Below are 56,400 nucleotides of genomic sequence, written 5' to 3'. Positions count from 1 at the left end.
TGCTGGATTGCTTCGTTGATTTTTGACATCGGATACAGTTCGGTGGTGGGTGCCACTTTTGTGCGTCCGGCAAACTTCATCAGCTTGCGTAACTCATATGGCGTGCCGGTAGCAGATCCGGATACGCTGCGATCGCCGCCGATCAGGGTAAACGCCGGAACCGGCAGCGGCTTCATCACCGCACCCACGGTGTGGAAGTTACCGCCGTAGGCCAGGGCTTCAAAGTACGGCTGCCAGTCGAGATCGACGTTGACGGTGTTGATGATCAGGTCAAACTGGCCTGCCAGGGCGGTGAGCGCCTCGGGATCGCGACTGTTCACCACTTTATCCGCACCCATCGCCAGCACTTCCTGCTCTTTCGCCGGGTTCGAGCTGAACGCCGTCACTTCACAGCCCATCGCGTGCAGCAGTTTGATGGCAATATGCCCCAGCCCGCCAATACCGATCACGCCCACGCGGCTGGTGGCAGTTACGTGATGCATCAGCAGCGGTTTAAATACGGTGATACCGCCACACAGCAGCGGACCTGCGGATTCAATATCAATGCTGTCCGGCAGCGGGATAACCCATTGCCAGTCGGCGCGTAGTTTATCGGCGAAACCACCCTTGTTCAGGATGGTCGGCGTAGCGCCCTCAAGGCAGTTGATCTGGTTACCGCTAATACAGGCGTCGCAGTGGCCGCAGCTGCGTGCCGTCCAGCCGATACCCACGCGCTGGCCCACTTTCAGCCCTTTGTCCTGCGCGGCGCTGCCGAGCGCCACGACGCGGCCAATGACTTCGTGCCCGGCAACCAGCGGATAGCTGGAAAAGCCCCATTCATTGTCGATCATCGAGAGGTCTGAATGGCAGATCCCGCAGTAATCCACCTGTACTTCGACGTCTTCCGCTTTTAGTTCGCCCGCATCGTACTCGTACAGCTCAAGTTCTGCACCCGCCTGCGGTGCGGCGTAGCTTTTTATCTTCGACATCGCGTTTCCCCTGTTTTGGTGTGAACTGTGAGTGTAGAGCATTCAGTTTACAGACGCTTAACAGAAGACGGCAGGAACAAAACTTACAGACTTTTCAGCATTCTGACTTCGCAGTCCACGTGGCCCGTGCAGCCCAGTGGCGCATCGATATGCTTAAAGCCCAGATGCTCATACAGGCCAATGGCCTCTTTAAGGAAAGCGGTGGTTTCAAGGTAGCAACGTTTAAAGCCCTGTGAGCGTGCATGTTCCAGGGCGACCAGCGCCAGCTTTTTCGCCAGGCCTTGTCCGCGTATCGTTGGCAGGAAATACATTTTCTGGAGTTCACAGATATCCGGCTCGCTGCAGAGCAGGGGGGCAATGCCGCCGCCGCCCACGACCTGGCCGTCCTGCTCGATGACCCAATAGGCATGGCCCGGCTGGCTGTACAGCTGAAAAAGTTCGTCCAGATTGGGATCGGCCACGGTGTAGCCTTTGTCGGCGGTCAGGCCATATTCGGCCGATACCGTGCGGATAACGGCGGCGATAGCCGGGTTGTCCTGCTCAGTGATCCGACGCATTGTCGTCGCGACGGGGGTAATCACGCTCATAGCATTACTCATGACAAAAATTGACACACAACTGCTGTTAATAGCACCGCAGAAAGGGGAGTGCAAGCGAGGAGTTTTCAGGAAGGATACCCCTTACGCCCTGAAGCGTAAGGGGTAAAAGCATTACAGGGCTGCAATAACCGCCTGCTGCTCGATCAGTTTGGTCTTCGCATCGGCGAAGGCAACCAGACGCTCACGCTCTTTGGCGATGACCGCTTCCGGCGCGCGGGCCACAAAGCCCTCGTTCGTCAGTTTGCTTTCGATTTTGCCAATTTCCACGTCGACTTTCGCCACTTCTTTCGCCAGACGAGCCAGCTCAGCGTCTTTGTCGATCAGGCCCGCCATCGGGATCAACAGCTCCGCGCCGTCGATAATTTTGGTCACGGAAACCGGACCTTTATCATCGGCAGGCAGCACGGTGATGCTTTCCAGACGCGCCATGGTTTTCAGGAAGGTGTTGTTCTCGGTGACGCGACGAACGGCAGCTTCGCTGCAACCGCGCAGCAGCAACTCCAGTGGTTTACCCGGAGCGATGTTCATTTCCGCGCGGATGTTACGTACCGCAACGATCGCCTGTTTCAGCCACTCGGTATCCGCAGACGCGGCTTCATCCACTTTCGCGGCATCGAATGCCGGGAACGGCTGGAGCATGATGGTATCGGCGTTAATACCGGCAATCACCTTCACGCGCTGCCAGATGGTTTCGGTGATGAACGGAATGATCGGGTGCGCAAGGCGCAGCAGACCTTCCAGAACGGTAATCAGCGTATTACGCGTACCGCGCAGCTCTGCCTCAGTGCCGCCGTTCATGACCGGCTTCGCCAGCTCCAGATACCAGTCACAGAACTGGTTCCAGGTGAATTCGTACAGGATGCCTGCCGCGATGTCGAAGCGGTAGCTGTCCAGCGCGTCGCGGAACGCTTTCACCGTCTGGTTAAATTCCGCCAGGATCCAGCGGTCTGCCAGAGACAGGGTCATTTCGCCGCCGTTAAAGCCGCAATCCTGATCTTCGGTGTTCATCAACACGAAGCGGCTGGCGTTCCACAGCTTGTTACAGAAGTTACGGTAACCTTCCAGACGCTTCATATCCCAGTTGATGTCACGACCGGTGGAGGCCAGCGCCGCCAGGGTGAAGCGCAGGGCGTCGGTACCGTGAGATTCGATCCCGTTCGGGAACTGCTTCTCGGTACGCTTGCGGATTTTCTCCGCCAGCTGCGGCTGCATCATGTTGCCGGTACGTTTTTCCAGCAGCTCTTCCAGAGAGATACCATCAACCATGTCCAGCGGGTCGATAACGTTACCCTTGGATTTGGACATCTTCTGGCCTTCGTCGTCGCGGATCAGGCCGGTCATGTAGACGGTATGGAACGGAACCTGCGGCTTGCCATCTTCGTCTTTGATGAAGTGCATGGTCATCATGATCATGCGGGCGATCCAGAAGAAGATGATGTCGAAGCCGGAGACCATCACGCTGGTTGGGTGGAACTGACGCAGCGCGTCGGTGTTTTCCGGCCAGCCGAGGGTCGAGAAGGTCCACAGCGCGGAAGAGAACCAGGTATCCAGCACGTCTTCGTCCTGGCGCAGCGCAACGTCAGCGCCCAGGTTGTTTTCCTGACGCACTTCCTCTTCGGTGCGGCCAACGTAGACGTTGCCTTCATTGTCGTACCACGCCGGGATACGGTGACCCCACCACAGCTGACGGGAGATACACCAGTCCTGAATATCGCGCATCCAGGAGAAGTACATGTTTTCGTACTGCTTCGGCACGAACTGAATGCTGCCGTTCTCAACCGCTTCCACAGCCGGTTTCGCCAGCACGTCGGCACGCACGTACCACTGGTCGGTCAGCATTGGCTCGATAACCACGCCGCCACGGTCGCCGTACGGCACGGTCAGATCGTGAGGTTTAATCTCTTCCAGCAGGCCGAGCGCGTCCACGGCGGCTACGACGGCTTTACGCGCGGCAAAGCGCTCCAGCTTCTGGAACTCAGCCGGGATGTCGCTGGAATAAACGTCGGATTCGTTGCCTTTGGTGTCGTACACTTCTGCGCTTTCGCGGATATCGCCGTCGAAGGTCAGAATGTTGATCATCGGAAGTTGATGACGACGACCGACTTCATAGTCGTTAAAGTCGTGCGCCGGGGTAATTTTCACGCAGCCGGTGCCTTTTTCCATGTCGGCGTGTTCGTCGCCCACAATCGGAATACGGCGGTTCACCAGCGGCAGCACCACAAATTTGCCGATCAGATCTTTATAGCGCGGATCTTCCGGGTTAACGGCCACGCCGGTATCGCCCAGCAGGGTTTCCGGACGGGTGGTCGCCACCACCAGGTAATCTTTACCGTCGGCGGTTTTCGCGCCGTCGGCCAGCGGATAGCGGATGTGCCACATGGAGCCTTTAGACTCGCGGTTTTCCACTTCCAGGTCAGAGATGGCGGTACGCAGTTTCGGGTCCCAGTTGACCAGGCGTTTGCCACGGTAAATCAGGTCTTCTTTGTACAGGCGCACGAAGACTTCTTTCACGGCGTTGGACAGGCCTTCATCCATGGTGAAGCGCTCACGCTCCCAGTCCACGGAGTTGCCGAGACGGCGCATCTGACGGGTAATAGTGCCGCCGGATTCCGCTTTCCACTGCCAGATTTTGTCGATAAACGCGTCGCGACCGTAGTCGTGGCGGGTTTTACCCTCTTCAGCGGCAATTTTACGCTCAACCACCATCTGGGTCGCGATACCCGCGTGGTCAGTCCCCGCCTGCCACAGGGTGTTTTTACCCTGCATACGCTGGTAGCGGATCATGGTATCCATGATGGTCTGCTGGAAAGCATGCCCCATATGCAAACTGCCGGTGACGTTCGGCGGCGGGATCATGATGCAGAAGGACTCTTTGCTTTCGTCGCCGTTAGGCTTGAAATAGCCCTGCTGTTCCCAGTGCTCGTAAAGCGGCTGTTCGATATCGCGTGGGTTATATGTCTTTTCCATTATTTCCAGGTTGCCGTATTCAGGTTAAAACCGGCCAGGCGGTACGCTTTGTAGCGTTCGCGCGCCAGCTGTTTCAAAGATTCTTCGTAAGGGACAAAGTCTACCACTTCTGTGAAAGCGGTGGCAAAATCTGCAAAGTCTGTCCGCAGGCTAATGAGAATGTCGCGCGCGCTGCTGTTGCGTTTTTGCGGCCAGGCAATCTCCACCGGTGCCCCGCCGCGTGGACCTTCGCCCGACAGGTTATGCGGAACAAAACTCTCCGGCGGGCGCGCCCATAGCGCTTCATCCAGACGAATCGCCTGCTGCTCATCTTCACAGGCAATCAGGACGCGTTTACCTGCGCGCCAACGTTCTGCGGCAATTTCACACACCAGTTGTTCAACGGCGCTGAGGCCATCCTGATGGGTGTCATTGTCCAGAAGGTAGAACGTTGCATTCTTCATATATGGGGTTTCTTGTCGTGGATTTAAATGCAAAGCCGGGTGGCGCTACGCTTACCCGGCCTACGGTTGAGTGACGTTGTAGGCCGGGTAAGGCGAAGCCGCCACCCGGCGTTTTTCATCACTCGTCGCCGTTAAAACCCGCGCGATTGAGCAGGAACTGCGACAGCAGGGCCACCGGACGTCCCGTCGCGCCTTTGGCTTTACCGGAGCGCCATGCGGTCCCCGCAATGTCCAGGTGCGCCCAGTTGTACTTGCGGGTGAAGCGCGCCAGGAAGCAGCCTGCGGTAATTGCGCCGCCAGGACGACCACCAATGTTCGCCATGTCCGCGAAGTTAGACTCCAGCTGTTCCTGGAACTCGTCCCCCAGCGGCAGACGCCACGCGCGGTCGCCAGCCTGTTCGGACGCGCCGATCAGCTCATGCGCCAGCGGATTGTGGTTCGACATCAGGCCGGTGATGTGATGCCCCAGCGCAATCACGCAGGCGCCGGTCAGGGTAGCTACGTCGATAACCGCTTCAGGTTCGAAACGCTCAACGTAGGTCAGCACGTCGCACAGCACCAGACGGCCTTCGGCGTCGGTGTTCAGCACTTCAACGGTCTGGCCGGACATGGTAGTCAGCACATCACCCGGGCGATAAGCGCGGCCGCCAGGCATGTTTTCGCAGCCCGCCAGCACGCCGATCACGTTGATGGGCAACTGAAGTTCCGCGACCATGCGCATGACGCCGTAAACCGCCGCCGCGCCACACATGTCGTACTTCATCTCATCCATGCCTTCTGAAGGCTTGATGGAGATACCGCCGGAGTCGAAGGTCAGCCCTTTGCCAACGAGCACGATCGGACGCGCGTCTTCAGACGGATTGCCTTTGTATTCGATGACCGACATCAGGGATTCGTTCTGGGAGCCGTTACCGACCGCCAGATAAGAGTGCATCCCCAGCTCTTTCATCTGCTGTTCGCCGATAACGCGGGTGATGACGTTCTTGCTGTAGGCGTCAGCCAGCTGGCGCGCCTGTGACGCCAGGTACGCGGCGTTACAGATGTTTGGCGGCATATTGCCAAGATCTTTTGCCGCTTTAATACCGGCAGCAATCGCCAGACCGTGCTGAATGGCGCGCTCGCCGCTGGTCAGCTCGCGACGGGTCGGCACGTTAAAGACCATTTTACGCAGCGGGCGACGCGGCTCGCTTTTGGTGGTCTTCAACTGATCAAAGCTGTAGAGGCTCTCTTTTGCGGTTTCGACGGCCTGGCGTACTTTCCAGTACGTGTTGCGGCCCTTAACGTGCAGCTCCGTGAGGAAGCAGACGGCTTCCATCGAACCAGTATCATTCAGTGTATTAATGGTTTTCTGAATAACCTGCTTGTACTGGCGCTCATCAAGCTCACGTTCTTTACCGCAGCCAATTAGCAGAATACGCTCGGACAGGACGTTTGGAACGTGGTGCAGCAACAGGGTCTGCCCTGGTTTGCCTTCCAGTTCGCCACGGCGCAGCAGGGCGCTGATATAGCCGTCGCTGATTTTATCGAGTTGCTCGGCGATCGGGGAGAGTCGGCGTGGTTCAAAGACGCCCACAACGATGCAGGCACTCCGCTGTTTCTCCGGGCTACCGCTTTTTACACTGAACTCCATGCACTACGCTCCTGAATCTTAAAGACAACGGCGGCGGCTACGGATAGAATTGAAACCTTTCGTAACTCATGTCCGCCGTTGTGGTGACTTCGTGTTAATCTTACGTTACTACGGTTTCGACACGTCAATAAATGTCATGAAGCGCGAATCCGCCGGGTTTTTTAATCTTAGCGATGATTTCGACGACTCAAGAGAATAAATGACGTTTAAGCCATGAAACAAGCTAAATTCCTGCATAAGACGAGTTTTAACGGGCGTATTTAAAGTGATAATCATAAGATATCTGGTTCGGGAGACGCTGAAGAGCCAACTGGCGATCCTCTTTATCCTCCTTCTGATCTTTTTCTGTCAGAAGCTGGTCAGGATCCTCGGCGCGGCAGTTGATGGCGAAATCCCAACGAATCTGGTGCTTTCCCTGCTCGGGCTTGGCGTGCCGGAAATGGCGCAGCTTATCCTGCCGTTAAGCCTGTTCCTTGGTCTGCTGATGACCCTGGGTAAGCTCTATACCGAAAGTGAAATCACCGTGATGCATGCCTGCGGCCTCAGTAAGGCCGTACTGGTAAAGGCAGCCATGGTGCTGGCGCTGTTTACGGGCATTGTTGCCGCGGTTAACGTCATGTGGGCGGGGCCGACCTCGTCCCGTCATCAGGATGAGGTGCTGGCGGAAGCAAAAGCTAACCCGGGGCTGGCGGCGCTGGCGCAGGGGCAGTTCCAGCAGGCGACCGACGGTAACTCCGTGCTGTTTATCGAAAGCGTCGATGGCAGCCGCTTCAATGACGTGTTTCTTGCTCAACTGCGCCCGAAAGGTAACGCTCGCCCTTCTGTGGTAGTGGCGGACTCCGGTCAGCTGGCGCAGCGTAAAGACGGCTCTCAGGTTGTCACGCTGAACAAAGGAACGCGTTTCGAAGGCACGGCTATGCTGCGTGACTTCCGTATCACCGATTTCCAGAACTACCAGGCCATCATTGGTCACCAGGCCGTCGCGCTCGATCCAACGGATACTGAGCAGATGGATATGCGCACCTTAATGAATACTGATACCGATCGTGCGCGTGCTGAACTGCACTGGCGTATCACGCTGGTATTCACCGTATTTATGATGGCGCTGATGGTAGTGCCGCTGAGCGTGGTGAACCCGCGTCAGGGCCGCGTGCTGTCGATGCTGCCAGCGATGCTGCTGTATCTGGTGTTCTTCCTGCTGCAAACCTCAATCAAGTCTAACGGCGGGAAAGGAAAAATTGACCCGATGATCTGGACCTGGGTCGTGAATGGTTTGTATCTGCTGCTGGCAGTCGGACTCAACTTGTGGGACACGGTGCCTGTGCGTCGTCTTCGTGCCCGGTTTACGCGTAAAGGAGCCATCTAATGCAGGCGTTTGGCGTACTTGACCGCTATATCGGTAAAACAATTTTTACCACCATCATGATGACCCTGTTCATGCTGGTGTCGCTCTCGGGCATTATCAAATTTGTCGACCAGCTGAAAAAAGCCGGGCAGGGGAGTTACGACGCGTTGGGCGCCGGGATGTACACCCTGCTCAGCGTACCAAAAGATGTGCAGATCTTCTTTCCAATGGCGGCCCTGCTGGGTGCGCTGCTGGGCCTGGGGATGCTGGCTCAGCGTAGCGAACTGGTGGTGATGCAGGCATCGGGCTTTACCCGTATGCAGGTTGCGCTGTCGGTGATGAAAACTGCGATCCCGCTGGTGCTGCTGACCATGGCGATCGGCGAATGGGTCGCGCCGCAGGGCGAACAGATGGCGCGTAACTACCGTGCTCAGGCGATGTACGGCGGTTCTCTGCTCTCCACGCAGCAGGGATTATGGGCGAAAGATGGCCAGAACTTTGTCTATATCGAACGCGTGAAAGGGGATGACGAGCTGGGTGGCGTGAGTATCTATGCTTTCAATAACGATCGTCGTTTGCAGTCAGTGCGTTATGCCGCCTCTGCTAAATTTGATGCAAACAACAAGCTGTGGCGGTTATCCCAGGTTGATGAATCTGACCTGACTAACCCGAAACAGATCACCGGTTCGCAGACCGTTAGCGGTACCTGGAAAACCGACCTGACGCCGGACAAGCTCGGCGTCGTGGCGCTTGACCCCGATGCGCTCTCCATCAGCGGTCTGCATAACTACGTGAAGTATCTGAAATCGAGCGGGCAGGATGCGGGGCGTTACCAGCTCAACATGTGGAGCAAAATCTTCCAGCCGCTGTCCGTGGCGGTGATGATGCTGATGGCGCTGTCGTTCATCTTTGGACCGCTACGTAGCGTGCCGATGGGGGTTCGCGTGGTAACCGGTATCAGCTTTGGTTTCGTGTTCTACGTCCTCGATCAGATTTTTGGTCCGCTGACGCTGGTGTATGGCATTCCGCCAATTATCGGCGCGCTGTTGCCGAGCGCCAGTTTCTTCCTGATCAGCCTCTGGATGCTGCTAAAACGCTCCTGATAAACCTTCTTCCTCGCTCCCGCTTGCCCGGGGGCGAGGCTAATCTCCTGTTTCACCCCGCACTTTTTCTCACAACCTTCAACGCCTCGCCGTGAATTTGAGTATTATTGAGCGATAAAGTCGTGAAGGGATCCTCTATGAAGCAAATTCGAATGCTGGCCCAGTACTACGTCGACCTGATGATGAAGCTCGGGCTGGTGCGTTTTTCCATGCTGCTGGCGCTGGCGCTGGTCGTTCTGGCCATCGTCGTGCAAATGGCCGTGACCATGGTTCTGCATGGTCAGGTCGAGAGCATCGACGTGATCCGCTCTATTTTCTTTGGCCTGCTGATCACCCCATGGGCGGTCTATTTCCTCTCCGTGGTGGTTGAGCAGCTGGAAGAGTCCCGACAGCGTTTATCGAAACTGGTGGATAAGCTGGAAGAGATGCGCGAGCGCGATCTTAAACTCAACGTTCAGCTCAAGGACAACATTGCCCAGCTGAATCAGGAAATTTCAGACCGTGAGAAGGCGGAAGCCGAGCGTCAGACCACGCTGGAGCAGCTGAAAATTGAGATGAAAGAGCGTGAGGTCACGCAGATCCAGCTTGAACAGCAATCCTCTTTCCTGCGCTCGTTCCTCGATGCGTCGCCGGATCTGGTGTTCTACCGTAATGAAGATAAAGAGTTCTCCGGCTGTAACCGGGCCATGGAACTGTTGACCGGGAAAAGCGAAAAGCAGCTGATCCACCTGAAACCTCAGGATGTCTATTCCGAAGAGGCGGCGGCAAAAGTGATGGAGACGGATGAAAAGGTCTTCCGCCATAACGTCTCGTTGACCTATGAGCAGTGGCTGGATTATCCCGACGGGCGCAAAGCCTGCTTTGAAATCCGCAAAGTGCCTTATTACGACCGGGTGGGTAAACGTCATGGTCTGATGGGCTTTGGCCGTGATATCACCGAGCGTAAGCGATATCAGGATGCGCTGGAGCGCGCCAGTCGTGACAAGACCACCTTCATCTCCACCATCAGCCATGAGCTTCGTACGCCGCTAAACGGTATCGTGGGGCTGAGCCGTATTCTGCTGGACACCGATCTGACCAGTGAGCAGGAAAAATACCTCAAAACGATCCACGTTTCGGCGGTCACGCTGGGCAATATCTTCAATGATATTATCGACATGGATAAGATGGAGCGCCGTAAGGTTCAGCTCGACAACCAGCCGGTTGATTTTACCGGCTTCCTCGCGGACCTGGAGAACCTGTCAGGTTTGCAGGCCCAGCAGAAAGGGTTGAGCTTCGTGATGGAACCGACGCTGCCGCTGCCGCATAAAGTGGTGACGGACGGCACGCGTCTGCGTCAGATCCTGTGGAATCTCATCAGCAACGCCGTGAAGTTTACCCAGAAGGGACAGGTTGCGGTGCGCATTCGCTATGATGAGGGGGACATGCTGCACTTTGAAGTTGAGGACTCGGGTATCGGCATTCCTCAGGATGAGCAGGATAAGATCTTCGCCATGTATTATCAGGTTAAAGACAGCCACGGCGGTAAACCGGCGACCGGCACGGGCATTGGCCTGGCGGTGTCGAAACGTCTGGCGAAAAGTATGGGTGGGGATATCACCGTTGCCAGCCAGCCTGGTAAAGGCTCCACCTTTACGCTTACCGTCCACGCCCCTGCTGTTGCTGAAGAAGTGGAAGATACGTTTGAGAACGACGATATGCCGCTTCCAGCCCTGCACGTCCTGCTGGTTGAAGATATTGAGCTGAACGTCATTGTCGCCCGGTCGGTACTGGAAAAACTCGGTAACAGCGTGGATGTCGCGATGACCGGCAAAGCCGCGCTGGAGATGTTCACGCCGGGCGAGTACGACCTGGTGCTGCTCGATATTCAGCTACCGGACATGACCGGGCTGGATATCTCCCGCGAGCTGACGCGCAAATATGCTCCTGACGAGCTGCCGCCGCTGGTTGCGTTGACCGCAAACGTGCTGAAAGATAAAAAAGAGTACCTCGAGGCCGGTATGGACGATGTGCTCAGCAAGCCGCTGGCAGTACCTGCCCTGACGGCGATGATCAAGAAGTTCTGGGATACCTGTGATGAAGAGGAGAGCACCATGACGTCTGTTGATAGCGCCAAAACCCAAACGATACTGGATACCGCCATGCTGGAGCAGTATATCGATCTGGTGGGACCCAAACTGATCACCGATGGCCTGGCCGTGTTCGAAAAAATGATGCCGGGCTATCTGAACGTGCTCGAATCCAACCTGACGGCGCGTGACCAGAAGGGCATCGTCGAAGAGGGACATAAAATCAAAGGCGCAGCTGGTTCAGTCGGGTTACGCCATCTCCAGCAACTGGGCCAACAGATTCAGTCGCCTGATTTACCTGCCTGGGAAGATAACGTAGGTGATTGGGTTGAAGAGATGAAACAAGAGTGGCAAAACGATGTTGCAGTGCTGAAAGCCTGGGTAGAATCCCGAAAAAAATGACCCCGGCTATACCGGGGTGCGCGAATACTGCGCCAACACCAGGGAAATCGTGGCTGCGCCTGATTTTTATGGGTTGTTTTCGCATGGACGCCGCCTGAAAATTAAGGCCGCACGCAGATAAGATAGCAAATCTTAAACAGTTTGTTACATGAATCAGTGAAATGTGTGAAGCATAGCGTTTTAATCAGAATTTTTAATGTGCTTCAGCGAGTTGCATAGAAGGATCGTCAGAATGAAGAAAGTGGGTGTCGTGCTGAGCGGATGTGGCGTTTACGATGGTTCAGAGATACATGAAACCGTATTAACGCTGCTGGCATTATCGCGCCAGGGGGCCGACGTTATCTGCTTCGCTCCGGATAAAACGCAGGCAGACGTGGTTAATCATCTTACCGGCGAGCCAATGGCGGAAAGCCGTAACGTGCTGATTGAAGCGGCGCGTATTGTGCGCGGGGATATTCATCCGCTGGTACAGGCCGATGCGGCTGAGCTAGATGCGCTCATCGTGCCGGGCGGCTTTGGCGCGGCGAAAAACCTGAGCACGTTTGCAACGCAAGGCGCGGCGTGCCATGTCGATCCCGATTTGAAAGCGCTATCGCTGGCGATGCATGCGGCAGGTAAGCCGCAGGGCTTTATCTGCATTGCGCCAGTCATGCTGCCGAAAATTTTTGATTTCCCGCTGCGGCTCACGATCGGAACCGACATTGATACTGCTGAAATTGTCGAAGATATGGGCGGCGAACACGTGCCATGCCCGGTAGACGACATTGTGGTGGATGAGGACAATAAAATCGTCACCACGCCGGCGTATATGCTGGCGCAGAACATTGCCGAGGCTGCTGCAGGCATTGAAAAGCTGGTGGACAGAGTGCTGGTTCTTACCGAATGAGTCGTAAATTATCCCCTGGCGGGTGGTTAAAACGGATCCTGCTGCGTATTGTGCTGGTCCTGGCCGTTTTTTGGGGCGGAGGCATTGCGCTGTTCAGCATCCTGCCCGTCCCGTTCTCGGCCGTGATGGCAGAGCGGCAGATTAGCGCCTGGCTCTCGGGTGATTTTGGCTATGTTGCCCACTCAGACTGGGTCGGCATGGATGAAATCTCCCCGTGGATGGGGCTGGCGGTCATTGCGGCAGAAGATCAGAAATTCCCGGAGCACTGGGGTTTTGACGTGGCGGCTATCGAGAAGGCGCTGGATCATAATGAACGTCATGAAAACCGCGTCCGCGGTGCGTCGACGCTTTCTCAGCAGACGGTAAAAAATCTGTTCTTATGGGACGGTCGCAGCTGGGTGAGAAAAGGGCTGGAGGCCGGGCTGACGCTGGGCGTCGAGACGGTGTGGAGCAAAAAACGCATTTTGACCGTCTACCTGAATATCGCGGAGTTTGGTGACGGCGTGTTTGGCGTCGAAGCGGCATCGCAGCGCTATTTTGGCAAGCCCGCCAGCAGGCTGACTATGTCCGAAGCGGCACTGCTTGCCGCCGTGCTGCCGAACCCGCTGCGTTTTAAGGCCAGCGCGCCGTCAGGCTACGTGCGAAGCCGCCAGGCGTGGATTATGCGCCAGATGCGTCAGCTGGGTGGGGAAGGGTTTATGGAGCGAAATAATCTTATGTAAAGCGGGTAAGCGCAGCGCTACCCGCCGACGTGGCGAACGTTAATCTTCGTCAAACCCGGCGTTAAACAGGGCAATTACTGCCGCCAGCGCTTCTTCTTCCTGCGGGCCGGTGGCTTCAACTTCAATCTGGCGGCCTTTGGCAGAATCCAGCATCAGCAGCGCAATCACGCTGTTGGCTTCTGCCTCGGTTCCCTCATCGTTGCGCAGCAGCACCTCAGCATCAAAACCCTGCATCAGTTCAAACAGCTTCATCGCCGGGCGCGCATGCATGCCCAGCTTATTGGTGATTTCGACGGTCTGTTTTACGGTCATGTTTTGCGTTTTTCCAGCGTGCGATGACGGGACTGAACGTTCTTCCCGCGTGAGCGGAAGTAATCGGCCAGCTGTTCGGCAATGTAGACCGAACGATGTTTACCGCCGGTACAGCCAATCGCCACCGTCAGGTAGCTACGATTGTTTGTCTCCAGCATAGGTAACCATAGCTCAAGGTAGCTTCGCGTCTGGTAGATAAAATTGTGTACTTCTGTGTGTCGGTCGAGGAACGCCGCCACCGGCTTATCCAGACCGGTCATCGGACGCAGTTTCGGATCCCAGTGTGGGTTCGGCAGGAAACGCACATCAAAAACGTAATCCGCATCGATAGGGATACCGTGCTTAAAGCCGAAGGATTCAAACACCATCGTCAGTTCGCGCTCGCGCTTGCCGAGTAAGCGAGTACGCAGCATTTCCGCCAGCTCGTGGACGGACATTTCTGAGGTGTCGACAATCAGGTCGGCCCGGGAACGCAGCGGCTCAAGCAGATCGCTCTCTTTATCGATGGCGCTTTCCAGCGAAAGATTTTTACTCGAGAGCGGATGCAAACGACGTGTATCGCTGTAACGGCGGATCAGCGTGTTGCGGTCAGCGTCCAGGAACAAGAGCTGAGGCGAGAAGCACTCCGGCAGGCTGTTCATTGCCTGCTCGAAGATTTCCGGCGATTCCGGCATGTTACGCACGTCAATACTGACGGCGGCAGAGATTTGCCTGTCCGCCAGCGTCCGCGCCAGATCGGGTAACAGCACTACCGGCAGGTTATCTACGCAGTAAAATCCCATGTCTTCCAGCGCGCGCAGGGCCACGGACTTCCCGGACCCCGAACGACCGCTGACGATCATCAGCACCATGTTCCGTTTCTCCTCAGGGCAGCCGTTCTGAAGGCCCTTTCCCGATTATGCCTCATCCTGATTGCCTTCTGCTTCAGTGATAATTTGATAAAGCTCTTCATCACTTTGAGCTGAGCGCAGTCGACGACAAATGGTTTTATCCGCCAGACGTTTGGCAACCAGCGACAGCGTGTGCAGGTGGGTTTTGGTCTGATCGGCAGGAACCAGCAGCGCGAAGAGCAGATCCACAGGCTGGTTATCGATGGCGTCAAAAGCGATAGGCGTTTCCAGTTGCACAAACACCCCCACGGCACGCAGCGTATCTTCTTCCAGCTTGCCATGCGGGATCGCAATGCCATTGCCGATGCCGGTACTGCCCATTTTTTCACGGGTCAGAATGGCTTCAAACACGATCTGCGGCGGCAGACCCAGCTGTTTTGCGGCCAGCTCACTGATGATTTCCAGCGCACGTTTTTTGCTCTGGCAGTGAACGCCACTGCGGGTACAATCCTGGTTAAGGACATTGCTCAGTTGAAGAGCGGAATCGTTGTTTATCATAATTTCACCTAAGCGCTAACTGTACAAATGGCCTGTTGTGTTTCACAACAGGCCGTCCTGCACCCGTTAACTGCCCGGACAATTAGTGTTGTTTCAGTTTATCTTTATGTTTATTGAGCTGTCTCGCAAGCTTATCAATCAAGCCGTCGATAGCCGCGTACATGTCTTGCCCTTCCGCACTGGCATGAAGTTCCCCTCCGTTGACGTGCAGGGTCGCATCCGAGATATGCGTCACTTTCTCCACTTTCAACACAACATAGACCTGGTTGATCCTCTCGAAATACTGCTCGAGTTTCGCGAACTTAGCGTTTACAAAATCGCGTAAAGCCTCAGTAATTTCGACGTTATGTCCGGTGATATTGAGCTGCATAGTGTCTTCCTTATCGGTTGTGTCAAACCAGTTGTTTACGCTGGTTAGACGGCGGAATGGATAAAGACTCTCGATACTTCGCGACAGTACGGCGTGCCACCATAATACCCTGATCGGACAGCATGGTGGTTAACTTACTGTCACTGAGTGGCTTCGCGGGGTTCTCCGCGGCGATCAACTTCTTCACCAGTGCGCGAATAGCCGTTGACGAGGCTTCGCCGCCGCCTTCGGTGTTCACGTGGCTGGAGAAGAAATACTTAAGCTCAAAAATACCGCGTGGGCTGTGCAGATACTTCTGCGTGGTCACGCGGGAAATGGTTGATTCATGCATCTCGACGGCCTGGGCGATGTCCGCCAGCACCATCGGTTTCATAAACTCTTCGCCCTGCTCAAAGAATGCCTGCTGCTGTTCGACAATACAGCGGCTGACGCGCAGCAGCGTGTCATTACGGCTTTCCAGACTCTTAATCAACCAGCGTGCTTCCTGAAGGTTGCTGCGAATGTATTGATTATCAGCGTCGTTACGGGCGCTGGTGCACATGGAGGCGTATTGCTGGTTGATTTGCAGGCGAGGAATGCTGTCGGCGTTCAGTTCAACGACCCAGCGGCCATTGTGTTTTCTCACCAGCACATCAGGAATAACGTATTCCGGTTCGCTGGTCTGGATAGATTGCCCCGGACGCGGATCGAGTGACTGGATCAGATTCACCGCTTCCTTCAGCACCTCTTCTTTGAGGCGCGTAACGCGCATCAGGGTGCGGAAGTCGTGATTTGCCAGCAAATCCAGATGCTCGCTGATGATGAGCCGGGCTTCGTCAATCCACGGTGTCTCTTTGGCAAACTGCGAAAGCTGGATCAGAAGGCAGTCGCGCAGATCTTTCGCGGCGACGCCAATCGGGTCGAAACGCTGAACGCGTTTCAGGACGGCTTCGATCTCTTCCAGTTCAATCTCGTCATCGCCGATGCTTTCCAGAATCTCGTCCAGCGTCACGGTCAAATAGCCCGTGTCGTCAACGGCATCGACAATCGAGGTGGCAATGGCGCGATCGGTATCGGAGAAAGGCGTCAGCTCCACCTGCCACATCAGGTAGTCCTGAAGCGACTGGGTAGTTTCGCCCTGGTAGACCGGGAGTTCATCGTCCTGGTAATCTGCACGCGTCCCGGAAGGGGTACCCGCGGTGTAGATTTCATCCCAGCTGGCATCCAGCGGCAGTTCCTCCGGCATCTCTTTCTGTTCGAGCGCATCTACGGAGTCGAGCGTTTCTGTGTCCTGCGTCTGCTGAGCGTCTACCTCGTCATGAAGATCGGTTTGCTCCAGCAGCGGATTGCTGTCCAGCGCCTGCTGGAGCTCCTGCTGGAGTTCTAACGTGGACAGCTGCAACAGACGGATTGCCTGTTGTAGCTGCGGCGTCATGGCCAGTTGCTGGCTGAGCCGTAATTGCAAACCTTGCTTCATGTTCAGAGCGTTTTTCTCCGGTTCGGCGTGACTTAACCTCTACCCTATCAGAGTCTGAAGTCTTCCCCAAGGTACACGCGCTTAACATGCTCATCTTCGAGGATTTGCTGCGGCGTACCGTGGGCAATCAGATGGCCCTGGCTCACTATGTAGGCGCGCTCACACACGGCCAGCGTTTCGCGAACGTTGTGGTCCGTGATCAGTACGCCAAGCCCGCTGTCGCGCAGGTGCTCAATAATACGTTTGATATCGATAACGGAGATGGGGTCAACGCCCGCAAACGGTTCATCCAGCAGGATAAATTTCGGGTTTGCTGCCAGCGCGCGCGCAATCTCAACGCGGCGGCGTTCACCACCGGACAGCGCCTGACCGAGGCTGTCACGCAGATGTTCGATATGAAACTCTTCCATCAGCTCGTTCGCACGGTCAGTGCGCTGCTCGCTGGTCAGATCGTCACGGATCTGAAGCACGGCCATCAGGTTGTCGAACACGCTTAAGCGGCGGAAGATGGAGGCTTCCTGCGGCAGATAGCCGATTCCACGACGCGCGCGGGCATGCAGTGGCAGCAGGCTGATATCTTCATCATCGATGATGATGTTGCCGGCGTCACGCGGGACGATGCCCACCACCATGTAGAAGGTCGTGGTTTTACCCGCCCCGTTAGGGCCAAGCAAACCCACGATTTCGCCGGAGTTGACGGTCAGACTGACATCTTCGACGACGCGGCGGCCCTTATACGCTTTTGCGAGGTTTTTTGCAGTTAAAGTTGCCATAACGAATTAGTTACTCTTTTTCTGTGCCGGAGCCTGGCCGTTGTTCTTGTCCTGCAATTGCGAAGGCACAAGAACGGTCGTGACGCGTTTGCCTTTTTCACTGGAGGCCTGCATTTTCTGCTCTTTCACCAGATAAGTGATTTTGTCGCCTTTGATATTGCTGTCCAGCTGTTCCAGGTAAGCATTACCGGTCAGGATGACCAGATCCTTCGCCAGTTCATAGTGCATATGCGAGGCATGGCCTTTCACCGGCTTGCCGTTGTCCTGCATCTGGTAGAAGGTGGCCGGGTTGCCATAACCATCGATAATCTCTTTGCCCTGCTCGCCGCCCGGTCGGGTAACGACCACTTTGTCGGCGTTGATTTTGATGGTGCCCTGGGTCATGACCACGTTGCCGGTAAAGGTGACGACGTTACCCTGCATATCCAGAGACTGGGTATCGGATTCAATATGAATCGGCTGTTCGGTGTCGCCAGTCACAGCAAGCGCGGGAAGACTGGCCGCCAGCAGCGCGCTGGCGATAACAACTTTAAGGCTGAGTTTGTTTGTTTTGAATTTCATAGGAGGTTCTAACCTTTTCAATCAGCTCGGCGTTTTTGCTGCGTAAGTTCCCGCGCATTCTTAAACCGCTGGAATTAAATGTTGTGCCATACAGGGTGACTAAATCCTGCGACGTGACATCCTGGGTGACCAGGTTGATCTGGGCGTTATCCGTCGTAATTTTTCGCAGTTGCGCGTCAGCGGTCAGGGCGTTGACTTCAACGTGACCATACAGGTAAAGCATACGGTCATTTGTCAGTTTTGCCCGGTCAGACTTGATAGACCACGTCGGCACTTTGTCCGTATCAAAGGTGGTCATGACCGGTTGGGTAAACCACGAAGTACCGTCATCTGAAAAATATTCTACATGCTGAGCAACGAGGCGATAGTTCAGCGCGCCTTCCGGGCTATAGACCACGGTGTCGCTGTGATCGCTTTTATAGGTCGGGTCGCTCGTGTTAACCACTTCCGCTTGCGTATCTTCGCGGTCGGCGAGGTTTACGCCAATCAGTACCAGGGCGACAAGCGCAAGCAGAATGATAACCCAACGTCTGGTTTTACTCATATCGATTGCCCTTTCGCCTCATCAAGCTTGCCCTGCGCCAGCAGAAGCAGATCGCAGACTTCACGGACGGCGCCGCGGCCACCGTGAATATGGGTAACATAATCAGCACGCGGGATCAGCAGCGGGTGCGCGTCAGCCACGGCGATGCTCAGACCCACCTCCGCCATGACTGGCCAGTCGATCAAATCATCCCCGACGTATGCCACATTCTCTGGTGCAATGGCCAGTTTTCCCAACAGATCCCGGAAGGCTACCATCTTATCAGACTGCCCCTGATAGAGATGGGTAATGCCCAGCGTTTCACACCGATCTTCTACCAGTTTAGCTTTCCGCCCGGTGATGATTGCAACTTCAATACCGGACGTGAGCGCACAGCGGATACCGTAACCGTCGCGAACGTTAAAGGCTTTCAGCTCTTCGCCGTTATTGCCCATATAAATCAGACCGTCGGAGAGCACACCATCCACATCGAGGATCAGCAGGCGGATATTTTCCGCCTTTGCCATCATGTGGGCGCTCACCGGGCCATAACAGGTTGCAAGGGATGCACCCGCATTACTCATTGTCTTATCCTTCATTACACTACGCCAGCGCGCAGCAGATCATGCATATGTACCACACCCAGCAGTTGGTCGCCATCGGCAACCATCACTGAGGTAATATGACGGGACTGCATCAGGTTCAGTACATCTACCGCCAGCGTGCCCGGACGGACGCGGATCCCGCCTGGTGTCATTACATCAGCGATGCCCAGCGTTCGGACATCCACACCCATATCGAATACCCGGCGCAGGTCGCCGTCGGTGAAAATGCCCTGAATTTTCATCAGATCGTCGCAGATAACCGTCATGCCCAGGTTTTTACGGGTGATCTCCAGTAACGCGTCGCGCAAAGAGGCCTCTTTGCTGACGTGCGGGATCTCATCCCCGGTGTGCATAATATCGTTGACCCGCAGCAGCAGTTTGCGCCCGAGCGCGCCGCCGGGGTGAGACAGGGCGAAATCTTCTGGCGTAAAACCGCGGGCTTCCAGCAGCGCAACGGCAAGGGCATCGCCCATCACCAGCGCGGCGGTTGTGCTGGAGGTCGGCGCCAGCCCCAGCGGACAGGCTTCTTTCGGCACCTTCACGCACAGGTGAATATCTGCCGCACGCGCCATGCTGCTTTCCGGGCGGCTGGTCATGCAAATCAGCGGTACGTGCAGACGCTTCAGCACCGGGATCAACGCCAGGATTTCATTCGATTCCCCGGAGTTGGACAGCGCAATAACCACGTCCTGCGGCGTAACCATGCCGAGGTCACCGTGCGCGGCTTCACCGGGATGAACGAAGAATGACGACGTGCCGGTACTGGCAAAGGTCGCCGCCATTTTGCGCCCGATATGGCCGGATTTGCCCATCCCCATCACCACGACTTTACCGGCGCAGTAGAACATCTTCTCACAGGCCAGACTAAAATCCTGATTAATGTACTGATCTAACTGCGCCAGACCTTCACGTTCAATCTCCAGAACGTCTTTGCCTGCTTTCTGAAAGTCAAAACCCGGCTGCAATTCTATTTGCGACATAATGCGTTTCCGTTTACCCAGAGAGAAGTGGCGAGAGCCAGTACAGCATCGCCAGCCATACGATAAATCCACCCGTCAGCAGCGCGCCCGCGCCTTTGCCGATCTGCTCTTTTCGCCGCCAGCAGAGCAGGGCGAAAATTACGCTGACCAGCAGCATCACACCGTAATCGCGCGTGAAGACCATAGGGTTAAACGGCCCCGGTGAGATTAATGCCGGCAGCCCCGTCACGATCGCGATATTGAAAATATTCGAGCCAATGATATTGCCGATGGCGATATCATCTTCCCCTTTACGTGCCCCGGCGATGGCGGTAGCCAGCTCTGGCAGGCTGGTGCCGATGGCGATGACCGTCAGACCGATTGTCAGTTCGCTCATCGCAAACGCGTTCGCCAGCACCGTCGCGTTATCGACCACCATCCGCGTGGCCATTGGCATTATGATCAGCGCGACGCCCAGCCACAGCAGGGCGACGGGTAAGGTCCCTTCCCGTGGCAGCTCGGCGAGATGCTCACGCGTGAGGCTATCATTACCCTGTTTTTCCGCCAGACGTGCGATCTTCACGCTGTAAAGCAACCAGATCACGGCCAGGGCGAGCAGGAATATACCGTCACCGACGCTCAGCACCCCGTCATAAAGCACATAGCCTGCCAGCAGACTGACGACTAACATTAGCGGCAATTCACGACGCAAAACATCGGAATGTACGCGAAATGGATGCAGTAATGCGGCTAAGCCTAAAATCAGCAAGATATTGACGATGTTAGAGCCAATCGCAGTGCCAATAGCGAGGTCGACCTGGCCATGCAACGAGGCTGAAACAGAAACGATGATTTCAGGAAGCGATGTGCCTACACTGACCACCGTCATCCCAATAATGATGGGCGGCATGCCAATGAGTCGACAGAGAATGGATGCGGCAAAGACCAAACGGTCAGCACTGTAGACCACCAACAGTAAACCAATTATTAACAGTGCTGTTGCTAAAAGCATCAAAAGTCCTTTCTTCAGGTATACTCGCTGGTCCACTGCGCACGAATTTTAGCGCCAGATGAAGTCTGAGACGTGACGAATTCCTAATTTTGACTTTATGCGCCGGAAAAGTAAAACAAATGCCAGCTTTCGCTAACCCCAATAGTGAATATTCTGTAAAAATGCGGGGTTTAGGGCTGATTTACGCTTCATGCCAGCAGTGAAGCAAGGTAAGTAAGGAACCATAAATGAGCCAAACGATGGCGAATATAGTCGATGTCCGGGGCGTCAGTTTTTCTCGCGGCAACCGGGTGATATTTGATGATATTTCGCTGACCGTGCCGCGCGGTAAAATCACCGCCATCATGGGGCCGTCAGGGATCGGTAAAACGACGTTGCTGCGTCTTATCGGCGGGCAAATCCCCCCTGATAGCGGCGAAATTCTCTTCGACGGTGAAAACGTCCCGGAGATGTCTCGCTCGCGCCTCTACACGGTTCGCAAACGGATGAGCATGCTCTTTCAGTCGGGTGCGCTGTTCACCGATATGAACGTATTTGACAACGTGGCCTATCCGCTGCGTGAGCATACCCATCTTCCTCCTGCGCTGTTGCACAGCACGGTGATGATGAAGCTCGAAGCTGTGGGGTTGCGGGGGGCTGCGAAACTTATGCCGTCCGAACTCTCGGGTGGGATGGCGCGCCGCGCCGCGCTGGCGCGTGCTATTGCCCTGGAACCCGATTTAATCATGTTCGATGAACCGTTCGTTGGGCAGGACCCTATCACCATGGGCGTGCTGGTGAAGTTAATCTCGGAGCTGAACAGCGCCCTTGGCGTCACCTGCGTGGTGGTTTCCCACGACGTGCCGGAAGTGCTGAGTATTGCTGATTACGCCTATATTGTGGCTGACAAAAAGATCGTCGCCCACGGCAGCGCTCAGGCGTTGCAGGAGAATGGCGATCCGCGCGTGCGGCAGTTCCTGGACGGTATCGCAGATGGGCCGGTGCCTTTCCGCTATCCGGCGGGCGACTATCATGACGATTTACTGGGAATAGGGAGTTAATCCACTCATGCTGTTAAATGCGTTGGCGGGTCTTGGACACCGTGGCCTAAAAACCATCAGTACGTTCGGGCGTGCCGGATTAATGTTGTTCAACGCGCTGGTTGGCAAACCGGAGTTCCGCAAGCATGCGCCGTTACTGGTGCGGCAGCTTTATAACGTCGGCGTGCTGTCGATGCTTATCATCATCGTGTCGGGTCTGTTTATTGGCATGGTGCTGGGGTTGCAGGGGTATCTGGTGCTGACAACCTACAGCGCGGAAACCAGCCTTGGCATGCTGGTGGCGCTCTCGCTACTGCGTGAACTCGGGCCGGTTGTAGCAGCGCTGCTGTTCGCCGGGCGTGCCGGATCAGCGCTGACGGCTGAAATTGGCCTGATGCGCGCCACAGAGCAGCTCTCCAGTATGGAGATGATGGCGGTCGATCCGCTGCGCCGGGTGATCTCGCCGCGCTTCTGGGCCGGGGTTATCTCCTTGCCGTTACTGACTATCCTCTTTGTGGCGGTAGGTATCTGGGGAGGCGCGCTGGTTGGCGTCAACTGGAAAGGCATTGATGCCGGGTTCTTCTGGTCTGCCATGCAGGACGCCATCGATCTGCGGATGGATCTGGTGAACTGTCTGATCAAGAGCGTGGTTTTCGCTGTGACGGTTACCTGGATTGCGTTGTTTAATGGTTACGATGCCATTCCGACGTCGGCGGGCATTAGCCGTGCAACGACGCGTACTGTCGTACATTCGTCGCTGGCCGTTTTAGGTCTGGATTTTGTGCTCACCGCACTGATGTTTGGGAATTGAGTTCATGCAAACGAGAAAAAATGAAATTTGGGTTGGCGTGTTTTTGCTTCTGGCGCTGCTGGCCGCGCTGTTTATCTGCCTGCGCGCGGCGGACATCACCTCTGTTCGCACCGAGCCGACGTATCGCGTCTACGCGACTTTCGATAATATCGGCGGCCTGAAGGCGCGCTCACCGGTCCGTATTGGTGGCGTCGTTATTGGACGTGTCGCTGACATTACGCTTGATGAGAAAACCTATCTGCCGCGCGTCGCAATGGATATCGAAGAACGCTATAACCACATTCCGGACACCAGCTCGCTCTCTATCCGCACCTCTGGCCTGCTGGGGGAGCAATATCTGGCCCTTAACGTTGGTTTTGAAGATCCTGAGCTGGGAACGTCTATCCTTAAAGACGGTAGCGTAATCCAGGATACCAAGTCAGCGATGGTGCTGGAAGATATGATTGGTCAGTTCCTTTACAACAGTAAAGGGGATGATAAAAAGTCTGACGATGCCCCTGCGCAGAGTGAAGACCACACCAACGTCGAACCGACGCCAGGCGCGACGAATTAATTTCAGGAGAAGTCATTCATGTTTAAACGACTGTTAATGGTTGCCATGCTGGTCATTGCCCCTCTAACCGCGGCGCACGCTGCGGATCAGAGTAACCCGTACAAACTGATGGATGAGGCCGCGAAGAAAACCTTCGACCGTCTTAAAAACGAACAGCCCAAAATCCGTTCTAACCCTGATTATCTGCGTGATGTGGTGGATCAGGAGCTGCTGCCGTATGTGCAGATCAAGTACGCGGGCGCACTGGTGCTGGGCCGTTACTACAAAGACGCGACCCCGGCGCAGCGCGAGGCTTACTTTGCGGCGTTCCGTGAATACCTGAAACAGGCTTACGGCCAGGCGCTGGCGATGTACCACGGGCAGACCTATCAGATTGCCCCTGAACAGCCGCTGGGCGATGCCACCATCATTCCTATCCGCGTGACGATTATCGATCCAAACGGTCGTCCACCGGTACGCCTGGACTTCCAGTGGCGTAAAAACAGCCAGACCGGAAACTGGCAGGCGTACGACATGATCGCTGAAGGCGTCAGCATGATCACCACTAAACAGAACGAGTGGAGCGATCTGCTGCGCACCAAAGGCATCGATGGCCTGACGGCTCAGCTTCAGTCCATCTCTCGTCAGAAAATTACCCTGGACGAGAAGAAGTAATGTCACAGCAGCTTAGCTGGGCGCGTGACGGCGAGACGTTGACGCTGACGGGAGAGCTGGATCAGGATCTGCTTAACCCGCTGTGGGACGCTCGCCATAACGCGATGCAGGGCGTGACGTTGATTGATCTCCATGGCGTCACGCGGGTAGATACCGCCGGTATCGCCCTGCTGGCGCACCTGGTGGCCACGGGCAAAAAGCAGGGGAGTAGCGTCACCCTGACGGGGGTAAGCGATAATGTCGTAACCCTTGCACAGCTTTACAATTTGCCTGAAGACGTATTACCTCGCTAACTTTTTCAGTACGTTACTTCCGAAAGCCCCGACAGTTTACGCGTCGGGGCTTTTTGCTTGTTTAAGACCGCGCCACTTTGCTCTAAGATGTTGAGCTTGTTTTCACTATCAGATGATGTAGACCCCATGGAAAATAATGAAATCCAGACAGTGCTGATGAATGCACTCTCCCTTCAGGAAGCCCACGTCTCTGGCGATGGCAGTCACTTCCAGGTTATTGCTGTGGGTGAGATGTTCGACGGAATGAGTCGCGTGAAGAAACAGCAGGCTGTGTACGCGCCGCTGATGGAATACATTGCGGATAACCGCATCCACGCCCTGTCGATTAAAGCGTTCACCCCACAGGAGTGGGCACGCGATCGCAAACTAAACGGTTTTTGAGCTGAGGGCGAAGCGCCCGCAGCACGGTTGAATTTATAAGAGAGCAAACGATGGATAAATTTCGTGTACAGGGACCCACGCGTCTCCAGGGCGAAGTCACAATTTCTGGCGCTAAAAACGCCGCGCTGCCCATTCTTTTCGCTGCGCTGCTCGCAGAAGAGCCGGTAGAGATCCAGAACGTACCGAAGCTGAAAGATATCGACACGACCATGAAGTTGCTCGGCCAGTTGGGCACCAAAGTGGAGCGTAACGGTTCCGTCTGGATTGATGCCAGCAACGTGAACAACTTCTCAGCGCCGTATGAGCTGGTGAAAACCATGCGTGCTTCCATCTGGGCGCTTGGCCCGCTGGTTGCGCGTTTCGGTCAGGGACAGGTTTCACTGCCGGGCGGATGCGCTATCGGCGCCCGTCCAGTCGACCTGCATATCTTCGGTCTGGAAAAGCTGGGCGCGGAGATCAAGCTGGAAGAGGGGTACGTTAAAGCGTCCGTCAATGGTCGCCTGAAAGGCGCGCACATTGTCATGGATAAAGTGAGCGTGGGCGCAACGGTAACCATCATGTCGGCTGCTACGCTGGCAGAAGGCACTACCATCATCGAAAACGCCGCCCGAGAGCCGGAAATCGTGGATACCGCGAACTTCCTGGTCGCGCTGGGGGCGAAGATCAGCGGGCAGGGCACAGACCGTATCACCATCGAAGGCGTTGAACGTCTGGGTGGTGGTGTGTACCGCGTACTGCCAGACCGTATCGAAACCGGTACTTTCCTGGTAGCGGCTGCCATTTCTGGCGGTAAGATTGTTTGTCGTAACGCACAACCGGATACCCTGGATGCGGTGCTGGCGAAACTGCGCGATGCGGGTGCGGACATTGAAATTGGTGAAGACTGGATCAGCCTCGATATGCACGGGCAGCGTCCTAAAGCCGTTAACGTGCGCACTGCGCCACATCCGGCATTCCCGACGGATATGCAGGCACAGTTCACCCTGTTGAACCTGGTGGCCGAAGGCACAGGCTTCATCACGGAAACTATCTTCGAAAACCGTTTCATGCACGTACCGGAACTGATCCGTATGGGTGCGCATGCTGAGATTGAAAGCAACACGGTCATTTGCCACGGCGTTGAAAAACTGTCCGGTGCGCAGGTGATGGCGACCGATCTGCGCGCGTCTGCGAGCCTCGTACTGGCAGGTTGTATTGCAGAAGGGACTACCGTTGTCGATCGTATCTACCACATCGATCGTGGTTACGAGCGTATTGAAGACAAACTGCGCGCGCTGGGTGCGAATATCGAGCGTGTGAAGGGCGAGTAATCGTTCCGGCACCCCCCTGCCAGAACAGGCCGGGGGATTGCTGTTCCTGTAAATCCGGGTGCATCAGTCCTGATGTGCTTTCTTCGCTTTGCTCTGGCGCATCATGCGCGTTCTGTCGATAAATTCATGGGTAATGGGATCGTGATAGCGTGACGGCCATATCACCCACGGATGCGTATCCAGCGCCGTCGCAATAATCAGTTCCCCCTTCGGCCATGGGCGGGTCAGGGCGTTTGCCAGCGTCGACGAGCTCAGCCCATGACGACGTGATTCGGCAGCCAGCGATGTCCCTTTTTTACGCAGTGCCGCAATAATGTCAGCAGAATGCCAGTCGATGAATTTTGTATCCATAATGCTGTCCTTGTGTTCGTTATCGTCCACGTCGTTTCGTGTGAAAAGACAGCATTACTATACTCACTTCGAACATCTGTTCTAAAAAGTTCATGTTACGAGAAGCAATATTCAGAATAAGGCACGGCTTTATACATACGGCCTGTAACCTGATGAGCTTACGCGTAAATGTAATTTATTGGTGCGTACTGGAACCTCCCTACGAGATCGCAGGGAGATGAGGAGAGGATTAACGGTCGCGCTGGACGGCGATGTGCGCGAGGCCGATTAGCGCATCACGCCATGGGCTGTCGGGAATGACCTGAATTGCGGCGATGGCTTTGTCTGCTTCTTCTTCAGCACGCTGACGCGTCCATTCAAGGGAACCACAGATGGCCATTGTTTCCAGTACCGGTTCCAGAAGATGGCGACCATTTCCCTGCTCGATAGCCTCCCGGATCATTTTCGCCTGCTCTGGTGTGCCATTGCGCATCGCGTGGAGCAGCGGCAGCGTTGGCTTGCCTTCGTTCAGGTCATCGCCAACGTTTTTACCGAGCGTTTCGCCATCCGCGCTGTAGTCCAGCAAATCATCAATCAGCTGGAACGCGGTGCCGAGGTAACGGCCGTAGTCCTGAAGCCCTTTTTCCTGAGCTTCGCTACAGCCTGCCAGAATGCCGGAGCACTGCGCGGCGGCTTCAAACAGACGTGCGGTCTTGCTGTAAATCACCCGCATATAGTTTTCTTCGGTGATATCCGGGTCGTTGACGTTCATCAACTGTAGGACTTCGCCTTCAGCGATAACGTTTACGGCTTCTGACATCACTTCCAGCACCTTCAGCGAGCCAAGGCTGGTCATCATCTGGAAGGCTCGGGTATAGATAAAATCCCCTACCAGAACGCTTGCCGCATTACCAAACGCGGCATTGGCGGTGGCTTTGCCACGACGCATGTCTGATTCATCCACAACATCGTCATGAAGCAGGGTGGCGGTGTGGATAAATTCGATCAGCGCCGCGATCGTGACGTGGGCATTTCCCTGATAGCCAACCGCGCGTGCGGCCAGAATGGCAATCATCGGACGAATACGTTTACCGCCGCCGCTGACGATGTAATAGCCCAACTGATTGATCAGCTGAACGTCAGAGTTGAGTTGCTCCAGGATTGCTGCATTCACACCCGCCATATCTTGCGCGGTTAACTCATTGATTTTTTCTAAATTCATCGCAAAAGCCGGGCTTTTTATCCTGTTTATCCCACACGAGATGGGTACACAAAGGGTTTCGGTTTATAAATAGTATTGCTGATTGTACTGAAAAAATGGCTCAGATAAACGTTACCGTACGTGTTGTGTTTTTTTTCTTCATGTATTGATGGTAGCACTTGTCAAAGGCTCGCGTTTTGCGTAATATTCGCGCCCTATTGTGAATATTTATAGCGCACTCTGAATCATACGAGGATGTGCGCGGAAGCGGAGTTTATATGTACGCGGTTTTCCAAAGTGGTGGTAAACAACACCGAGTAAGCGAAGGTCAGACCGTTCGCCTGGAAAAGCTGGACATCGCAACTGGCGAATCTGTTGAGTTCGCTGAAGTTCTGATGATCGCAAACGGTGAAGAAGTCAAAATCGGCGTTCCTTTCGTTGATGGCGGCGTTATCAAAGCTGAAGTTGTTGCTCACGGTCGTGGCGAGAAAGTTAAAATCGTTAAGTTTCGTCGTCGTAAACACTATCGTAAGCAGCAGGGCCACCGTCAGTGGTTCACTGATGTGAAAATTACTGGCATCAGCGCCTAAGACCTGAGGAGAGATTTAAATGGCACATAAAAAGGCTGGCGGCTCCACACGTAACGGTCGCGATTCAGAAGCTAAACGCCTGGGCGTTAAGCGTTTCGGTGGCGAATCCGTTCTGGCGGGTAGCATCATCGTTCGTCAGCGTGGCACCAAGTTCCACGCGGGTACCAACGTAGGTTGCGGTCGTGACCACACTCTGTTTGCTAAAGCAGACGGTAAAGTGAAATTTGAAGTTAAAGGCCCGAACAACCGTAAATACATCAGCATCGTTGCTGAGTAAGGTTTTCTCGGTCCGGTAACGGATTAAAGCCCCGCAACGTGTTGCGGGGCTTTTTACATTGGAAACCCGGAAAATTTTCTGTAGGGAAAACGGGCATGAAGCAGCAGGCCGGCATTGGTATTCTTTTGGCGCTCACTACCGCGATGTGCTGGGGTGCACTGCCAATTGCAATGAAGCAGGTACTGGAAGTGATGGAACCACCCACGGTGGTGTTTTATCGCTTCCTGATGGCAAGTATAGGCCTGGGCGCCATTCTGGCCGTCAAAGGTAAGCTGCCACCGCTGCGCATCTTCCGAAAACCGCGCTGGCTGGTGTTACTGGCTATCGCGACGGGCGGTCTGTTCGGTAACTTCATTCTGTTCAGCTCTTCCCTGCAATATCTTAGCCCTACAGCGTCGCAGGTGATTGGTCAGCTATCACCGGTCGGCATGATGGTCGCCAGCGTATTCATCCTCAAGGAGAAGATGCGCGGTACGCAGATCATCGGGGCAAGCATGCTGCTTTGCGGTCTGGTGATGTTCTTTAACACCAGTCTGATCGAGATTTTTACCCGCCTGACGGATTACACCTGGGGTGTCATTTTTGGGGTGGGTGCAGCAACGGTCTGGGTGAGTTATGGCGTCGCGCAAAAGGTGTTATTGCGTCGTCTTGCCTCACAGCAGATCCTCTTTTTGCTGTACACTTTGTGTACACTGGCATTATTGCCGTTAGCTAAGCCGGGGGTGATTACCCAGCTCAGCGACTGGCAACTGGCGTGCCTCATTTTTTGTGGGCTGAACACGCTGGTCGGTTATGGCGCGCTGGCTGAAGCTATGGCGCGCTGGCAGGCAGCACAGGTGAGCGCCTTAATCACGCTTACCCCGCTGTTTACGCTGTTATTTTCAGATTTGTTATCAATGGCCTGGCCCGATGTCTTCGTCAAGCCGATGCTCAACCTGTTGGGTTATCTCGGTGCGTTTGTCGTGGTTGCGGGCGCGATGTATTCCGCCATTGGTCATCGTCTCTGGGGGCGTTGGCGCAAAAATGAAGCGGTTGTAATAGTCCCCCGCTCAGGCGAATGAGTTACGGAGAGTAAAATGAAGTTTGTTGATGAAGCGACGATTCTGGTCGTGGCAGGTGATGGCGGTAACGGTTGTGTAAGCTTCCGCCGTGAAAAATATATTCCTCGTGGCGGTCCTGACGGTGGGGACGGTGGGGACGGTGGCGACGTGTGGCTGGAGGCGGATGAAAACCTCAACACGCTGATCGACTACCGTTTCGAAAAATCTTTCCGCGCCGAACGTGGGCAGAATGGCCAGAGCCGCGACTGTACCGGTAAACGCGGTAAAGACGTGACGATCAAAGTGCCGGTAGGTACGCGTGTCATCGATCAGGGCACGGGCGAAACCATGGGTGATATGACCAAACACGGTCAGCGCCTGATGGTGGCGAAAGGCGGCTGGCACGGTCTGGGTAACAGCCGTTTCAAATCTTCCGTTAACCGTACCCCGCGTCAGAAAACCATGGGTACCCCGGGTGATAAGCGCGACCTGCAACTGGAACTGATGCTGCTGGCGGATGTGGGGATGCTGGGTATGCCAAACGCCGGTAAATCGACGTTTATCCGTGCGGTCTCTGCGGCGAAACCAAAAGTGGCGGATTATCCGTTTACGACGCTGGTACCGAGCCTGGGCGTTGTCCGTATGGATAACGAGAAGAGCTTCGTGGTCGCTGACATCCCGGGTCTGATTGAAGGGGCAGCAGAAGGCGCCGGTCTGGGGATTCGCTTCCTGAAGCACCTTGAGCGTTGTCGCGTACTGTTGCACCTCATCGACATCGATCCAATCGACGGTTCCGATCCGGTTGAAAACGCCCGTATCATTATCGGTGAGCTGGAGAAATACAGTGAAAAACTGGCGCAAAAACCGCGCTGGCTGGTATTTAACAAGATCGACCTGATGGACAAAGCGGAAGCTGAAGCGAAAGCTAAAGCGATTGCCGAAGCGATGGGTTGGGAAGATAAGTACTACCTGATCTCTGCCGCCAGCCAGGTTGGCGTGAAAGATCTCTGCTGGGATGTGATGACCTTTATCATCGAGAATCCGGTTGTTCAGGCAGAAGAGGCGAAACAGCCTGAAAAAGTCGAATTCATGTGGGATGACTACCACCGCCAGCAGCTCGAAGAGCTGGAAGCGGAAGAAGATGATGAAGACTGGGACGATGACTGGGATGAAGACGACGAAGAAGGCGTCGAGTTCATCTACAAGCACTAACCTCAGTATAAAGCCCCTTAACGGGGCTTTTTTTTATCCTATTTTCGCCGGTAACCAACAGCTGGCGATGAGGCCGCCCGCAGCGCCATTCTCCAGCGTTAAATGGCCATGATGGAGCTGTACGATACGCTGTACGATGCTCAGCCCAAGGCCGCTGCCGCCGTAGCGCTGGTCGAGACGTCGGAAAGGTTCGGTGATCGACTGGCGGTGTGCCTCATCAATACCCGGCCCCTGATCGGTAACGCTCACCCGGGTACCGCTCTCCGTCGCTGTTAATGCCACTTCAATGGTTGTGCCTGCCGGGCTGTAGCGGGCGGCATTCTCCAGAAGGTTCCTTAGCATCAGACGTAACAGGACGGCGTCCCCCTGTACCGTCAGCGGGCTGTGAGCAGGCCATATCACCGTATGCTCTCTGGCTTCATGCTCCAGGCTGAGCGGTGCAATGATCGTCTCAGTCCAGTTCACGGTATCGTAATGGCCGCTGGCCATCGCCTGTCCGGCACGCGCCAGCATCAGCAGCTGTTCCACCGTGTGCATCAACTGATCGATCCGGTTTATCAGTGGTGTGGCCTGCGGGGAACCGGACTGAGCCATCAGTTCCAGATGGAGCCTGATCCCCGCAAGCGGCGTACGTAACTCGTGTGCCGCATCGGCGGTAAACAGGCGTTCCTGTTGAATAGTGTGATCCAGCCGGGCGAGGAGTTGATTGAGCGATGTGGTCACAGCGCCTATCTCTTCCATATCAGAATACATCGGCAGGGGAGTCAGATTATCCGCCGAACGGTTCGCAAGGCTGACGCGAAGTTTGTTGAGTGGTCGGGTGATCCAGGTGACGGCCCAGAATGAGAAGAACAGGGTAAAACCGACCATCACCAGAGAAGGGACCAGCAGGGAGGCAATGGCTTCGCGGATCTCTTTTTCGACATGGTTGTTGCGCGCTTTCGCAGACAACGTTTCATTCACCAGAAAACCGATTTGCTCGCGGCTCTCATGCCACAGCCAGACTACGCTAACCAGTTGAAAAAATAGCAGTATAACCGCCAGCAACACCATTAATCGCCGGCGCATACTGTTCATTTCTGGCTCTCCAGACGGTAACCCACGCCACGTACGGTTTTGATGCGATCTTTACCGAGCTTGCGGCGCAGATTATGAATGTGAACTTCAAGCGTGTTTGATCCTGGATCGTCCTGCCAGGAGTAGATGTCCTGTTGCAGCGTTTCACGGTGCACGGTCTGCCCGCTGCGCATGATCAGACGCGTCAGCAGAGCGAACTCTTTTGGGGTCACTTCCACAGGCTGAGACTGGCGCAGCACCTGCTGAGTTTGCAGATTGAGGGTGATATCCCCGTCCGTCAGCAGGTTGTCGCTGTGGCCCTGATAGCGGCGGATTAACGCCCGTACGCGAGCCTGTAGCTCGGCAAGGGCGAAGGGTTTTACCAGATAATCGTCAGCGCCAGAATCCAGCCCGTTAATTCTGTCTTCAATGGCATCGCGGGCGGTAAGAATCAATACGGGATTCTCCACTCCGCGACGACGCCACTGGCAGAGCAGCGTCGCACCGTCTTTATCCGGCAGTCCCAAATCCAGAATCACAAGGCTGTATTCTCCGCTCTGGATCAAGGCATCTGCTTCAGCCGCCGTGGCGGCACAATCCAGGGCGTAGCCCTCATTCCCCAGTGCCAGCGCTAACCCTTCCTGTAATAACAGATCGTCTTCAACTATCAGTAGTTTCATCGCTAGTTATTCTGGTAGATGTCCTTATAGAGCCTGCTTTCGAAACGCACCAGTGGAATACGACGATTGCGCTGGTCAGCCGGTTCGACGGCATAGCCGGAAAGATACTGCACAAAGGCCATGCGTTGCCCGCTGGCTGTCGTGATAAAACCGGCAAGGTTGTAAACGCCTTGCAGGGAACCCGTTTTGGCTGACACTTTGCCATCCACGCCTGCAGCGTGAAGGCCCGCACGGTACTGAAGTGACCCATCGTGTCCGGCGAGCGGCAGCATTGTAATAAAGTTTAGCTCAGCGTCATGCTGAGCGATGTACTGCAACACCTGCATCATGGTGGCCGGTGAGATCAGGTTATGGCGCGATAAACCAGAACCGTCGACAGCGATCGTATTGCCCAGATCGATACCCGCCTGCTGGCGCAGGATCTGACGTACGGCATCAGAACCGGCCCGCCAGGTTCCTGGCACACCAAAGCGCGCGTGCCCGATCATACGGAACACCGTGTCGGCAATCATGTTATCCGACTTTTTCAGCATAATCTTAAGCAAATCATGCAGTGGCGCGGACTGTTTACTGGCAATCACCGTGCCTGGTTCATTCACCTGCGTCTGGCGCAGCAGCGTTCCGGTGTAGGTTATGCCCGCCTGCTTCAGTTCATCTTTAAAAATGGCACCGGCATAGCCTGCGCCATCCTGAATGGCAAAGGCCAGCGGGAGGGGATCGGCCCGCTGGGTCAGGCAGCCGGTGAGCGTATAGCGATTGAGATCGCCCGGTACCACGTCGAGCTCACAATACTGTGCCTCCGGGGAGCCTTTCGCCAGCGTCCGCACCTGGCTGAACATCGTGACCGGGTAGTAAGACGCCACGCGGATAAACGCTAAGTCATTGGGTTTTGGCGCGCTGTAAAGCGATACGGAGAAGCAGTTACGGTCAACGATGGCGGCGGCTGGCGGGGCGCTAAAGCACTGCGTCATGTCGTTCCATGGCCAGCCAGGCGCTTTATCGTGGCTGGCGAAAATGGAGGTGTCGATCAGCACGTTGCCATCAATTTTTGTTACGCCGGATTTTTTCAGTACCGCCACCATGTTGCGGACATCCTGGCGCTTAAAGGTGGGATCGCCACCAAAACGGGCGATAAGATCGCCTTTCAGTTCGCCACCCTCAACGTTACCTCTGGTTTCAAGGGTGGTAGTAAAACGGAAGTCAGGCCCGAGCTGGAGCAGGGCGGCGAGGGCAGTGATCACCTTCTGGGTACTGGCAGGCAGCGCCATCTGTTGACTGTGATAGTCAATCTCGGGAGCCTGCGCGCCAACCTTCTGCACCATCAGGGCAAGGTTCGCGCCGGCGGGCAGTTGATTAATGTACTCATCAACATTCGCGGCCTGAACGGTGAACGTTATACTGGTAGTCAATCCGATGATAAAACTGGAAAATCGCATAATCTCGCGCTAACAACCCGAAAACAAACCGTCATACTACGGTGCATGGCACTGTAAAGTAAACGATGACCCATAGTGAACTTCGCGGTAAAATGCGTATCAAATTGAAAAATTGCTGCTGACCTGGGGCGTTGCTCCCGGGTCGGTTTTCTTTTTGCTTCTGGCCTGTTCAGGTGGGCTGGAGCAGGGAACACTGCTCCCAACAGGAATGTTTAAGAGGTATAACAAATGCAAGCTATTCCGATGACCTTACGTGGTGCCGAAAAACTGCGCGAAGAGCTGGATTTTCTGAAATCCGTACGTCGCCCTGAAATCATCGCCGCTATCGCGGATGCGCGTGAGCATGGCGACCTGAAAGAGAATGCTGAATACCACGCGGCGCGTGAGCAGCAGGGTTTCTGCGAGGGGCGCATCAAAGATATCGAAGCGAAACTGTCCAACGCGCAGGTTATCGATATCACTAAAATGCCAAACAACGGTCGCGTGATCTTCGGCTCTACCGTCACCGTCCTGAATCTGGACAACGACGAAGAGCAAACCTATCGCATCGTGGGTGATGATGAAGCGGACTTCAAACAGAACCTGATTTCGGTGAACTCCCCGATTGCTCGCGGCCTGATTGGCAAAGAGCAGGATGATGTTGTGACTATCCGCACCCCGGGTGGCGAAGTGGAATACGAAATTATTAAGGTTGAATACCTGTAATTCGCTTCTCTTCTAAGATGTTGATACATTGTAAAGAAAAGAAAAAGGCCGCATAGCGGCCTTTTATCAACTCAAGGAGCATGGCATTTTGCTCGCCTGCTGAAAGAAATCCCTCGTTTCACACAGAAAATGTGTTTGATTCAGGATATCCTTAACGTGGCAGCGAGATTTTGCGCTCTTTAGATGGGCGATAGAGCACCAGCGTTTTACCGATGACCTGTACATTACAGGCGCCGGTTTCGCGCACGATGGCTTCCACGATCAGGTTTTTAGTGTCTCTGTCTTCAGAGGCGATTTTCACCTTGATCAGCTCGTGGTGTTCCAGCGCTTGTTCAATCTCGGCAAGCACCCCTTCGGTCAAACCATTGTTGCCAAGCATCACTACAGGCTTGAGCGGATGTGCCAGACCTTTAAGGTGCTGTTTTTGTTTAGTACTCAGATTCATCGTATATTTTTGCTTACGTTGGGATTGAAAACGGTTCATTCTACCGCCATCTCCCTAATATCGCCAAATAGCTGCGTAGAAATTTACGTCACAGGCAAGTAACGATGAACCAGGACGGAAATGTTAAATGACAGGTAAAAAGCGTTCTGCCAGCTCCAGCCGCTGGCTTCAGGAACACTTTAGCGATAAATATGTTCAACAGGCGCAGAAAAAGGGGTTACGTTCCCGCGCCTGGTTTAAACTTGATGAAATACAGCAAAGTGACAAACTTTTTAAACCGGGAATGACGGTGGTCGACCTCGGTGCGGCACCTGGCGGATGGTCTCAGTATGCGGTTACGCAGATTGGCGGAACGGGCCGAATCATCGCATGCGATCTTTTACCAATGGATCCCATCGTCGGTGTCGACTTCCTTCAGGGCGACTTTCGTGATGAATTAGTGCTTAAAGCATTACTTGATCGTGTAGGTGACAGTAAGGTCCAGGTTGTCATGTCGGATATGGCACCAAATATGTGTGGAACACCGGCGGTGGATATCCCCCGCGCCATGTATCTGGTGGAACTAGCGTTAGAAATGTGTCGTGATGTACTAGCGCCTGGTGGTAGTTTTGTTGTGAAGGTGTTTCAGGGCGAAGGTTTCGAGGAGTATCTTAAGGAAATTCGCTCCCTGTTTGCGAAGGTCAAAGTTCGTAAGCCGGACTCTTCCCGGGCCCGTTCCCGTGAAGTGTATATTGTAGCGACCGGGCGAAAATGATAACCGGTAGATTTCAGGCGAAAGTTTGAATGAAACTGGATATAGAGTATCCTGACGCTGTTTTTAACACAGTTGTAATATGAGGTTAATCCCTTGAGTGACATGGCGAAAAACCTAATACTCTGGCTGGTCATTGCCGTTGTGCTGATGTCAGTTTTCCAGAGCTTTGGGCCCAGCGAGTCGAATGGCCGCAAGGTGGATTATTCTACCTTCCTGCAAGAGGTCAATCAGGACCAGGTTCGCGAAGCGCGTATCAACGGACGTGAGATCAACGTTACCAAGAAAGATAGTAACCGTTACACGACTTACATCCCGGTGAACGATCCTAAGCTGCTTGATAACCTTCTGACCAAAAACGTCAAAGTGGTAGGCGAGCCGCCGGAAGAACCAAGCCTGTTGGCTTCTATCTTCATTTCCTGGTTCCCGATGCTGCTTCTTATCGGTGTCTGGATCTTCTTTATGCGCCAGATGCAGGGCGGTGGTGGCAAAGGTGCCATGTCGTTCGGTAAGAGCAAGGCGCGTATGCTGACGGAAGACCAGATCAAGACCACCTTTGCTGACGTAGCAGGTTGTGACGAAGCAAAAGAAGAGGTGGGTGAACTGGTTGAATACCTGCGCGAGCCGAGCCGTTTCCAGAAACTGGGCGGTAAGATCCCGAAAGGCGTCCTGATGGTCGGCCCTCCGGGTACCGGTAAAACCCTGCTGGCAAAAGCCATCGCGGGTGAAGCGAAGGTGCCGTTCTTTACTATTTCAGGTTCTGACTTCGTTGAAATGTTCGTCGGTGTCGGTGCATCTCGTGTGCGTGACATGTTCGAGCAGGCTAAGAAGGCAGCACCGTGCATCATCTTCATCGATGAAATCGACGCCGTTGGCCGCCAGCGTGGCGCAGGCCTGGGCGGTGGTCACGATGAACGTGAGCAGACCCTGAACCAGATGCTGGTTGAAATGGACGGCTTTGAAGGTAACGAAGGTATCATCGTTATCGCGGCAACTAACCGTCCAGACGTACTCGACCCTGCGCTGCTGCGTCCAGGCCGTTTCGACCGTCAGGTTGTGGTCGGTCTGCCGGATGTTCGTGGTCGTGAACAGATCCTGAAAGTGCATATGCGTCGCGTACCGCTGGCGCCAGATATCGACGCGGCAATCATCGCGCGTGGTACTCCAGGCTTCTCCGGTGCGGATCTGGCTAACCTGGTCAACGAGGCAGCACTGTTTGCCGCTCGCGGTAACAAGCGTGTAGTGTCCATGGTGGAATTTGAGAAAGCGAAAGACAAAATCATGATGGGTGCGGAACGTCGCTCCATGGTGATGACGGAAGCGCAGAAAGAGTCCACGGCATATCACGAAGCGGGCCACGCGATTATCGGTCGTCTGGTGCCGGAACACGATCCGGTACACAAGGTGACGATCATTCCACGCGGTCGTGCGTTGGGTGTGACCTTCTTCCTGCCTGAAGGCGACGCGATCAGCGCCAGCCGTCAGAAGCTGGAAAGTCAGATTTCAACCCTGTACGGCGGTCGTCTGGCAGAAGAGATCATCTACGGTGCGGAACATGTTTCCACCGGTGCGTCGAACGATATTAAAGTGGCGACAAACCTGGCACGTAACATGGTGACCCAGTGGGGCTTCTCCGACAAACTCGGTCCGCTGCTCTATGCAGAAGAAGAGGGCGAAGTATTCCTGGGCCGCTCCGTGGCAAAAGCGAAACATATGTCCGATGAAACGGCTCGTATCATCGACCAGGAAGTGAAAGCGCTGATTGAGCGTAACTACGCTCGCGCCCGTCAGATCCTGAATGACAATATGGACATCCTGCATTCGATGAAAGATGCGCTCATGAAATATGAGACCATCGATGCGCCGCAGATTGACGACCTGATGGCTCGCCGCGAAGTGCGTCCGCCAGCAGGCTGGGAAGACCCAGGCGCGTCTAACAATTCTGACAACAATGGCACCCCGCGTGCACCGCGTCCGGTCGATGAACCGCGTACGCCAAACCCGGGCAACACCATGTCAGAGCAGTTGGGCGACAAGTAAGTCACTGCTGTTGAAGCGTTTGTCTGTACATCAAACCCTGGAGCGTGCTCCGGGGTTTTTCTTTTTTATATAACCATGCAAATAACAGGGATTTAGCCATGAAACTCTTCGCCCAGGACTCGCATCTCGACCTTTCACATCCGCATGTGATGGGGATCCTGAATGTCACGCCTGATTCCTTCTCTGACGGCGGCACGCATAACTCGCTTATCGACGCGGTTAAACACGCGAATTTAATGATCAACGCGGGTGCCACCATCATTGACGTTGGAGGGGAGTCAACGCGGCCTGGCGCGGCGGAGGTTTCGGTGGAAGAAGAGCTGGCGCGCGTGGTGCCGGTGGTGGAGGCTATCGCCCGGCGCTTTGAAGTGTGGATCTCCGTTGATACCTCCAAACCCGAAGTGATCCGTGAAGTGGCGAGAGTGGGCGCTCACATTATCAATGATATCCGCTCGCTGACCGAGCCGGGCGCAATTGAAGCCGCCGCTGAAACCGGGCTACCGGTGTGTCTGATGCATATGCAGGGCCAGCCTAAGACAATGCAGGAGGCGCCAAAATATGAAGATGTGTTTGCCGACGTCACCCGCTTCTTTATTGAGCATATCGAACGCTGTGAACGTGCGGGTATCGCAAAAGAGAAATTGCTGCTCGACCCGGGCTTCGGTTTCGGTAAAAATCTCTCACACAATTACGCGTTGCTTGCGCGCTTATCAGAGTTTCATCAGTTCGGCCTGCCACTGCTGGTGGGAATGTCGAGAAAATCGATGATTGGTCAGTTGTTGAATGTCGGGCCGAACGAACGTCTGAGCGGCAGTCTGGCCTGCGCGGTGATTGCCGCGATGCAAGGTGCACACATCATTCGCGTCCATGACGTAAAAGAAACAGTAGAAGCCATGCGTGTGGTGGAAGCCACACTGGCAGCGAAGGAAAACAAACGCTATGAGTAATCGTAAATATTTTGGTACCGATGGCATCCGTGGGCGCGTAGGCGATGCGCCAATTACCCCTGACTTTGTCCTGAAGCTGGGTTGGGCGGCGGGTAAGGTACTGGCGCGTCATGGCTCCCGTAAGATCATTATTGGTAAAGATACCCGTATTTCGGGTTATATGCTGGAGTCCGCGCTGGAAGCCGGGCTGGCGGCGGCGGGGCTTTCAGCTTCCTTTACGGGGCCAATGCCGACCCCTGCTGTTGCCTATCTGACTCGTACCTTCCGTGCGGAAGCGGGCATCGTGATTTCAGCTTCTCATAATCCGTTCTATGACAACGGTATCAAATTCTTCTCCATCGACGGCACTAAACTGCCGGATGACGTGGAAGAGGCGATTGAAGCGGAAATGGAGAAAGAGATCACCTGTGTCGACTCCGCTGAGCTGGGTAAAGCCAACCGTATTGTCGATGCCGCAGGCCGCTACATTGAATTCTGCAAAGGCACGTTCCCGAATGAACTGAGCCTGGCACACCTCAAAATTGTGGTGGACTGTGCAAACGGTGCGACCTATCACATTGCGCCGAATGTTTTCCGCGAGCTGGGCGCGAAAGTGATCACCATCGGCTGCGAGCCGGACGGTCTGAACATCAATGAAGAAGTCGGCGCGACAGACGTGCGTGCCTTGCAGGCGCGTGTACTGGCTGAAAAAGCCGATCTGGGTATTGCCCTGGATGGCGATGGCGACCGTGTGATCATGGTTGACCACGAAGGTAACAAGGTCGACGGGGATCAGATCCTCTACATCATTGCGCGTGAAGGCCTGCGTCAGGGGCAACTGCGCGGTGGCGCGGTGGGCACGCTGATGAGCAATATGGGTCTGGAGCTGGCGCTGAAACAGCTGGGCATCCCGTTTGTTCGCGCGAAAGTGGGTGACCGCTACGTGCTGGAAAAACTTCAGGAAAAAGGCTGGCGCATTGGCGCGGAAAACTCCGGCCACGTGATCCTGCTCGATAAAACCACCACCGGTGACGGCATTGTGGCGGCGCTTCAGGTTGTTGCCGCGATGGCGCGTAACCATATGAGCCTGCACGATCTGTGCAGCGGCATGAAAATGTTCCCGCAGATCCTGGTGAACGTGCGTTTCACCGCTGGTAAAGGCGACCCGCTGGAAAATGATAACGTGAAAGCGGTGATGGCAGAGGTGGAAGCGACGCTTGGCAGCCGTGGACGCGTCCTGCTGCGTAAGTCGGGTACCGAGCCGCTGATCCGCGTGATGGTGGAAGGTGAAGACGAAGCGCAGGTAACTGAATTTGCGCACCGCATTGCGGATGCAGTGAAAGCTGCATAATCTTTCAGAATAAGTGTTTAAAAAGGCGGCGTTTGCCGCCTTTGTTTTAAGCAATTAATGGCTTTTTGCTGTTTTTTTCCGCAGTTGATACAATGCCTCGAAAATGCCCTTGCGAAGGTGATTCGCTTTGGTTAGTATTCACACCCGCTTCAGTGGGAAACAAAATCCTGCTAATTGGTCGAAGCATTGGTATGCGGCAAATCCGCAAGGAACAGGTTGATTATGTACGAAGCTCTTTTAGTTATTTTCCTTATTGTAGCCATCGCTCTCGTAGCGCTGATTATGCTGCAGCAAGGTAAAGGCGCTGATATGGGAGCCTCCTTCGGAGCAGGCGCTTCCGGTACGCTGTTCGGTTCAAGTGGTTCTGCGAACTTCATGACCCGTACGACGGCGATTCTGGCTACGCTGTTCTTCATCATCAGTCTGGTGTTGGGCAATATCAATAGCAACAAGACCAGTAAAGGAAGCGAGTGGGAAAACCTGAGCGCGCCAGCAAAAAGTGAGCAAACTCAGCCAGCTGCACCGGCTAAGCCAACCAGCGATATCCCGCAGTAAGTATTCAGTACCGAGGTGGTGGAATTGGTAGACACGCTACCTTGAGGTGGTAGTGCCCTAACGGGCTTGTGGGTTCGAGTCCCATCCTCGGTACCAATATTCCAGAAGAAAGACGTCGCAAGACGTCTTTTTTTTCGTCTGTACATTCTGTGTTTCCGATCTATTGTAGGGCGGGTAAGCGCAGCGCCGCCCGCCGTTTTGCCCGGTGGCGCTGCGCTTACCGGGCCTACGAAGACCACAAAAAAGGCGCCCATTGGGCGCCTTTTACATGTCTTGCTGTCGATTACTTCTTATCGCTGTGTTCCAGGTTCTCAACCTGCGGCAGACCATTACCGGAATTCGCGGAGAGCAGGCCATTCTCAACATAGTTGAACAGCTTCTCACGGGTATCGGTGATGTCCAGGTTACGCATGGTCAGTTGACCGATACGGTCATCCGGAGAGAATACTGACTCACCTTTCTCCATGGTCAGACGCTCTGCTTTATAGGTCAGGTTGTCAGACACGGTATTGAGGATGGAGTAATCATTGCCGCGACGCAGTTCCAGCGTCACTTCGCCGGTGATTGCGCTCGCCACCCAACGTTGCAGGGCGTCACGCAGCATCAGCGCCTGTGGATCAAACCAGCGACCCTGATACAGCAGTTTGCCCAGCTGACGGCCATGAGCGTGATACTGCTCAATGGTGTCTTCGTTGTGAATACCGGTCAGCAGACGCTCGTAAGCGATGTGCAGCAGCGCCATCCCCGGAGCTTCGTAAATGCCACGGCTTTTCGCTTCGATGATACGGTTTTCGATCTGATCGCTCATACCCAGACCGTGACGACCGCCGATGCGGTTTGCTTCCAGCATCAGTTCAACATCGTCTGAGAAGGTTTTACCGTTCAGGGCAACCGGATGACCGCGTTCGAAACGCACGGTCACTTCTTCCGCCGGGATCTTCACGTTCTCATCCCAGAATTTTACGCCCATGATCGGGTTAACAATTTTTACGCTAGAGTTCAGGAATTCCAGGTCTTTCGCTTCGTGCGTCGCACCCAGCATGTTGGAGTCGGTTGAGTAGGCTTTCTCAACGGACATCTTATAGTCAAAGCCGCAGGCAATCATAAACTCAGACATTTCATGACGGCCACCCAGTTCGTCGATGAAGTCGGTATCCAGCCACGGTTTGTAGATCTGCAACTCGGCGTTGGTCAGCAGACCGTAACGATAGAAACGTTCAATATCGTTGCCTTTATAGGTACTGCCATCACCCCAGATGTTCACGCCATCTTCTTTCATGGCGGCGACCAGCATGGTGCCGGTGACAGCACGACCCAGCGGAGTGGTATTAAAATAGGTCAGGCCGCCGGTAGTGTTATGAAAAGCACCGCACTGGATAGCGGCAATGCCTTCAGCGACCAGTTGCTTACGGCAGTCAATCAGACGTGCGTTCTCTGCGCCATACTCCATGGCACGACGAGGGATCGCGTCATAATCTTCCTCGTCCGGCTGACCCAGGTTCGCAGTATATGCATACGGAACCGCTCCCTTCTGGCGCATCCACAGCAGTGCAGCGCTGGTATCCAGGCCGCCTGAGAAAGCGATGCCAATACGTTGTCCTACCGGAAGATGCTTGAGAATCGTCGTCATAGAATAAAACCCTGCTTGATTGACTGTTTAGAGACCGCTTTCGCTCTCTTGTGCATTTTTATGCAAAATAAGTGAGTATTCATTTAATCATCTTTTGTCGAAGACCGGAAGAGACTCGTGCGTTTTTTGTAAAAAATTTGGTCTGTTCTGTCTGGCAGAAGCTGGGTTGACAGGTGGGGTCAACTATCAATATACTAAACGCCGATTTTACGTCCCGTCTTCGGTACCAAATCCCAGCATTATTTGCAAATTCTGTCCAAAACGCGTAGAATTTGCCACGTTTCAGGCGCGGGGTGGAGCAGCCTGGTAGCTCGTCGGGCTCATAACCCGAAGGTCGTCGGTTCAAATCCGGCCCCCGCAACCACTTTCCTATAAAGTTCTTTTTCAAATATACTGTGAAGACTTAGAGCCTTCGTAGCTGGATTTGAAAAAATTCTTTCGGAAAGTGCTCCAGGCCACAGTTGTGGCTATAGGGTTCAGTTATCTAAAGCCCCGATTTATCGGGGTTTTTTGTTATCTGACTACAGAATAACTGGGCTTTACGCCCTTTTTTTATGTCTTGGGGGTGGGCTTGTCCACATTAGAGCAAAAATTAACAGAGATGATTACTGCACCGGTCGAAGCACTGGGCTACGAACTGGTCGGCATCGAATTCGTTCGCGGCCGCACATCGACGCTGCGCATCTATATTGATAGTGAAGATGGCATCAATGTTGATGATTGTGCTGATGTCAGCCACCAGGTGAGTGCGGTTCTTGATGTTGAAGATCCGATTACCGTTGCGTACAACCTGGAAGTTTCCTCACCTGGCCTCGATCGTCCGATGTTCACGGCCGAGCACTATGTGCGCTTTACCGGTGAAGAAGTGGCTCTCGTTCTGCGTATGGCCGTACAGAACCGCCGTAAATGGCAGGGAATTATCAAAGCCGTTGATGGTGAAATGATCACGGTGACAGTCGAAGGCAAAGATGAAGTGTTCGCGCTGAGTAATATCCAGAAGGCGAACCTGGTTCCCCACTTTTAACAGTCTGGATTGAGGTGAAAAGCCCGCGATGAACAAAGAAATTTTGGCTGTTGTTGAAGCCGTCTCCAACGAGAAATCACTGCCGCGTGAGAAGATTTTCGAAGCGCTGGAAAGTGCACTGGCTACAGCAACCAAGAAAAAATACGAACAAGAGATCGATGTTCGCGTAGAAATCGATCGTAAAAGCGGTGACTTCGATACATTCCGTCGTTGGGTAATCGTTGAAGAAGTGACCCAACCGACCAAAGAGATCACACTGGAAGCGGCACGTTTTGAAGACGAAAGTCTGAACGTGGGTGACTACGTTGAAGATCAGATTGAATCTGTCACCTTCGACCGTATCACCACCCAGACCGCGAAGCAGGTTATCGTGCAGAAAGTTCGCGAAGCCGAGCGCGCGCTGGTTGTCGATCAGTTCCGCGATCAGGAAGGCGAAATCATCACTGGCGTGGTGAAGAAAGTGAACCGCGATAACATCTCTCTGGAGATCAAATCCGAAGGGCTGCCGGGTAACGCTGAAGCCGTTATCCTGCGTGAAGACATGCTGCCGCGTGAAAACTTCCGCCCAGGCGACCGTATTCGTGGTGTGCTGTATGCCGTACGTCCTGAAGCACGTGGTGCACAGCTGTTCGTGACGCGTTCTAAACCAGAAATGCTGGTTGAACTGTTCCGTATCGAAGTGCCGGAAATCGGCGAAGAAGTTATCGAAATCAAAGCGGCGGCCCGCGATCCGGGCTCCCGTGCGAAAATTGCGGTGAAAACCAACGACAAGCGTATCGACCCGGTCGGTGCTTGCGTCGGTATGCGTGGCGCACGTGTTCAGGCGGTTTCTACCGAACTGGGCGGCGAGCGTATTGATATCGTTCTGTGGGACGACAATCCGGCGCAGTTCGTGATCAACGCAATGGCACCGGCTGATGTGGCGTCTATCGTTGTTGACGAAGACAAACACACCATGGATATCGCTGTAGAAGCGGGCAACCTGGCGCAGGCGATTGGCCGTAACGGTCAGAACGTACGTCTGGCGTCACAGCTGAGCGGCTGGGAACTCAACGTGATGACCGTTGATGACCTTCAGGCCAAGCATCAGGCTGAAGCCCACGCGGCGATCGATACCTTCACCAAATACCTGGACATTGACGAAGACTTCGCCACTGTGCTGGTTGAAGAAGGTTTCTCTACGCTGGAAGAACTGGCCTACGTGCCAATGAAAGAGCTGCTGGAAATTGACGGTCTGGATGAACCAACCGTTGAAGCCCTGCGTGAACGCGCTAAAAACGCACTGACCACCCTGGCGCTGGCTCAGGAAGAAAGCCTTGGCGATAAGAAGCCGGCTGATGACCTGCTGAATCTGGAAGGTCTTGATCGTGCGATTGCGTTCAAGCTGGCTGCCCGTGGTGTTTGTACGCTGGAAGATCTCGCTGAGCAAGGCGTTGATGACCTGGCTGATATCGAAGGTTTAACCGACGAGAAAGCCGGCGAACTCATCATGGCCGCACGTAATATTTGCTGGTTCGGCGACGAAGCGTAATAAACTGTAGCAGGAAGGAACAGCATGACTGATGTAACTGTAAAATCGCTGGCTGCTGAGATTCAGACCTCCGTGGACCGCCTGGTACAGCAATTTGCTGATGCAGGGATCCCGAAGGCCGCTGATGACTCGGTGACCGCGCAAGAAAAACAAACCTTGTTAGCGCACCTGAACCGTGAACACGGCTCTACGCCTGACAAGTTAACGCTGCAGCGCAAAACGCGTAGCACGTTGAACATCCCTGGTACCGGTGGCAAAAGCAAATCGGTACAAATTGAAGTCCGCAAGACGCGCACCTTTGTAAAACGTGATCCGCAAGAGGCAGAACGCCTTGCTGCGGAAGAGCAGGCACAGCGTGAAGCGGAAGAACAAGCTCAGCGTGAGGCAGAAGCCACTGCCAAACGCGAAGCAGAATTAAAAGCTGAACGTGAGGCCGCAGAAAAAGCGAAACGCGACGCCGGTGAAAAAGCGAAGCGTGACGCTGCGGAAAAAGACAAAGTGAGCAATCAACAGACCGACGAAATGACCAAAACTGCCCAGGCTGAAAAAGCCCGCCGTGAAAATGAAGCTGCCGAGCTGAAGCGTAAAGCGGAAGAAGAAGCCCGCCGCAAGCTTGAAGAAGAAGCTCGCCGCGTCGCCGAAGAAGCGCGTCGCATGGCAGAAGAAAACGAGAAGAACGGTGTGAATACCGCTGAACCAACTGAAGACAACAGCGATTATCACGTAACCACTTCTCAGCATGCGCGCCAGGCAGAAGACGATAACGACCGTGAAGTTGAAGGTGGTCGTGGCCGTACTCGCAGTACAAAAGCGGCGCGTCCTGCGAAAAAAGGTAACAAGCACGCTGAATCTAAAGCTGACCGTGAAGAAGCACGTGCAGCGGTTCGCGGTGGTAAAGGCGGTAAGCGTAAAGGTTCCGCTCTGCAGCAGGGCTTCCAGAAGCCAGCTCAGGCCGTTAACCGTGATGTTGTGATCGGCGAAACCATCACCGTTGGCGAACTGGCTAACAAGATGGCGGTGAAAGGCTCTCAGGTCATCAAAGCGATGATGAAGCTGGGCGCAATGGCCACCATCAACCAGGTCATCGACCAGGAAACCGCACAGCTGGTTGCCGAGGAGATGGGCCACAAAGTTATCCTGCGTCGTGAAAACGAGCTGGAAGAAGCAGTAATGAGCGACCGTGATACGGGCGCAGCGGCTGAACCGCGCGCACCGGTTGTGACCATCATGGGTCACGTTGACCACGGTAAAACCTCTCTGCTTGACTACATTCGTTCTACTAAGGTTGCCTCCGGCGAAGCGGGTGGTATTACCCAGCACATCGGTGCTTACCACGTAGAAACCGAAAACGGCATGATCACCTTCCTGGATACCCCAGGCCACGCAGCGTTTACCTCAATGCGTGCTCGTGGTGCTCAGGCAACGGATATCGTTGTTCTGGTTGTTGCTGCCGATGATGGCGTGATGCCACAGACCATTGAAGCTATCCAGCACGCGAAAGCGGCGCAGGTGCCTTTGGTTGTTGCAGTCAACAAAATCGATAAGCCAGAAGCCGATATGGATCGCGTTAAGAACGAACTGTCACAGTACGGCGTTATGCCGGAAGAGTGGGGCGGTGAAGCGCAGTTCATCCCTGTATCTGCAAAAGCAGGTACCGGTATCGACGACCTGCTGAACGCTATCCTGCTTCAGGCTGAAGTTCTGGAGCTGAAAGCGGTTCGTAAAGGTATGGCGAGCGGTGCGGTAATCGAATCCTTCCTGGATAAAGGTCGTGGTCCGGTTGCAACCGTTCTGGTTCGCGAAGGTACTCTGCACAAGGGCGACATCGTTCTGTGTGGTTTCGAATACGGTCGCGTTCGTGCGATGCGTAACGAACTGGGTCAGGAAGTGCTGGAAGCGGGTCCGTCCATCCCAGTGGAAATCCTCGGCCTGTCCGGTGTTCCGGCTGCCGGTGACGAAGTAACCGTGGTACGTGACGAGAAGAAAGCACGTGAAGTGGCGCTGTATCGTCAGGGTAAATTCCGTGAGGTGAAACTGGCTCGCCAGCAGAAATCTAAACTCGAGAACATGTTCGCCAACATGACTGAAGGCGAAGTTCACGAAGTGAACATCGTTCTGAAAGCGGACGTACAGGGTTCTGTGGAAGCGATCTCCGACTCCTTGCTGAAACTGTCTACCGACGAAGTGAAAGTGAAGATCATCGGTTCTGGCGTAGGTGGTATCACCGAAACTGACGCAACCCTGGCAGCCGCGTCCAACGCTATCCTGGTTGGCTTCAACGTTCGTGCTGACGCATCTGCGCGTAAAGTTATCGATGCTGAAAGCCTGGATCTGCGTTACTACTCCGTCATCTATAACCTGATTGACGAAGTGAAAGCAGCGATGAGCGGCATGCTGTCTCCTGAGCTGAAACAGCAGATCATCGGTCTGGCTGAAGTACGTGACGTGTTCAAATCACCGAAATTCGGTGCGATCGCGGGCTGTATGGTTACCGAAGGGACCATTAAGCGTCACAACCCAATCCGCGTACTGCGCGACAACGTGGTTATCTACGAAGGTGAGCTGGAATCCCTGCGCCGCTTCAAAGATGACGTTAACGAAGTTCGTAACGGCATGGAATGTGGTATCGGTGTTAAGAACTACAACGACGTTCGCGTTGGCGATATGATCGAAGTGTTCGAGATCATCGAAATTCAGCGTACCATCGCGTAATCTTCGTCAACTGAAGATTAATTAGCGTAGGCCGGGTAAGCGAAGCGCCACCCGGCAGTAATTTTAAAAAGGGGCTTAAGCCCCTTTTTTGTCTGGAGAATTTATTATGGCGAAAGAATTTGGTCGCCCACAGCGCGTCGCGCAGGAGATGCAGAAAGAGATCGCTCTCATTCTGCAACGTGAAATCAAAGATCCACGCGTGGGGATGATGACCACCGTGTCTGGCGTGGAAATGTCCCGCGACCTGGCGTACGCCAAAGTGTTTGTGACATTCCTGAATGACCAGGATGAAGACGCCGTGAAGAACGGCATTAAAGCGCTGCAGGAAGCCTCTGGTTTCATCCGCTCTCTGCTTGGCAAAGCGATGCGTCTGCGTATTGTGCCGGAGCTGACCTTCTTCTACGACAACTCGCTGGTTGAGGGTATGCGTATGTCCAACCTGGTGACCAGCGTGGTGAAACATGACGATGAGCGTCGTGTTAACCCGGCGGACGACAGCAAGGAGGACTGATGAGTCGTCCTCGTCGTCGCGGTCGTGACGTGCATGGCGTGCTGTTGCTGGATAAACCACAGGGCGCATCCAGCAACGACGTGCTGCAAAAAGTAAAGCGTATTTATAACGCCAATCGCGCGGGGCACACCGGCGCGCTGGATCCGCTGGCAACCGGGATGCTCCCGATCTGCCTGGGTGAAGCGACAAAGTTTTCCCAGTATCTGCTGGATTCCGATAAGCGCTACCGCGTGATTGCCAAACTGGGCCAGCGCACGGACACTTCCGATGCGGATGGTCAGGTCGTTGAAGAGCGTCCGGTAACCTTCAGCGCAGAGCAACTTGATGCGGCGCTGGAGAGCTTCCGGGGCGACACAATGCAGGTGCCGTCGATGTATTCGGCGTTGAAATATCAGGGCAAGAAGCTTTACGAATATGCGCGTCAGGGCATTGACGTTCCGCGTGAAGCCCGTCCGATTACCGTGTATGAGCTGTTGTTCATTCGCCACGAAGGTGATGAGCTGGAGCTGGAAGTGCACTGCTCGAAAGGGACCTACATCCGCACCATCATTGACGACCTCGGTGAAAAGCTGGGCTGCGGCGCGCATGTGATTTATCTGCGTCGTCTGGCGGTCAGCAAGTATCCGGTCGAACGTATGGTAACGCTTGAGCATCTGCACGCCCTGGCTGAACAGGCGCAAGCGCAGGGAATTGCGCCGGCAGATCTGCTGGATCCGCTGCTGATGCCAATGGACAGTCCGGCAGCAGATTTCCCGGTTGTTAATCTTCCTTTAACATCGTCCGTTTATTTTAAGAACGGAAACCCGGTCCGCACAACGGGGGCGCCGCTTGAGGGCCTGGTCCGTGTGACGGAAGGGGAGGAAGGCAAGTTTATCGGGATGGGCGAAATGGACGGTGAAGGGCGCGTTGCCCCGCGTCGTCTGGTCGTCGAATACCCGGTCGAAGCGTGACGGTGATAACGCCTCACCTTGCGATAAGCAGGGGAGACGAGTAGAATATCGCCGCTTAACGCCTGGTAAATTGTTTAACAATCTGCGGGGCGTACATGGGATAGCTGAATTAGAGATCGGCATCCTTACATTCTTTATACTTTGGAGTTTGAAAATGTCTCTAAGCGTTGAAGCTAAAGCTAAAATCGTTTCTGAGTTTGGTCGTGGTACTAACGACAGCGGTTCTACCGAAGTTCAGGTTGCACTGCTGACTGCACAGATTAACCACCTGCAGGGTCACTTTGCAGAGCACAAAAAAGATCACCACAGCCGTCGTGGTCTGCTGCGTATGGTTTCTCAGCGTCGTAAACTGCTCGACTACCTGAAGCGTAAAGATGTTGCACGCTACACCGCGCTGATCGAGCGTCTGGGTCTGCGTCGCTAATTCTTGCGAGTTTCAGAAAAGGGGGCCTGATGGCCCCTTTTTTCAACCAGACGGCAGCAATTCAGGGGAAACTATTGTATTGTTGCTATAAATGATCTTCATTGCAGAGGTTCGCGCGGCTAATGAGAGGCTTCACCCATGGGGGTGTCGGTTGTCATTAGTCGCGAGGATGCGAAGAAGGTCGGGTTAAATCGTCAGCACACCTGAGGTGTGCTTTCAAACATTTAAGAAAGGACAGAATTTTGCTGAATCCGATCGTTCGTAAATTCCAGTATGGTCAGCATACCGTCACGCTGGAAACCGGCATGATGGCTCGTCAGGCTACTGCTGCCGTAATGGTAAGCATGGATGACACTGCTGTATTCGTTACCGTAGTTGGCCAGAAAAAAGCTAAACCAGGTCAGGACTTCTTCCCACTGACCGTGAACTACCAGGAGCGTACCTACGCTGCCGGTAAAATCCCGGGTGGCTTCTTCCGTCGTGAAGGCCGTCCAAGCGAAGGCGAAACCCTGATCGCGCGTCTGATTGACCGCCCGGTTCGTCCGCTGTTCCCGGAAGGTTTCGTCAATGAAGTGCAGGTTATCGCAACCGTTGTTTCCGTTAACCCACAGGTTAACCCGGACATCGTAGCGATGATCGGTGCGTCTGCTGCCCTGTCACTGTCTGGTATCCCATTCAATGGCCCAATCGGTGCCGCGCGCGTCGGTTACATCAACGACCAGTACGTGCTGAACCCAACTCAGGAAGAGCTGAAAGAGAGTAAGCTGGACCTGGTTGTTGCCGGTACTGAAGCAGCGGTTCTGATGGTTGAATCTGAAGCAGAACTGCTGAGTGAAGACCAGATGCTGGGCGCAGTGGTCTTCGGCCACGACCAGCAGCAGATTGTTATCCAGAACATCAACGACCTGGTGAAAGAAGCCGGTAAACCACGTTGGGACTGGCAGCCAGAAGCGGTAAACGACGCGCTGAACGCACGCGTAGCTGCACTGGCAGAATCTCGTCTGAGCGATGCATATCGCATTACAGACAAACAGGAGCGTTATGCTCAGGTTGACGTGATCAAAGATGAAACCATCGCAACCCTGATCGCGGAAGACGAAACGCTGGACGCTAACGAGCTGAGCGAAATCCTGCACGCTATCGAGAAAAACGTTGTTCGTAGTCGCGTACTGGCAGGCGAGCCGCGTATTGATGGCCGTGAAAAGGACATGATCCGTGGTCTGGATGTGCGTACTGGCGTGCTGCCACGTACTCACGGTTCCGCGCTGTTCACCCGTGGTGAAACCCAGGCGCTGGTTACCGCTACCCTGGGTACTGCACGTGACGCACAGAACATCGATGAACTGATGGGCGAGCGCACTGACAGCTTCCTGTTCCACTACAACTTCCCTCCGTACTCTGTGGGCGAGACCGGTATGGTTGGCTCACCGAAGCGTCGTGAAATTGGTCACGGTCGTCTGGCGAAGCGCGGCGTGCTAGCAGTAATGCCAGAAGCAGACAAATTCCCGTACACCGTACGTGTCGTGTCTGAAATCACTGAATCCAACGGTTCTTCTTCCATGGCTTCCGTGTGTGGTGCCTCTCTGGCGCTGATGGATGCAGGCGTGCCGATCAAAGCCGCCGTTGCGGGTATCGCAATGGGTCTGGTGAAAGAAGGCGACAACTTCGTTGTTCTGTCTGACATTCTGGGTGACGAAGATCACCTGGGTGATATGGACTTCAAAGTGGCGGGTTCCCGCGACGGTATCTCTGCCCTGCAGATGGATATCAAAATTGAAGGTATCACCAAAGAGATCATGCAGGTTGCTCTGAACCAGGCTAAAGGTGCGCGTCTGCACATTCTGGGCGTGATGGAACAGGCTATCAACGCACCACGCGGTGATATCTCTGAATTCGCTCCGCGTATTCACACCATCAAGATCAATCCAGACAAGATCAAAGATGTTATCGGTAAGGGCGGTTCTGTTATCCGTGCACTGACCGAAGAAACGGGCACCACCATCGAAATCGAAGATGACGGTACTGTAAAAATCGCAGCAACCGACGGTGAGAAAGCGAAATATGCTATCCGCCGTATCGAAGAGATTACAGCAGAAATCGAAGTGGGCCGTATCTACAATGGTAAAGTGACCCGTATCGTTGACTTTGGCGCATTCGTTGCCATCGGTGGCGGTAAAGAAGGTCTGGTACATATCTCTCAGATCGCTGACAAGCGCGTTGAGAAAGTGACCGATTACCTGCAAATGGGTCAGGAAGTACCGGTGAAAGTTCTGGAAGTTGACCGCCAGGGCCGTATCCGTCTGAGCATTAAAGAAGCAACCGAGCAGTCTCAGCCTGCTGCGGCGCCGGAAGCTCCGGCTGCCGAACAGCAAGGCGAGTAAGGTTGCCATTTGCCCTCCGCGCAGGCGGAGGGCTTATTATCAGGCAGGACGCCTTGTTAAGCCGCCGGGGGACAGGACGTTCATCCAATAGTTGTCTTCGGGAGTGGGAAATGAAGCCTTTTTTGCGCTGGTGTTTCGTTGCGACAGCTTTAACGCTGGCAGGATGCAGCAACTCTGCCTGGCGTAAGAGCGAAGTCCTCGCAGTGCCATTGCAACCGACTTTGCAGCAGGAAGTGATTCTGGCACGCATGGAACAAATACTTGCCAGTCGGGCTTTAACCGATGACGAACGCGCACAGCTTTTATATGAGCGCGGAGTGTTGTATGATAGTCTCGGTCTGAGGGCATTAGCGCGAAATGATTTTTCACAAGCGCTGGCAATTCGACCTGATATGCCTGAAGTATTCAATTACTTAGGCATTTATTTAACGCAGGCAGGCAATTTTGATGCTGCCTATGAAGCGTTTGATTCTGTACTTGAGCTTGATCCAACTTACAACTACGCGCACTTGAATCGCGGTATCGCATTGTATTACGGCGGTCGTGATAAGTTAGCGCAAGATGATCTGCTGGCGTTTTATCAAGACGATCCTAATGATCCTTTCCGCAGCCTGTGGCTTTACATCGTTGAGCAGAAGCTCGATGAGAAGCAGGCCAAAGAAGCACTGAAACAGCGCTTCGAGAAATCGGACAAGGAACAGTGGGGATGGAACATTGTCGAGTTCTACCTGGGCAACATTAGCGAAGCAACGCTGATGGAACGCCTCAAGGCGGACGCAACGGATAACACCTCGCTCGCTGAGCATCTCAGTGAAACCAACTTCTATTTAGGTAAGTACTACCTAAGTCTGGGGGATATGGACAGCGCTACGGCACTGTTCAAATTAGCGGTTGCTAACAACGTACATAACTTCGTTGAGCACCGTTATGCATTGTTGGAATTATCGCTCTTGGGCCAGGAGCAAGACGACCTGGCAGAATCGGACCAGCAATAGCTGACGACATAAACATCAGCCCGTAATCTTTTGATTGCCATCACCTTCACTGGTGAGGGCGTTGTTGTTCGTCAATACACCTAATTTGAGCCGGTTCACACTTTTCAATGAAAATTGCTAATCATTTTCACGATGAGCTAAGTAGACTGGCCGCCATTAATATCGAGGCACTTGTACTACATGGCTGAATTCGAAACCACTTTTGCAGATCTGGGCCTGAAGGCTCCTATCCTTGAAGCCCTTAACGATCTGGGTTACGAAAAACCATCTCCGATCCAGGCTGAGTGTATCCCACACCTGCTTTCTGGTCGTGACGTGCTGGGCATGGCCCAGACCGGTAGCGGTAAAACCGCAGCATTCTCGCTGCCGCTGCTGAACAACATTGATCCGGACCTGCGTGCACCGCAGATCCTCGTCCTGGCTCCAACCCGTGAACTGGCTGTTCAGGTTGCTGAAGCAATGACGGAATTCTCTAAACATATGCGCGGCGTAAACGTGGTAGCCCTGTACGGCGGCCAGCGTTATGACGTGCAGTTACGCGCCCTGCGCCAGGGCCCACAGATTGTTGTCGGTACGCCGGGCCGTCTGCTGGATCACCTGAAGCGCGGTACCCTGGACCTCTCTAAGCTGAGCGGCCTGGTACTGGATGAAGCAGATGAAATGCTGCGTATGGGCTTCATCGAAGACGTTGAAACCATCATGGCGCAGATCCCGGAAGGTCATCAGACCGCTCTGTTCTCTGCAACCATGCCAGAAGCGATCCGTCGCATTACCCGCCGCTTCATGAAAGAGCCGCAGGAAGTGCGTATTCAGTCTAGCGTGACCACTCGCCCGGACATCAGCCAGAGCTACTGGTCTGTATACGGCATGCGCAAAAACGAAGCGCTGGTCCGTTTCCTGGAAGCGGAAGATTTTGATGCGGCGATTATCTTCGTACGTACCAAAAACGCGACCCTGGAAGTGGCTGAAGCGCTGGAGCGTAGCGGCTACAATAGCGCAGCGCTGAACGGCGACATGAACCAGGCGCTGCGTGAGCAGACTCTGGAGCGTCTGAAAGACGGTCGTCTGGATATCCTGATTGCAACCGACGTGGCAGCACGTGGTCTGGACGTTGAGCGTATCAGCCTGGTTGTAAACTACGATATCCCAATGGACTCCGAGTCTTACGTTCACCGTATCGGCCGTACCGGTCGTGCGGGTCGTGCGGGCCGTGCGCTGCTGTTCGTTGAGAACCGCGAGCGTCGTCTGCTGCGTAACATTGAACGCACCATGAAGCTGACCATTCCAGAAGCCGAACTGCCAAACGCAGAACTGCTGGGCAAACGCCGTCTGGAAAAATTCGCCGCGAAAGTACAGCAGCAGCTGGAAAGCAGCGATCTGGATCAGTACCGTGCGCTGCTGTCCCAGATCCAGCCTGTCGCTGAAGGCGAAGAGCTGGATATGGAAACTCTGGCCGCAGCACTTCTGAAAATGGCGCAGGGCGAACGTAGCCTGATCGTGCCACCTGATGCACCGATGCGTCCTAAGCGTGAGTTCCGTGACCGTGACGATCGTTTCGAACGTCGTGGCGACCGTAACGACCGTGGTCCACGCGGTGACCGTCCAGAGCGTGGTGGTGAAGACCGTCCACGTCGCGAGCGTCGTGACGCTGGCGAAATGGAACTGTATCGCATTGAAGTGGGCCGTGATGATGGTGTTGAAGTTCGTCACATCGTTGGCGCGATCGCTAATGAAGGCGACATCAGCAGCCGTTACATCGGTAACATCAAGCTGTTCGGTTCACACTCAACGATCGAGCTGCCAAAAGGCATGCCGGGCGAAGTACTGCAGCACTTTACTCGCACCCGCATTCTGAACAAGCCAATGAACATGCAACTGATGGGTGATGCACAGCCTCGCTCTGACCGCGGTGGCGAACGCCGTGGCGGTGGTCGCAGCTTCGGTGGCGAGCGTCGTGAAGGCGGTCGTAGCGAAGGTCGCACTGGCGAACCTCGTCGTTTCTCCGGCGAGCGCCGTGAAAATCGTGGCCCACGCCGCGAAGAAGGCACCAGCCGTCGTCGTTTCGGTGACGCGTAAGCCTTTTCGCTTTTGACGTAAAGTAAAATATACAGCCCCGATAGTTGTTATCGGGGCTTTTTTTATTCCTTTTGTACTCTTGTACTGGTACAGTGCATCACATTAAAATGCACACCACATTTTTGACTGGAGATAAGGCCGCATGGCAACACTAACCACCACCCAAACGTCACCTTCGCTGCTTGGCGGCGTGGTGATCATCGGCGGAACCATTATTGGTGCCGGGATGTTCTCCCTGCCAGTGGTTATGTCCGGTGCGTGGTTCTTCTGGTCGCTGGCGGCGCTGGTTTTCACCTGGTTCTGCATGCTCCATTCCGGGCTGATGATCCTTGAAGCAAACCTGAATTACCGCATTGGCTCCAGCTTCGACACCATCACCCGAGATCTGCTGGGCAAAGGCTGGAACATGGTGAACGGGGTGTCCATCGCGTTTGTACTCTATATCCTGACCTACGCGTACATTTCAGCGAGCGGATCGATTCTGCATCACACCTTCTCCGAGATGTCGCTGAACGTTCCGGCGCGTCTGGCGGGTCTCTGCTTCGCGCTGGGCGTGGCGTTTATCGTCTGGATGAGCACCAAAGCGGTCAGCCGCATGACGGCGATCGTGTTGGGCGCCAAGGTCATCACCTTCTTCCTGACCTTCGGCAGCCTGCTGGGGCACGTCACGCCGGCCACGCTGTTTAACGTTGCGGAAGTGAACACCTCCTACACGCCATACCTGCTTATGACGTTGCCATTCTGTCTGGCGTCGTTCGGCTACCACGGCAACGTACCGAGCCTGATGAAGTACTACGGCAAGGATCCGCGCACCATCGTGAAATGCCTGATTTACGGCACGCTGCTGGCGCTGGGGCTGTATGTGATCTGGCTGCTGGGGACGATGGGTAACATCCCGCGTCCGGAATTTATCGGCATTGCGCAGAAGGGCGGTAACATTGATGTGCTGGTACAGGCGCTGAGTGGCGTGCTGAACAGCCGCAGTCTGGATCTGCTTCTGGTGGTCTTCTCTAACTTTGCGGTGGCGAGCTCATTTCTCGGCGTGACGCTGGGCCTGTTTGACTACCTGGCAGATCTGTTTGGTTTTGATGACTCTGCGATGGGGCGCTTCAAAACGGCGCTGTTAACCTTCCTGCCACCGATTGTGGGCGGCCTGCTGTGGCCGAACGGTTTCCTGTACGCCATCGGCTATGCAGGACTGGCGGCTACCATCTGGGCGGCGATTGTACCGGCGCTGCTGGCGCGTAAATCACGTAAGCGCTTCGGCAGCCCGAAATTCCGCGTCTGGGGCGGAAAACCGATGATTGCGCTGATCCTGGTATTTGGTATCGGCAACGCGGTGGTGCACATGCTGTCGAGTTTTAATCTGTTGCCTGTGTATCAGTAAACAGAAAGCCCGGTGGCGCTACGGTATGAACCGGAAACATGGGTAACACTTTAGACCGGATACATGGGTA

General features: G+C 54.5%; 56 protein-coding genes and 2 tRNA genes (1 of these 58 only partly in view). 35 read left to right on the top strand and 23 right to left on the bottom strand.

Annotated elements, in window-relative coordinates; genetic code table 11:
• The 5 genes from ahr to pepA form a co-directional block, all read right to left on the bottom strand.
• Positions 1–968, bottom strand: the 5' portion of a protein-coding gene (gene ahr / locus ACOT0L_RS15500) for an NADPH-dependent aldehyde reductase Ahr (protein ID WP_022649538.1). 52 nt of this gene lie to the left of the window's left edge; only the first 968 of its 1,020 coding nucleotides appear in the window; its start codon is at positions 966–968; its stop codon lies beyond the left edge, outside the window.
• Positions 969–1,051: 83 nt separating this feature from the next.
• A complete protein-coding gene (locus ACOT0L_RS15495; protein WP_048966236.1) occupies positions 1,052–1,555 on the bottom strand; it encodes a GNAT family N-acetyltransferase in 504 nt (167 codons plus the stop codon).
• A 123-nt stretch (positions 1,556–1,678) separates the two neighbouring features.
• Entirely contained in the window at positions 1,679–4,534 is a 2,856-nt protein-coding gene (locus ACOT0L_RS15490) for a valine--tRNA ligase (protein WP_126503523.1), read from the bottom strand.
• Entirely contained in the window at positions 4,534–4,977 is a 444-nt protein-coding gene (holC, locus tag ACOT0L_RS15485; RefSeq protein WP_003861884.1) for a DNA polymerase III subunit chi, read from the bottom strand. Before holC ends, ACOT0L_RS15490 begins: the two co-directional genes overlap by 1 nt.
• Before the next feature lie 118 nt (positions 4,978–5,095).
• Entirely contained in the window at positions 5,096–6,607 is a 1,512-nt protein-coding gene (pepA, locus tag ACOT0L_RS15480; protein ID WP_003861882.1) for a leucyl aminopeptidase, read from the bottom strand.
• A gap of 265 nt (positions 6,608–6,872) precedes the next feature.
• Here pepA and lptF point away from each other — a divergent pair, with 265 nt between their 5' ends.
• The 5 genes from lptF to mtgA all read left to right on the top strand — a co-directional run bounded on the left by lptF (position 6,873) and on the right by mtgA (position 13,134).
• On the top strand, positions 6,873–7,973 hold the full coding sequence (gene lptF, locus ACOT0L_RS15475; RefSeq protein ID WP_023307066.1) for an LPS export ABC transporter permease LptF: 1,101 nt from the start codon (positions 6,873–6,875) through the stop codon (positions 7,971–7,973).
• Positions 7,973–9,055: an LPS export ABC transporter permease LptG gene (gene lptG, locus ACOT0L_RS15470; protein WP_022649534.1), complete on the top strand. Its 1,083-nt coding sequence runs from the start codon at positions 7,973–7,975 to the stop codon at positions 9,053–9,055. The genes lptF and lptG overlap by 1 nt, the downstream gene beginning before the upstream one ends.
• 137 nt (positions 9,056–9,192) lie before the next feature.
• A complete protein-coding gene (arcB, locus tag ACOT0L_RS15465) occupies positions 9,193–11,526 on the top strand; it encodes an aerobic respiration two-component sensor histidine kinase ArcB (RefSeq protein WP_032626426.1) in 2,334 nt (777 codons plus the stop codon).
• Positions 11,527–11,758: 232 nt separating this feature from the next.
• Entirely contained in the window at positions 11,759–12,412 is a 654-nt protein-coding gene (gene elbB, locus ACOT0L_RS15460; RefSeq protein ID WP_126503525.1) for an isoprenoid biosynthesis glyoxalase ElbB, read from the top strand.
• Entirely contained in the window at positions 12,409–13,134 is a 726-nt protein-coding gene (mtgA, locus tag ACOT0L_RS15455; protein ID WP_023298721.1) for a monofunctional biosynthetic peptidoglycan transglycosylase, read from the top strand. Before elbB ends, mtgA begins: the two co-directional genes overlap by 4 nt.
• A gap of 39 nt (positions 13,135–13,173) precedes the next feature.
• Here the strand turns inward: mtgA and npr are convergent, their stop codons facing one another.
• From npr to ACOT0L_RS15400, 11 genes are all read right to left on the bottom strand, one after another.
• Positions 13,174–13,446 (bottom strand): PTS phosphocarrier protein NPr, encoded by a 273-nt coding sequence (npr, locus tag ACOT0L_RS15450; RefSeq protein WP_003861872.1) that lies wholly within the window; start codon positions 13,444–13,446, stop codon positions 13,174–13,176.
• Positions 13,443–14,297, bottom strand: coding sequence for an RNase adapter RapZ (gene rapZ, locus ACOT0L_RS15445; protein WP_003861870.1), 855 nt, complete (start codon positions 14,295–14,297; stop codon positions 13,443–13,445). Before rapZ ends, npr begins: the two co-directional genes overlap by 4 nt.
• A gap of 45 nt (positions 14,298–14,342) precedes the next feature.
• The gene (ptsN, locus tag ACOT0L_RS15440) at positions 14,343–14,834 is read right to left on the bottom strand and encodes a PTS IIA-like nitrogen regulatory protein PtsN (RefSeq protein ID WP_003861869.1); all 492 of its coding nucleotides are present in this window, start codon (positions 14,832–14,834) and stop codon (positions 14,343–14,345) included.
• Between the two features lie 82 nt (positions 14,835–14,916).
• Entirely contained in the window at positions 14,917–15,204 is a 288-nt protein-coding gene (gene hpf, locus ACOT0L_RS15435) for a ribosome hibernation promoting factor (RefSeq protein WP_014171818.1), read from the bottom strand.
• 22 nt (positions 15,205–15,226) lie between these two features.
• The gene (gene rpoN, locus ACOT0L_RS15430; RefSeq protein WP_022649530.1) at positions 15,227–16,660 is read right to left on the bottom strand and encodes an RNA polymerase factor sigma-54; all 1,434 of its coding nucleotides are present in this window, start codon (positions 16,658–16,660) and stop codon (positions 15,227–15,229) included.
• Positions 16,661–16,707: 47 nt separating this feature from the next.
• Positions 16,708–17,433, bottom strand: coding sequence for an LPS export ABC transporter ATP-binding protein (lptB, locus tag ACOT0L_RS15425; protein ID WP_003861862.1), 726 nt, complete (start codon positions 17,431–17,433; stop codon positions 16,708–16,710).
• Between the two features lie 6 nt (positions 17,434–17,439).
• The gene (gene lptA, locus ACOT0L_RS15420; protein ID WP_006812136.1) at positions 17,440–17,994 is read right to left on the bottom strand and encodes a lipopolysaccharide ABC transporter substrate-binding protein LptA; all 555 of its coding nucleotides are present in this window, start codon (positions 17,992–17,994) and stop codon (positions 17,440–17,442) included.
• The gene (lptC, locus tag ACOT0L_RS15415) at positions 17,963–18,538 is read right to left on the bottom strand and encodes an LPS export ABC transporter periplasmic protein LptC (RefSeq protein WP_022649529.1); all 576 of its coding nucleotides are present in this window, start codon (positions 18,536–18,538) and stop codon (positions 17,963–17,965) included. Before lptC ends, lptA begins: the two co-directional genes overlap by 32 nt.
• Positions 18,535–19,101: a 3-deoxy-manno-octulosonate-8-phosphatase KdsC gene (kdsC, locus tag ACOT0L_RS15410; RefSeq protein WP_017382729.1), complete on the bottom strand. Its 567-nt coding sequence runs from the start codon at positions 19,099–19,101 to the stop codon at positions 18,535–18,537. Before kdsC ends, lptC begins: the two co-directional genes overlap by 4 nt.
• 14 nt (positions 19,102–19,115) lie before the next feature.
• Positions 19,116–20,102 (bottom strand): arabinose-5-phosphate isomerase KdsD, encoded by a 987-nt coding sequence (gene kdsD / locus ACOT0L_RS15405; RefSeq protein ID WP_003861853.1) that lies wholly within the window; start codon positions 20,100–20,102, stop codon positions 19,116–19,118.
• 13 nt (positions 20,103–20,115) lie between these two features.
• Positions 20,116–21,093 carry a calcium/sodium antiporter gene (locus ACOT0L_RS15400; RefSeq protein WP_003861852.1) on the bottom strand — a complete coding sequence of 326 codons (978 nt, stop codon included), beginning with the start codon at positions 21,091–21,093 and terminating at the stop codon, positions 20,116–20,118.
• Positions 21,094–21,320: 227 nt separating this feature from the next.
• On the opposite strand from ACOT0L_RS15400, the gene mlaF reads away from it, so the two are divergent.
• From mlaF to murA, 7 genes are all read left to right on the top strand, one after another.
• On the top strand, positions 21,321–22,133 hold the full coding sequence (mlaF, locus tag ACOT0L_RS15395; protein WP_022649527.1) for a phospholipid ABC transporter ATP-binding protein MlaF: 813 nt from the start codon (positions 21,321–21,323) through the stop codon (positions 22,131–22,133).
• A gap of 7 nt (positions 22,134–22,140) precedes the next feature.
• A complete protein-coding gene (mlaE, locus tag ACOT0L_RS15390) occupies positions 22,141–22,923 on the top strand; it encodes a lipid asymmetry maintenance ABC transporter permease subunit MlaE (RefSeq protein WP_003861848.1) in 783 nt (260 codons plus the stop codon).
• Positions 22,924–22,927: 4 nt separating this feature from the next.
• Complete coding sequence (mlaD, locus tag ACOT0L_RS15385) at positions 22,928–23,476, top strand: outer membrane lipid asymmetry maintenance protein MlaD (protein WP_022649526.1); 549 nt, start codon at positions 22,928–22,930, stop codon at positions 23,474–23,476.
• An 18-nt stretch (positions 23,477–23,494) separates the two neighbouring features.
• Complete coding sequence (mlaC, locus tag ACOT0L_RS15380; RefSeq protein WP_006812130.1) at positions 23,495–24,130, top strand: phospholipid-binding protein MlaC; 636 nt, start codon at positions 23,495–23,497, stop codon at positions 24,128–24,130.
• Positions 24,130–24,423 (top strand): lipid asymmetry maintenance protein MlaB, encoded by a 294-nt coding sequence (gene mlaB, locus ACOT0L_RS15375; protein WP_022649525.1) that lies wholly within the window; start codon positions 24,130–24,132, stop codon positions 24,421–24,423. The genes mlaC and mlaB overlap by 1 nt, the downstream gene beginning before the upstream one ends.
• 126 nt (positions 24,424–24,549) lie before the next feature.
• Positions 24,550–24,804 carry a BolA family iron metabolism protein IbaG gene (gene ibaG / locus ACOT0L_RS15370; RefSeq protein WP_003861840.1) on the top strand — a complete coding sequence of 85 codons (255 nt, stop codon included), beginning with the start codon at positions 24,550–24,552 and terminating at the stop codon, positions 24,802–24,804.
• Between the two features lie 50 nt (positions 24,805–24,854).
• Positions 24,855–26,114: a UDP-N-acetylglucosamine 1-carboxyvinyltransferase gene (gene murA / locus ACOT0L_RS15365; RefSeq protein WP_006812128.1), complete on the top strand. Its 1,260-nt coding sequence runs from the start codon at positions 24,855–24,857 to the stop codon at positions 26,112–26,114.
• 63 nt (positions 26,115–26,177) lie between these two features.
• Here murA and sfsB read toward each other — a convergent pair whose 3' ends face one another.
• Together sfsB and ispB are read right to left on the bottom strand one after the other, a co-directional pair.
• Positions 26,178–26,465 (bottom strand): DNA-binding transcriptional regulator SfsB, encoded by a 288-nt coding sequence (sfsB, locus tag ACOT0L_RS15360; RefSeq protein WP_022649524.1) that lies wholly within the window; start codon positions 26,463–26,465, stop codon positions 26,178–26,180.
• A 229-nt stretch (positions 26,466–26,694) separates the two neighbouring features.
• Positions 26,695–27,666: an octaprenyl diphosphate synthase gene (gene ispB, locus ACOT0L_RS15355; protein WP_006812126.1), complete on the bottom strand. Its 972-nt coding sequence runs from the start codon at positions 27,664–27,666 to the stop codon at positions 26,695–26,697.
• Between the two features lie 257 nt (positions 27,667–27,923).
• On the opposite strand from ispB, the gene rplU reads away from it, so the two are divergent.
• The 4 genes from rplU to cgtA all read left to right on the top strand — a co-directional run bounded on the left by rplU (position 27,924) and on the right by cgtA (position 30,764).
• Positions 27,924–28,235 (top strand): 50S ribosomal protein L21, encoded by a 312-nt coding sequence (rplU, locus tag ACOT0L_RS15350; protein WP_003025032.1) that lies wholly within the window; start codon positions 27,924–27,926, stop codon positions 28,233–28,235.
• 19 nt (positions 28,236–28,254) lie between these two features.
• Positions 28,255–28,512 carry a 50S ribosomal protein L27 gene (rpmA, locus tag ACOT0L_RS15345; RefSeq protein ID WP_003861831.1) on the top strand — a complete coding sequence of 86 codons (258 nt, stop codon included), beginning with the start codon at positions 28,255–28,257 and terminating at the stop codon, positions 28,510–28,512.
• A gap of 95 nt (positions 28,513–28,607) precedes the next feature.
• Positions 28,608–29,573 (top strand): DMT family transporter, encoded by a 966-nt coding sequence (locus ACOT0L_RS15340; RefSeq protein WP_003861826.1) that lies wholly within the window; start codon positions 28,608–28,610, stop codon positions 29,571–29,573.
• A 15-nt stretch (positions 29,574–29,588) separates the two neighbouring features.
• Positions 29,589–30,764, top strand: a complete 1,176-nt coding sequence (cgtA, locus tag ACOT0L_RS15335; protein ID WP_003861823.1) for an Obg family GTPase CgtA — start codon at positions 29,589–29,591, stop codon at positions 30,762–30,764.
• Positions 30,765–30,797: 33 nt separating this feature from the next.
• On the opposite strand, the gene pmrB is transcribed toward cgtA, so the two are convergent.
• The 3 genes from pmrB to dacB are packed head-to-tail and all read right to left on the bottom strand — an operon-like array spanning position 30,798 to position 33,936.
• A complete protein-coding gene (gene pmrB, locus ACOT0L_RS15330; RefSeq protein WP_126503527.1) occupies positions 30,798–31,841 on the bottom strand; it encodes a two-component system sensor histidine kinase PmrB in 1,044 nt (347 codons plus the stop codon).
• The gene (pmrA, locus tag ACOT0L_RS15325) at positions 31,838–32,500 is read right to left on the bottom strand and encodes a two-component system response regulator PmrA (protein WP_003861819.1); all 663 of its coding nucleotides are present in this window, start codon (positions 32,498–32,500) and stop codon (positions 31,838–31,840) included. Before pmrA ends, pmrB begins: the two co-directional genes overlap by 4 nt.
• A 2-nt stretch (positions 32,501–32,502) precedes the next feature.
• On the bottom strand, positions 32,503–33,936 hold the full coding sequence (gene dacB / locus ACOT0L_RS15320; RefSeq protein WP_003861817.1) for a serine-type D-Ala-D-Ala carboxypeptidase: 1,434 nt from the start codon (positions 33,934–33,936) through the stop codon (positions 32,503–32,505).
• A gap of 228 nt (positions 33,937–34,164) precedes the next feature.
• On the opposite strand from dacB, the gene greA reads away from it, so the two are divergent.
• Positions 34,165–34,641: a transcription elongation factor GreA gene (gene greA / locus ACOT0L_RS15315; RefSeq protein ID WP_014171793.1), complete on the top strand. Its 477-nt coding sequence runs from the start codon at positions 34,165–34,167 to the stop codon at positions 34,639–34,641.
• Positions 34,642–34,792: 151 nt separating this feature from the next.
• Here greA and yhbY read toward each other — a convergent pair whose 3' ends face one another.
• Entirely contained in the window at positions 34,793–35,086 is a 294-nt protein-coding gene (yhbY, locus tag ACOT0L_RS15310) for a ribosome assembly RNA-binding protein YhbY (RefSeq protein ID WP_003861814.1), read from the bottom strand.
• Between the two features lie 127 nt (positions 35,087–35,213).
• Between yhbY and rlmE the strand changes: the two genes are divergently transcribed.
• The 6 genes from rlmE (at position 35,214) to ACOT0L_RS15280 (ending at position 40,805) form a co-directional block, all read left to right on the top strand.
• Complete coding sequence (rlmE, locus tag ACOT0L_RS15305; protein ID WP_003861812.1) at positions 35,214–35,840, top strand: 23S rRNA (uridine(2552)-2'-O)-methyltransferase RlmE; 627 nt, start codon at positions 35,214–35,216, stop codon at positions 35,838–35,840.
• A 102-nt stretch (positions 35,841–35,942) separates the two neighbouring features.
• The gene (ftsH, locus tag ACOT0L_RS15300) at positions 35,943–37,877 is read left to right on the top strand and encodes an ATP-dependent zinc metalloprotease FtsH (RefSeq protein WP_003861810.1); all 1,935 of its coding nucleotides are present in this window, start codon (positions 35,943–35,945) and stop codon (positions 37,875–37,877) included.
• 98 nt (positions 37,878–37,975) lie between these two features.
• Entirely contained in the window at positions 37,976–38,824 is an 849-nt protein-coding gene (gene folP, locus ACOT0L_RS15295) for a dihydropteroate synthase (RefSeq protein WP_022649520.1), read from the top strand.
• Positions 38,817–40,154 carry a phosphoglucosamine mutase gene (gene glmM / locus ACOT0L_RS15290; protein ID WP_003861804.1) on the top strand — a complete coding sequence of 446 codons (1,338 nt, stop codon included), beginning with the start codon at positions 38,817–38,819 and terminating at the stop codon, positions 40,152–40,154. The genes folP and glmM overlap by 8 nt, the downstream gene beginning before the upstream one ends.
• A gap of 222 nt (positions 40,155–40,376) precedes the next feature.
• Positions 40,377–40,709: a preprotein translocase subunit SecG gene (secG, locus tag ACOT0L_RS15285; RefSeq protein WP_022649519.1), complete on the top strand. Its 333-nt coding sequence runs from the start codon at positions 40,377–40,379 to the stop codon at positions 40,707–40,709.
• Between the two features lie 9 nt (positions 40,710–40,718).
• A tRNA-Leu gene (locus ACOT0L_RS15280) sits at positions 40,719–40,805 on the top strand.
• A gap of 187 nt (positions 40,806–40,992) precedes the next feature.
• Here ACOT0L_RS15280 and argG read toward each other — a convergent pair.
• The gene (gene argG / locus ACOT0L_RS15275; RefSeq protein ID WP_022649518.1) at positions 40,993–42,339 is read right to left on the bottom strand and encodes an argininosuccinate synthase; all 1,347 of its coding nucleotides are present in this window, start codon (positions 42,337–42,339) and stop codon (positions 40,993–40,995) included.
• Between the two features lie 287 nt (positions 42,340–42,626).
• On the opposite strand from argG, the gene ACOT0L_RS15270 reads away from it, so the two are divergent.
• From ACOT0L_RS15270 to mtr, 12 genes are all read left to right on the top strand, one after another.
• A tRNA-Met gene (locus ACOT0L_RS15270) sits at positions 42,627–42,703 on the top strand.
• Between the two features lie 207 nt (positions 42,704–42,910).
• Entirely contained in the window at positions 42,911–43,363 is a 453-nt protein-coding gene (gene rimP / locus ACOT0L_RS15265; RefSeq protein ID WP_014833432.1) for a ribosome maturation factor RimP, read from the top strand.
• A 28-nt stretch (positions 43,364–43,391) separates the two neighbouring features.
• On the top strand, positions 43,392–44,894 hold the full coding sequence (gene nusA, locus ACOT0L_RS15260; protein WP_003861798.1) for a transcription termination factor NusA: 1,503 nt from the start codon (positions 43,392–43,394) through the stop codon (positions 44,892–44,894).
• A gap of 24 nt (positions 44,895–44,918) precedes the next feature.
• A complete protein-coding gene (gene infB / locus ACOT0L_RS15255) occupies positions 44,919–47,606 on the top strand; it encodes a translation initiation factor IF-2 (protein ID WP_022649517.1) in 2,688 nt (895 codons plus the stop codon).
• A gap of 106 nt (positions 47,607–47,712) precedes the next feature.
• The gene (gene rbfA / locus ACOT0L_RS15250) at positions 47,713–48,117 is read left to right on the top strand and encodes a 30S ribosome-binding factor RbfA (RefSeq protein WP_003861793.1); all 405 of its coding nucleotides are present in this window, start codon (positions 47,713–47,715) and stop codon (positions 48,115–48,117) included.
• A complete protein-coding gene (truB, locus tag ACOT0L_RS15245) occupies positions 48,117–49,067 on the top strand; it encodes a tRNA pseudouridine(55) synthase TruB (RefSeq protein ID WP_023298718.1) in 951 nt (316 codons plus the stop codon). The genes rbfA and truB overlap by 1 nt, the downstream gene beginning before the upstream one ends.
• Positions 49,068–49,221: 154 nt before the next feature.
• On the top strand, positions 49,222–49,491 hold the full coding sequence (rpsO, locus tag ACOT0L_RS15240) for a 30S ribosomal protein S15 (RefSeq protein WP_003861789.1): 270 nt from the start codon (positions 49,222–49,224) through the stop codon (positions 49,489–49,491).
• A gap of 242 nt (positions 49,492–49,733) precedes the next feature.
• Positions 49,734–51,872: a polyribonucleotide nucleotidyltransferase gene (pnp, locus tag ACOT0L_RS15235; RefSeq protein WP_022649515.1), complete on the top strand. Its 2,139-nt coding sequence runs from the start codon at positions 49,734–49,736 to the stop codon at positions 51,870–51,872.
• A 110-nt stretch (positions 51,873–51,982) separates the two neighbouring features.
• Positions 51,983–52,867, top strand: coding sequence for a lipoprotein NlpI (gene nlpI / locus ACOT0L_RS15230; RefSeq protein ID WP_003861782.1), 885 nt, complete (start codon positions 51,983–51,985; stop codon positions 52,865–52,867).
• Between the two features lie 107 nt (positions 52,868–52,974).
• Positions 52,975–53,055, top strand: coding sequence for a protein YrbN (gene yrbN / locus ACOT0L_RS15225; protein ID WP_097397692.1), 81 nt, complete (start codon positions 52,975–52,977; stop codon positions 53,053–53,055).
• Positions 53,048–54,943 (top strand): DEAD/DEAH family ATP-dependent RNA helicase, encoded by a 1,896-nt coding sequence (locus tag ACOT0L_RS15220; RefSeq protein WP_022649514.1) that lies wholly within the window; start codon positions 53,048–53,050, stop codon positions 54,941–54,943. The genes yrbN and ACOT0L_RS15220 overlap by 8 nt, the downstream gene beginning before the upstream one ends.
• A gap of 142 nt (positions 54,944–55,085) precedes the next feature.
• Complete coding sequence (mtr, locus tag ACOT0L_RS15215) at positions 55,086–56,330, top strand: tryptophan permease (protein WP_045622097.1); 1,245 nt, start codon at positions 55,086–55,088, stop codon at positions 56,328–56,330.
• Positions 56,331–56,400: the final 70 nt, after the last annotated feature.

The sequence above is a fragment of the Enterobacter cloacae complex sp. XAL002 genome (genome assembly GCF_049236805.1).
Lineage (GTDB): Bacteria > Pseudomonadota > Gammaproteobacteria > Enterobacterales > Enterobacteriaceae > Enterobacter > Enterobacter intestinihominis.
This window is presented reverse-complemented; position numbering and strand designations above follow the sequence as displayed.

What these genes read in the sequence shown, in the direction of transcription:
- ACOT0L_RS15495 (WP_048966236.1), bottom strand. Translation starts at nt 1,555, where the DNA reads ATGAGCGTGATTACCCCCGTCGCGACGACAATGCGTCGGATCACTGAG.
- ACOT0L_RS15490 (WP_126503523.1), bottom strand. Translation starts at nt 4,534, where the DNA reads ATGGAAAAGACATATAACCCACGCGATATCGAACAGCCGCTTTACGAG.
- holC (WP_003861884.1), bottom strand. Translation starts at nt 4,977, where the DNA reads ATGAAGAATGCAACGTTCTACCTTCTGGACAATGACACCCATCAGGAT.
- pepA (WP_003861882.1), bottom strand. Translation starts at nt 6,607, where the DNA reads ATGGAGTTCAGTGTAAAAAGCGGTAGCCCGGAGAAACAGCGGAGTGCC.
- lptG (WP_022649534.1), top strand. Translation starts at nt 7,973, where the DNA reads ATGCAGGCGTTTGGCGTACTTGACCGCTATATCGGTAAAACAATTTTT.
- arcB (WP_032626426.1), top strand. Translation starts at nt 9,193, where the DNA reads ATGAAGCAAATTCGAATGCTGGCCCAGTACTACGTCGACCTGATGATG.
- elbB (WP_126503525.1), top strand. Translation starts at nt 11,759, where the DNA reads ATGAAGAAAGTGGGTGTCGTGCTGAGCGGATGTGGCGTTTACGATGGT.
- mtgA (WP_023298721.1), top strand. Translation starts at nt 12,409, where the DNA reads ATGAGTCGTAAATTATCCCCTGGCGGGTGGTTAAAACGGATCCTGCTG.
- npr (WP_003861872.1), bottom strand. Translation starts at nt 13,446, where the DNA reads ATGACCGTAAAACAGACCGTCGAAATCACCAATAAGCTGGGCATGCAT.
- rapZ (WP_003861870.1), bottom strand. Translation starts at nt 14,297, where the DNA reads ATGGTGCTGATGATCGTCAGCGGTCGTTCGGGGTCCGGGAAGTCCGTG.
- ptsN (WP_003861869.1), bottom strand. Translation starts at nt 14,834, where the DNA reads ATGATAAACAACGATTCCGCTCTTCAACTGAGCAATGTCCTTAACCAG.
- hpf (WP_014171818.1), bottom strand. Translation starts at nt 15,204, where the DNA reads ATGCAGCTCAATATCACCGGACATAACGTCGAAATTACTGAGGCTTTA.
- rpoN (WP_022649530.1), bottom strand. Translation starts at nt 16,660, where the DNA reads ATGAAGCAAGGTTTGCAATTACGGCTCAGCCAGCAACTGGCCATGACG.
- lptB (WP_003861862.1), bottom strand. Translation starts at nt 17,433, where the DNA reads ATGGCAACTTTAACTGCAAAAAACCTCGCAAAAGCGTATAAGGGCCGC.
- lptA (WP_006812136.1), bottom strand. Translation starts at nt 17,994, where the DNA reads ATGAAATTCAAAACAAACAAACTCAGCCTTAAAGTTGTTATCGCCAGC.
- lptC (WP_022649529.1), bottom strand. Translation starts at nt 18,538, where the DNA reads ATGAGTAAAACCAGACGTTGGGTTATCATTCTGCTTGCGCTTGTCGCC.
- kdsC (WP_017382729.1), bottom strand. Translation starts at nt 19,101, where the DNA reads ATGAGTAATGCGGGTGCATCCCTTGCAACCTGTTATGGCCCGGTGAGC.
- kdsD (WP_003861853.1), bottom strand. Translation starts at nt 20,102, where the DNA reads ATGTCGCAAATAGAATTGCAGCCGGGTTTTGACTTTCAGAAAGCAGGC.
- ACOT0L_RS15400 (WP_003861852.1), bottom strand. Translation starts at nt 21,093, where the DNA reads ATGCTTTTAGCAACAGCACTGTTAATAATTGGTTTACTGTTGGTGGTC.
- mlaF (WP_022649527.1), top strand. Translation starts at nt 21,321, where the DNA reads ATGAGCCAAACGATGGCGAATATAGTCGATGTCCGGGGCGTCAGTTTT.
- mlaE (WP_003861848.1), top strand. Translation starts at nt 22,141, where the DNA reads ATGCTGTTAAATGCGTTGGCGGGTCTTGGACACCGTGGCCTAAAAACC.
- mlaD (WP_022649526.1), top strand. Translation starts at nt 22,928, where the DNA reads ATGCAAACGAGAAAAAATGAAATTTGGGTTGGCGTGTTTTTGCTTCTG.
- mlaC (WP_006812130.1), top strand. Translation starts at nt 23,495, where the DNA reads ATGTTTAAACGACTGTTAATGGTTGCCATGCTGGTCATTGCCCCTCTA.
- mlaB (WP_022649525.1), top strand. Translation starts at nt 24,130, where the DNA reads ATGTCACAGCAGCTTAGCTGGGCGCGTGACGGCGAGACGTTGACGCTG.
- ibaG (WP_003861840.1), top strand. Translation starts at nt 24,550, where the DNA reads ATGGAAAATAATGAAATCCAGACAGTGCTGATGAATGCACTCTCCCTT.
- murA (WP_006812128.1), top strand. Translation starts at nt 24,855, where the DNA reads ATGGATAAATTTCGTGTACAGGGACCCACGCGTCTCCAGGGCGAAGTC.
- sfsB (WP_022649524.1), bottom strand. Translation starts at nt 26,465, where the DNA reads ATGGATACAAAATTCATCGACTGGCATTCTGCTGACATTATTGCGGCA.
- ispB (WP_006812126.1), bottom strand. Translation starts at nt 27,666, where the DNA reads ATGAATTTAGAAAAAATCAATGAGTTAACCGCGCAAGATATGGCGGGT.
- rplU (WP_003025032.1), top strand. Translation starts at nt 27,924, where the DNA reads ATGTACGCGGTTTTCCAAAGTGGTGGTAAACAACACCGAGTAAGCGAA.
- rpmA (WP_003861831.1), top strand. Translation starts at nt 28,255, where the DNA reads ATGGCACATAAAAAGGCTGGCGGCTCCACACGTAACGGTCGCGATTCA.
- ACOT0L_RS15340 (WP_003861826.1), top strand. Translation starts at nt 28,608, where the DNA reads ATGAAGCAGCAGGCCGGCATTGGTATTCTTTTGGCGCTCACTACCGCG.
- cgtA (WP_003861823.1), top strand. Translation starts at nt 29,589, where the DNA reads ATGAAGTTTGTTGATGAAGCGACGATTCTGGTCGTGGCAGGTGATGGC.
- pmrB (WP_126503527.1), bottom strand. Translation starts at nt 31,841, where the DNA reads ATGAACAGTATGCGCCGGCGATTAATGGTGTTGCTGGCGGTTATACTG.
- pmrA (WP_003861819.1), bottom strand. Translation starts at nt 32,500, where the DNA reads ATGAAACTACTGATAGTTGAAGACGATCTGTTATTACAGGAAGGGTTA.
- dacB (WP_003861817.1), bottom strand. Translation starts at nt 33,936, where the DNA reads ATGCGATTTTCCAGTTTTATCATCGGATTGACTACCAGTATAACGTTC.
- greA (WP_014171793.1), top strand. Translation starts at nt 34,165, where the DNA reads ATGCAAGCTATTCCGATGACCTTACGTGGTGCCGAAAAACTGCGCGAA.
- yhbY (WP_003861814.1), bottom strand. Translation starts at nt 35,086, where the DNA reads ATGAATCTGAGTACTAAACAAAAACAGCACCTTAAAGGTCTGGCACAT.
- rlmE (WP_003861812.1), top strand. Translation starts at nt 35,214, where the DNA reads ATGACAGGTAAAAAGCGTTCTGCCAGCTCCAGCCGCTGGCTTCAGGAA.
- ftsH (WP_003861810.1), top strand. Translation starts at nt 35,943, where the DNA reads ATGGCGAAAAACCTAATACTCTGGCTGGTCATTGCCGTTGTGCTGATG.
- folP (WP_022649520.1), top strand. Translation starts at nt 37,976, where the DNA reads ATGAAACTCTTCGCCCAGGACTCGCATCTCGACCTTTCACATCCGCAT.
- glmM (WP_003861804.1), top strand. Translation starts at nt 38,817, where the DNA reads ATGAGTAATCGTAAATATTTTGGTACCGATGGCATCCGTGGGCGCGTA.
- secG (WP_022649519.1), top strand. Translation starts at nt 40,377, where the DNA reads ATGTACGAAGCTCTTTTAGTTATTTTCCTTATTGTAGCCATCGCTCTC.
- argG (WP_022649518.1), bottom strand. Translation starts at nt 42,339, where the DNA reads ATGACGACGATTCTCAAGCATCTTCCGGTAGGACAACGTATTGGCATC.
- nusA (WP_003861798.1), top strand. Translation starts at nt 43,392, where the DNA reads ATGAACAAAGAAATTTTGGCTGTTGTTGAAGCCGTCTCCAACGAGAAA.
- infB (WP_022649517.1), top strand. Translation starts at nt 44,919, where the DNA reads ATGACTGATGTAACTGTAAAATCGCTGGCTGCTGAGATTCAGACCTCC.
- rbfA (WP_003861793.1), top strand. Translation starts at nt 47,713, where the DNA reads ATGGCGAAAGAATTTGGTCGCCCACAGCGCGTCGCGCAGGAGATGCAG.
- truB (WP_023298718.1), top strand. Translation starts at nt 48,117, where the DNA reads ATGAGTCGTCCTCGTCGTCGCGGTCGTGACGTGCATGGCGTGCTGTTG.
- rpsO (WP_003861789.1), top strand. Translation starts at nt 49,222, where the DNA reads ATGTCTCTAAGCGTTGAAGCTAAAGCTAAAATCGTTTCTGAGTTTGGT.
- nlpI (WP_003861782.1), top strand. Translation starts at nt 51,983, where the DNA reads ATGAAGCCTTTTTTGCGCTGGTGTTTCGTTGCGACAGCTTTAACGCTG.
- yrbN (WP_097397692.1), top strand. Translation starts at nt 52,975, where the DNA reads ATGAAAATTGCTAATCATTTTCACGATGAGCTAAGTAGACTGGCCGCC.
- ACOT0L_RS15220 (WP_022649514.1), top strand. Translation starts at nt 53,048, where the DNA reads ATGGCTGAATTCGAAACCACTTTTGCAGATCTGGGCCTGAAGGCTCCT.
- mtr (WP_045622097.1), top strand. Translation starts at nt 55,086, where the DNA reads ATGGCAACACTAACCACCACCCAAACGTCACCTTCGCTGCTTGGCGGC.